The sequence below is a fragment of the Streptomyces sp. NPDC058773 genome, assembly GCF_042746015.1.
Classification (GTDB): Bacteria; Actinomycetota; Actinomycetes; order Streptomycetales; family Streptomycetaceae; genus Streptomyces.
On the sequence record NZ_JBHYPE010000031.1, the window covers coordinates 1 to 56945 of the forward strand.

Annotated in this window: 48 protein-coding genes, 2 tRNA genes and 1 riboswitch (1 of these 51 running past the window's edge); of the genes, 31 read left to right on the top strand and 19 right to left on the bottom strand. The window is 71.7% G+C overall.

Annotated features, from left to right (window positions below):
* Positions 1 to 294: 294 nt before the first annotated feature.
* The 3 genes from ACFW5B_RS24385 to nudC all read left to right on the top strand — a co-directional run bounded on the left by ACFW5B_RS24385 (position 295) and on the right by nudC (position 6441).
* Entirely contained in the window at positions 295 to 4020 is a 3726-nt protein-coding gene (locus tag ACFW5B_RS24385) for a UvrD-helicase domain-containing protein (protein ID WP_386443319.1), read from the top strand.
* Positions 4021 to 4030: 10 nt separating this feature from the next.
* Positions 4031 to 5431, top strand: a complete 1401-nt coding sequence (locus ACFW5B_RS24390; protein ID WP_386443322.1) for a dipeptidase — start codon at positions 4031 to 4033, stop codon at positions 5429 to 5431.
* A gap of 74 nt (positions 5432 to 5505) precedes the next feature.
* A complete protein-coding gene (gene nudC, locus ACFW5B_RS24395) occupies positions 5506 to 6441 on the top strand; it encodes an NAD(+) diphosphatase (protein ID WP_386443325.1) in 936 nt (311 codons plus the stop codon).
* A 242-nt stretch (positions 6442 to 6683) separates the two neighbouring features.
* On the opposite strand, the gene ACFW5B_RS24400 is transcribed toward nudC, so the two are convergent.
* The gene (locus tag ACFW5B_RS24400) at positions 6684 to 6926 is read right to left on the bottom strand and encodes a mycoredoxin (protein ID WP_362604760.1); all 243 of its coding nucleotides are present in this window, start codon (positions 6924 to 6926) and stop codon (positions 6684 to 6686) included.
* Between the two features lie 236 nt (positions 6927 to 7162).
* On the opposite strand from ACFW5B_RS24400, the gene ACFW5B_RS24405 reads away from it, so the two are divergent.
* From ACFW5B_RS24405 to ACFW5B_RS24425, 5 genes are all read left to right on the top strand, one after another.
* A complete protein-coding gene (locus ACFW5B_RS24405; RefSeq protein ID WP_386443329.1) occupies positions 7163 to 9391 on the top strand; it encodes an ATP-dependent DNA helicase UvrD2 in 2229 nt (742 codons plus the stop codon).
* A 144-nt stretch (positions 9392 to 9535) separates the two neighbouring features.
* Positions 9536 to 9868, top strand: a complete 333-nt coding sequence (locus tag ACFW5B_RS24410; protein ID WP_386443332.1) for a hypothetical protein — start codon at positions 9536 to 9538, stop codon at positions 9866 to 9868.
* A gap of 118 nt (positions 9869 to 9986) precedes the next feature.
* Positions 9987 to 10340 carry a WhiB family transcriptional regulator gene (locus tag ACFW5B_RS24415; RefSeq protein WP_026169602.1) on the top strand — a complete coding sequence of 118 codons (354 nt, stop codon included), beginning with the start codon at positions 9987 to 9989 and terminating at the stop codon, positions 10338 to 10340.
* Entirely contained in the window at positions 10337 to 10654 is a 318-nt protein-coding gene (locus tag ACFW5B_RS24420) for a hypothetical protein (protein WP_386443335.1), read from the top strand. Before ACFW5B_RS24415 ends, ACFW5B_RS24420 begins: the two co-directional genes overlap by 4 nt.
* A 103-nt stretch (positions 10655 to 10757) precedes the next feature.
* The gene (locus ACFW5B_RS24425) at positions 10758 to 10955 is read left to right on the top strand and encodes a hypothetical protein (RefSeq protein WP_386443338.1); all 198 of its coding nucleotides are present in this window, start codon (positions 10758 to 10760) and stop codon (positions 10953 to 10955) included.
* Positions 10956 to 11050: 95 nt separating this feature from the next.
* Here ACFW5B_RS24425 and ACFW5B_RS24430 read toward each other — a convergent pair whose 3' ends face one another.
* Entirely contained in the window at positions 11051 to 12478 is a 1428-nt protein-coding gene (locus ACFW5B_RS24430; RefSeq protein WP_386443341.1) for an ABC1 kinase family protein, read from the bottom strand.
* A 35-nt stretch (positions 12479 to 12513) separates the two neighbouring features.
* Entirely contained in the window at positions 12514 to 13662 is a 1149-nt protein-coding gene (locus ACFW5B_RS24435; protein ID WP_386443344.1) for a ThiF family adenylyltransferase, read from the bottom strand.
* A 179-nt stretch (positions 13663 to 13841) separates the two neighbouring features.
* Here ACFW5B_RS24435 and ACFW5B_RS24440 point away from each other — a divergent pair, with 179 nt between their 5' ends.
* The 4 genes from ACFW5B_RS24440 to ACFW5B_RS24455 all read left to right on the top strand — a co-directional run bounded on the left by ACFW5B_RS24440 (position 13842) and on the right by ACFW5B_RS24455 (position 17794).
* Entirely contained in the window at positions 13842 to 14468 is a 627-nt protein-coding gene (locus ACFW5B_RS24440) for a M48 family metallopeptidase (RefSeq protein WP_386443347.1), read from the top strand.
* 132 nt (positions 14469 to 14600) lie between these two features.
* Positions 14601 to 16316 (top strand): TerD family protein, encoded by a 1716-nt coding sequence (locus ACFW5B_RS24445; RefSeq protein ID WP_386443350.1) that lies wholly within the window; start codon positions 14601 to 14603, stop codon positions 16314 to 16316.
* Positions 16317 to 16331: 15 nt separating this feature from the next.
* Entirely contained in the window at positions 16332 to 17015 is a 684-nt protein-coding gene (locus tag ACFW5B_RS24450) for an AIM24 family protein (RefSeq protein ID WP_386443352.1), read from the top strand.
* A gap of 20 nt (positions 17016 to 17035) precedes the next feature.
* Positions 17036 to 17794 carry an AIM24 family protein gene (locus ACFW5B_RS24455; protein ID WP_386443355.1) on the top strand — a complete coding sequence of 253 codons (759 nt, stop codon included), beginning with the start codon at positions 17036 to 17038 and terminating at the stop codon, positions 17792 to 17794.
* A gap of 95 nt (positions 17795 to 17889) precedes the next feature.
* On the opposite strand, the gene ACFW5B_RS24460 is transcribed toward ACFW5B_RS24455, so the two are convergent.
* Positions 17890 to 18420, bottom strand: coding sequence for an NUDIX hydrolase (locus ACFW5B_RS24460; protein WP_386443358.1), 531 nt, complete (start codon positions 18418 to 18420; stop codon positions 17890 to 17892).
* Positions 18417 to 19880 carry a zinc-dependent metalloprotease gene (locus tag ACFW5B_RS24465; protein ID WP_386443361.1) on the bottom strand — a complete coding sequence of 488 codons (1464 nt, stop codon included), beginning with the start codon at positions 19878 to 19880 and terminating at the stop codon, positions 18417 to 18419. The genes ACFW5B_RS24460 and ACFW5B_RS24465 overlap by 4 nt, the downstream gene beginning before the upstream one ends.
* 193 nt (positions 19881 to 20073) lie before the next feature.
* On the opposite strand from ACFW5B_RS24465, the gene ACFW5B_RS24470 reads away from it, so the two are divergent.
* The 4 genes from ACFW5B_RS24470 to ACFW5B_RS24485 all read left to right on the top strand — a co-directional run bounded on the left by ACFW5B_RS24470 (position 20074) and on the right by ACFW5B_RS24485 (position 23498).
* Complete coding sequence (locus tag ACFW5B_RS24470) at positions 20074 to 21225, top strand: SDR family oxidoreductase (protein WP_386443364.1); 1152 nt, start codon at positions 20074 to 20076, stop codon at positions 21223 to 21225.
* Between the two features lie 104 nt (positions 21226 to 21329).
* A complete protein-coding gene (locus ACFW5B_RS24475) occupies positions 21330 to 21809 on the top strand; it encodes a molybdenum cofactor biosynthesis protein MoaE (RefSeq protein ID WP_386443367.1) in 480 nt (159 codons plus the stop codon).
* A 270-nt stretch (positions 21810 to 22079) separates the two neighbouring features.
* Positions 22080 to 22268, top strand: a complete 189-nt coding sequence (locus ACFW5B_RS24480; protein ID WP_386443370.1) for a hypothetical protein — start codon at positions 22080 to 22082, stop codon at positions 22266 to 22268.
* A gap of 132 nt (positions 22269 to 22400) precedes the next feature.
* A complete protein-coding gene (locus tag ACFW5B_RS24485; protein WP_386443373.1) occupies positions 22401 to 23498 on the top strand; it encodes a PDZ domain-containing protein in 1098 nt (365 codons plus the stop codon).
* 100 nt (positions 23499 to 23598) lie between these two features.
* On the opposite strand, the gene ACFW5B_RS24490 is transcribed toward ACFW5B_RS24485, so the two are convergent.
* Positions 23599 to 24171, bottom strand: coding sequence for a PPA1309 family protein (locus tag ACFW5B_RS24490; RefSeq protein WP_386443375.1), 573 nt, complete (start codon positions 24169 to 24171; stop codon positions 23599 to 23601).
* 127 nt (positions 24172 to 24298) lie between these two features.
* Between ACFW5B_RS24490 and ACFW5B_RS24495 the strand changes: the two genes are divergently transcribed.
* The 4 genes from ACFW5B_RS24495 (at position 24299) to ACFW5B_RS24510 (ending at position 29648) form a co-directional block, all read left to right on the top strand.
* On the top strand, positions 24299 to 27184 hold the full coding sequence (locus ACFW5B_RS24495; RefSeq protein WP_386443542.1) for a UPF0182 family protein: 2886 nt from the start codon (positions 24299 to 24301) through the stop codon (positions 27182 to 27184).
* A 109-nt stretch (positions 27185 to 27293) separates the two neighbouring features.
* Positions 27294 to 27367: transfer RNA gene (locus ACFW5B_RS24500), tRNA-Met, on the top strand.
* Between the two features lie 208 nt (positions 27368 to 27575).
* Entirely contained in the window at positions 27576 to 29423 is a 1848-nt protein-coding gene (locus ACFW5B_RS24505) for a sel1 repeat family protein (RefSeq protein WP_386443378.1), read from the top strand.
* A gap of 151 nt (positions 29424 to 29574) precedes the next feature.
* A tRNA-Met gene (locus tag ACFW5B_RS24510) sits at positions 29575 to 29648 on the top strand.
* 366 nt (positions 29649 to 30014) lie between these two features.
* Here the strand turns inward: ACFW5B_RS24510 and ACFW5B_RS24515 are convergent.
* On the bottom strand, positions 30015 to 30434 hold the full coding sequence (locus ACFW5B_RS24515) for a Fur family transcriptional regulator (RefSeq protein ID WP_386443381.1): 420 nt from the start codon (positions 30432 to 30434) through the stop codon (positions 30015 to 30017).
* Between the two features lie 161 nt (positions 30435 to 30595).
* Here ACFW5B_RS24515 and ACFW5B_RS24520 point away from each other — a divergent pair, with 161 nt between their 5' ends.
* Positions 30596 to 32059 (top strand): catalase, encoded by a 1464-nt coding sequence (locus ACFW5B_RS24520; RefSeq protein WP_386443384.1) that lies wholly within the window; start codon positions 30596 to 30598, stop codon positions 32057 to 32059.
* A 164-nt stretch (positions 32060 to 32223) separates the two neighbouring features.
* On the opposite strand, the gene ACFW5B_RS24525 is transcribed toward ACFW5B_RS24520, so the two are convergent.
* Entirely contained in the window at positions 32224 to 32625 is a 402-nt protein-coding gene (locus tag ACFW5B_RS24525) for a cyclic nucleotide-binding/CBS domain-containing protein (RefSeq protein ID WP_386443545.1), read from the bottom strand.
* 150 nt (positions 32626 to 32775) lie between these two features.
* Complete coding sequence (gene hisN / locus ACFW5B_RS24530; protein WP_386443387.1) at positions 32776 to 33579, bottom strand: histidinol-phosphatase; 804 nt, start codon at positions 33577 to 33579, stop codon at positions 32776 to 32778.
* 176 nt (positions 33580 to 33755) lie between these two features.
* On the opposite strand from hisN, the gene ACFW5B_RS24535 reads away from it, so the two are divergent.
* Positions 33756 to 34472, top strand: coding sequence for a TetR/AcrR family transcriptional regulator (locus ACFW5B_RS24535; RefSeq protein WP_386443390.1), 717 nt, complete (start codon positions 33756 to 33758; stop codon positions 34470 to 34472).
* Between the two features lie 57 nt (positions 34473 to 34529).
* On the opposite strand, the gene ACFW5B_RS24540 is transcribed toward ACFW5B_RS24535, so the two are convergent.
* The 4 genes from ACFW5B_RS24540 to ACFW5B_RS24555 all read right to left on the bottom strand — a co-directional run bounded on the left by ACFW5B_RS24540 (position 34530) and on the right by ACFW5B_RS24555 (position 38295).
* Positions 34530 to 34853, bottom strand: coding sequence for a multidrug efflux SMR transporter (locus ACFW5B_RS24540; protein ID WP_235466456.1), 324 nt, complete (start codon positions 34851 to 34853; stop codon positions 34530 to 34532).
* 176 nt (positions 34854 to 35029) lie between these two features.
* Positions 35030 to 36037, bottom strand: coding sequence for a ribosome small subunit-dependent GTPase A (rsgA, locus tag ACFW5B_RS24545; protein WP_386443394.1), 1008 nt, complete (start codon positions 36035 to 36037; stop codon positions 35030 to 35032).
* A 14-nt stretch (positions 36038 to 36051) separates the two neighbouring features.
* Positions 36052 to 37416 carry a 3-phosphoshikimate 1-carboxyvinyltransferase gene (aroA, locus tag ACFW5B_RS24550; protein ID WP_386443397.1) on the bottom strand — a complete coding sequence of 455 codons (1365 nt, stop codon included), beginning with the start codon at positions 37414 to 37416 and terminating at the stop codon, positions 36052 to 36054.
* A gap of 165 nt (positions 37417 to 37581) precedes the next feature.
* Complete coding sequence (locus ACFW5B_RS24555; RefSeq protein ID WP_386443399.1) at positions 37582 to 38295, bottom strand: M50 family metallopeptidase; 714 nt, start codon at positions 38293 to 38295, stop codon at positions 37582 to 37584.
* 35 nt (positions 38296 to 38330) lie between these two features.
* Here ACFW5B_RS24555 and ACFW5B_RS24560 point away from each other — a divergent pair, with 35 nt between their 5' ends.
* Positions 38331 to 39164 (top strand): SOS response-associated peptidase, encoded by an 834-nt coding sequence (locus ACFW5B_RS24560; protein WP_386443402.1) that lies wholly within the window; start codon positions 38331 to 38333, stop codon positions 39162 to 39164.
* A gap of 89 nt (positions 39165 to 39253) precedes the next feature.
* Positions 39254 to 39901, top strand: coding sequence for an alpha/beta family hydrolase (locus ACFW5B_RS24565; protein ID WP_386443405.1), 648 nt, complete (start codon positions 39254 to 39256; stop codon positions 39899 to 39901).
* 88 nt (positions 39902 to 39989) lie between these two features.
* Here the strand turns inward: ACFW5B_RS24565 and ACFW5B_RS24570 are convergent, their stop codons facing one another.
* A complete protein-coding gene (locus ACFW5B_RS24570) occupies positions 39990 to 40577 on the bottom strand; it encodes a helix-turn-helix domain-containing protein (protein ID WP_386443408.1) in 588 nt (195 codons plus the stop codon).
* Positions 40578 to 40981: 404 nt separating this feature from the next.
* Between ACFW5B_RS24570 and ACFW5B_RS24575 the strand changes: the two genes are divergently transcribed.
* The 5 genes from ACFW5B_RS24575 (at position 40982) to ACFW5B_RS24595 (ending at position 46596) form a co-directional block, all read left to right on the top strand.
* On the top strand, positions 40982 to 41677 hold the full coding sequence (locus ACFW5B_RS24575) for a sigma-70 family RNA polymerase sigma factor (RefSeq protein ID WP_386443547.1): 696 nt from the start codon (positions 40982 to 40984) through the stop codon (positions 41675 to 41677).
* Positions 41674 to 42084: a mycothiol system anti-sigma-R factor gene (gene rsrA, locus ACFW5B_RS24580; RefSeq protein ID WP_386443411.1), complete on the top strand. Its 411-nt coding sequence runs from the start codon at positions 41674 to 41676 to the stop codon at positions 42082 to 42084. The genes ACFW5B_RS24575 and rsrA overlap by 4 nt, the downstream gene beginning before the upstream one ends.
* Positions 42085 to 42265: 181 nt before the next feature.
* Positions 42266 to 43798: an HD-GYP domain-containing protein gene (locus ACFW5B_RS24585; protein ID WP_386443414.1), complete on the top strand. Its 1533-nt coding sequence runs from the start codon at positions 42266 to 42268 to the stop codon at positions 43796 to 43798.
* A 170-nt stretch (positions 43799 to 43968) separates the two neighbouring features.
* On the top strand, positions 43969 to 45210 hold the full coding sequence (locus tag ACFW5B_RS24590) for an HD-GYP domain-containing protein (RefSeq protein ID WP_386443550.1): 1242 nt from the start codon (positions 43969 to 43971) through the stop codon (positions 45208 to 45210).
* Positions 45211 to 45609: 399 nt separating this feature from the next.
* The gene (locus tag ACFW5B_RS24595) at positions 45610 to 46596 is read left to right on the top strand and encodes a hypothetical protein (RefSeq protein WP_190142213.1); all 987 of its coding nucleotides are present in this window, start codon (positions 45610 to 45612) and stop codon (positions 46594 to 46596) included.
* Between the two features lie 43 nt (positions 46597 to 46639).
* On the opposite strand, the gene ACFW5B_RS24600 is transcribed toward ACFW5B_RS24595, so the two are convergent.
* Positions 46640 to 47890: an IS110 family transposase gene (locus ACFW5B_RS24600; RefSeq protein ID WP_386443553.1), complete on the bottom strand. Its 1251-nt coding sequence runs from the start codon at positions 47888 to 47890 to the stop codon at positions 46640 to 46642.
* 500 nt (positions 47891 to 48390) lie between these two features.
* Between ACFW5B_RS24600 and def the strand changes: the two genes are divergently transcribed.
* A complete protein-coding gene (gene def / locus ACFW5B_RS24605) occupies positions 48391 to 49035 on the top strand; it encodes a peptide deformylase (RefSeq protein WP_386443418.1) in 645 nt (214 codons plus the stop codon).
* Between the two features lie 42 nt (positions 49036 to 49077).
* Here def and ACFW5B_RS24610 read toward each other — a convergent pair whose 3' ends face one another.
* The 3 genes from ACFW5B_RS24610 to ACFW5B_RS24620 all read right to left on the bottom strand — a co-directional run bounded on the left by ACFW5B_RS24610 (position 49078) and on the right by ACFW5B_RS24620 (position 54721).
* Positions 49078 to 51063 carry a transglycosylase domain-containing protein gene (locus tag ACFW5B_RS24610; RefSeq protein WP_386443421.1) on the bottom strand — a complete coding sequence of 662 codons (1986 nt, stop codon included), beginning with the start codon at positions 51061 to 51063 and terminating at the stop codon, positions 49078 to 49080.
* A gap of 131 nt (positions 51064 to 51194) precedes the next feature.
* On the bottom strand, positions 51195 to 52298 hold the full coding sequence (locus ACFW5B_RS24615) for a ribonucleotide-diphosphate reductase subunit beta (RefSeq protein ID WP_386443424.1): 1104 nt from the start codon (positions 52296 to 52298) through the stop codon (positions 51195 to 51197).
* On the bottom strand, positions 52298 to 54721 hold the full coding sequence (locus ACFW5B_RS24620) for a ribonucleoside-diphosphate reductase subunit alpha (protein WP_386443427.1): 2424 nt from the start codon (positions 54719 to 54721) through the stop codon (positions 52298 to 52300). The genes ACFW5B_RS24615 and ACFW5B_RS24620 overlap by 1 nt, the downstream gene beginning before the upstream one ends.
* Positions 54722 to 54878: 157 nt before the next feature.
* A riboswitch (cobalamin riboswitch) is annotated at positions 54879 to 55043 on the bottom strand.
* A 118-nt stretch (positions 55044 to 55161) separates the two neighbouring features.
* On the opposite strand from ACFW5B_RS24620, the gene ACFW5B_RS24625 reads away from it, so the two are divergent.
* Complete coding sequence (locus ACFW5B_RS24625) at positions 55162 to 55749, top strand: Uma2 family endonuclease (RefSeq protein WP_386443430.1); 588 nt, start codon at positions 55162 to 55164, stop codon at positions 55747 to 55749.
* Positions 55750 to 55826: 77 nt separating this feature from the next.
* Here the strand turns inward: ACFW5B_RS24625 and mctP are convergent, their stop codons facing one another.
* Positions 55827 to 56945, bottom strand: partial view of a monocarboxylate uptake permease MctP gene (mctP, locus tag ACFW5B_RS24630; RefSeq protein WP_386443434.1) — the 3' portion only. It continues 567 nt past the right edge of the window; the window shows 1119 of its 1686 coding nt (coding positions 568-1686); its start codon lies beyond the right edge, outside the window — the gene reads right to left on this strand; the stop codon is at positions 55827 to 55829.

The window sequence follows — 56945 nt, forward strand, 5'->3', positions numbered from 1 at the left end:
CGTGGTCGGCCGCGTCTGTTGTTTATAAGCTACCGGACCCAGGGAACCCCCACCGGCCTTCTTCCCACCCACCCACGGGAGGGGACGGGCCGGAGGGGCCTGGTGTGTGGACGTAAAGCGAAGCAGTCCACACACCAGGCCCCGGAGGTCCGTCACCGCACCCCGACAGCCCGCGCAGCGGCACCGCCCGCCGCAGGCGCAACGGAGAACAACCACCACGGCGGGAAAGCCGAAAACGTGGGAGGGCCACCCAAGCGCAGCGGATTGTCAGTGGCGGCGGATACCGTTCTCGCTGTGTCAGCTCGCCTCACCGACCCCGAGCAGCTCAAGGAGCTGCTCGGCATCCCGTTCACCCCGGAGCAGACGGAGTGCATCACCGCCCCGCCCGCCCCGCAGGTCATCGTGGCCGGAGCCGGTTCCGGCAAGACCACGGTCATGGCCGCCCGCGTGGTGTGGCTGGTCGGCACCGGCCAGGTCGCCCCCGAACAGGTCCTCGGGCTGACCTTCACCAACAAGGCCGCCGGTGAGCTGGCCGAACGCGTCCGGGCCGCGCTCCTCGCCGCCGGCATCACCGACCCCGACGCCCTCCCGCCCGCCGGCACCGACGCCGACCAGCCCCCGGGTGAGCCCCGGATCTCCACCTACCACGCCTTCGCCGGCCAGCTCCTCAAGGACCACGGCCTGCGCATCGGCCTGGAGCCCAGCGCCCGGCTCCTCGCCGACGCCACCCGCTTCCAGCTCGCCGCCCGCACCCTGCGCGCCGCCCCCGGCCCCTACCCGGCGCTCACCACCTCCCTGCCTTCCCTCGTGGAGGACCTCCTCGCCCTCGACGCCGAGCTCGCCGAACACCTCGTCGACCCCGCCGCCCTCCAGGCCTACGACAGCGACCTCCTCGCCACCCTCGACGGCGTCAAACTCACCAACGCCGATCTGCGCAAAGCCCCCGAAACCGCCCGCGGCCGCCGGGAACTCCTCGACCTCGTCACCGCCTACCGCGACGAGAAGCGCCGGCGCGACCTGCTCGACTTCGGTGACCAGATCGCCCACTCCGCGACCCTCGCCACCACCCGCCCGGACGTCGGCCGCATCCTGCGCGACGAATTCCGCGTCGTCCTGCTCGACGAGTACCAGGACACCTCCGTCGCCCAACGCCTGCTGCTCTCCGGCCTGTTCGGCGCCGGCACCGGGCATGCCGTCACCGCCGTCGGCGACCCCTGCCAGGCCATCTACGGCTGGCGCGGCGCCTCCGTGGCCAACCTCGACGACTTCCCCGCCCACTTCCCCTTCCAGGACGGCACCCCCGCCCGCCGGTACGCCCTCAGCGAGAACCGCCGCAGCGGCGGCCGCCTCCTCGACCTCGCCAACGGCCTCGCCGCCCCCCTCCGGCAGAGGCACGAAGGCGTCGAGGCCCTGCGCCCCGCCCCCGGCGCCGAGCGCGACGGCATCGTCCGCTGCGCCCTGCTGCCCACCCACGCCGAAGAACTCACCTGGCTCGCCGACTCCCTCGCCCACCTCGTCCACACCGGCACCCCGCCCGGCGAGATCGCCGTGCTGTGCCGCACCGCCGGCGACTTCGCCCGCATCCAGGGCGAACTGGTCGCCCGGGACATTCCCGTGGAGGTCGTCGGCCTCTCCGGGCTGCTGCACCTGCCCGAGATCGCCGACCTCGTCGCCGTCTGCGAAGTGCTCCAGGACCCCACGGCAAACGCCGCCCTGGTACGCCTGCTGATCGGCCCCCGCTGGCGGATCGGCCCCCGCGACCTGGCCCTCCTCGGCCGCCGCGCCCGTACCCTCGTCCACCACGGCGGCCCCTCCGACGACCCCGGACAGCGCCTCGCCGAGGCCGTCGAGGGCGTCGATCCCGCCGAGACCATCTCCCTCGCCGACGCCCTCGACACCTTCCTGGAAGCCGAGGGACCCGACGACGGCCTCCCGTTTTCCGCCGAGGCGCGGGTGCGTTTCGCCTACCTCGCCACCGAACTCCGCGACCTGCGCCGCTCCCTCGGCGACCCCCTCATGGACGTGCTCCACCGGGTGCTCGCCGCCACCGGCCTGGAAGTCGAACTGTCCGCGTCGCCGCACGCACTCGCCGCCCGCCGCCGCGAAACCCTCGGCACCTTCCTCGACATCGCGGCCGGATTCGCCGCCAAACAGGGCGGCGAATCCCTCGACGGCGACGCCACCCTCCTCGCCTTCCTCGGCTTTCTGCGCACCGCCGTCCAGTACGAGAAGGGCCTCGACAGCTCCCTCCCCGGGGGCGACAACACCGTCAAGGTGCTCACCGCCCACAAGTCCAAGGGCCTGGAATGGGACGTCGTCGCCGTACCCGGCCTGGTCGCCAAGCAGTTCCCCAGCGAACAGGCCCGCGAGTCCTGGACCAGCCGCCCCAAGGTCCTCCCGCACGCCCTGCGCGGCGACGCCGCAACCCTCCCCGACGTCGAGGAATGGAGCGCCCGCGGCCTGAAATCCTTCAAGGAGGCGATGAAACACCACCAGGAAACCGAGGAACTCCGCCTCGGCTACGTCACCTTCACCCGCCCCCGCTCCCTGCTCCTCGGCTCCGGCCACTGGTGGGGCCCCCAGCAGAAGCGCCCGCGCGGCCCGTCCGCCTTCCTGGAGGCCCTGCGCGCACACTGCGAAGCCGGACACGGCGAGATCGAGCACTGGGCCGCGCCCCCCGAGGACGACGCGGAGAACCCGGCCCTCACGGAAGCCGCCACGGAACAGGCCTGGCCCCTGCCCCTCGACCCCACCGCCACCGCCCGCCGCCGCGCCGCAGCGGCCACCGTCCGCGCCCACCTGGAACGCAGGACGGGGGAGGGCCCGGCCGCCTCGGCGGCTGTGCCATCGGCGCGGGGCGCCCATGATCCGGAGTGGCCGCCGCCTCCGCCGGATGACGCACGGGAGACGGCCGCGGGGGACATGGGGCCGTACGACGAAGCCGACCCGTTCGCTTCCCTGGAGGACGGGCCGTTCGACGAGACTCCGCCGGATGACGAGCCGCCGTACGACATGTCGCCGTACGACGTGCCCGGCGGCGACACCTCGGACGCCGACCCGTTCGACCCCGACCCGTTCATGGCCGGCCCGTTTGAAGCCGACCCGTTTGCAGACGGGCCGGTCGAGGACGCCGGGGCGCGTGATCTCCCGGCCCAGCGCTCCCCCGAGCCCGACCTCACCGACCCGACCCACCCGGCCGACACCGGTCACCCCGACGGCGCCCCCGCCCCCGACGACAACGCGCCCCGCCCCGACGGCGCCCCCCAGCCCGACAGCACCTCCCCTCACGCCCTCCTCCCCGAAGAGCGCCGCACCGTCGGCTCGTGGGACCGCGATCTGGACGCGCTCGCCGCCGAGCTGCGCCGCTCCCGTGCGACCGTCCGCGACGTCCCGCTGCCGTCCGCGCTCAGCGCCACCCAGCTCCTCCGCCTCGCCGCCGACCCTGACGGCTTCGCCCGCGAGCTGGCCCGCCCCATGCCGCGCCCGCCCCGGCCCGGAGCCCGCCGCGGCACCCGCTTCCACGCCTGGGTCGAATCCCGCTTCGAGGAACTCACCCTGCCGCTGCTCGGCCCCGACGAACTCCCGGGCGCCGAACCGGGCGAGGAAGCCGAGATCGTCGACGAACACGACCTCGAAACCCTCAAGGAAGCCTTCGCCCGCACCCCCTACGCCCACCGCACCCCCTACCGGGTCGAGGCCCCCTTCCAGCTGACCCTCGCGGGCCGGGTGATCCGCGGCCGCATCGACGCCGTCTACAAGGAGCCCGGCCCCGACGGCGACCGCTTCGAGATCGTCGACTGGAAAACCGGCCGCGCCCACACCGCCGACCCCCTCCAGCTGGCCGTCTACCGCCTCGCCTGGGCCGAGCGGTACGGCCTGGAGCCGTCCGCCGTCGACGCCGCCTTCCTCTACGTCCGCACCGGCGAGGTGGTCAGACCCACCCGGCTCCCCGGCCGGGCCGGGCTCGAACGCCTCCTGCTCGGCGAGACCGCCGACCGTCCTCCCCCGGAAGGCCGATAGGCTCGGTCGTATGAGCACAACCCCGGACAGCGCCGTCCGCGCGTACCTCACCGCCCACCGCGAGGCCTTCCTCGAAGACCTCGCCGACTGGCTGCGCATCCCCTCGGTGTCCGCCGACCCGGAGCGCGCCGGCGATGTCCGCCGCAGCGCCGAATGGCTCGCCGCGAAGCTCACCGACACCGGCTTCCCGACCACCGAGATCTGGGAGACCGGCGGCCTGCCCGCGGTCTTCGCCGCATGGCCCTCCGGCGACCCGTCCGCGCCGACCGTGCTCGTCTACGGCCACCACGACGTACAGCCCGCCGCCCGCGAGGACGGCTGGCACACCGACCCCTTCGAGCCGCAGACCGTCGACGGCAAGCTCTACGCCCGCGGCGCCGCCGACGACAAGGGACAGGTCTTCTTCCACACCCTGGGGGTGCGCGCGCACCTCGCGGCGACCGGCCGCACCGCCCCCGCCGTCAACCTCAAGCTGCTGATCGAGGGCGAGGAGGAGTCCGGCTCCCCGAACTTCCCGGCCCTGATCGAAAAGCACGCCGACCGCCTCGCCTGCGACGCGGTGATCGTCTCCGACACCGGCATGTGGTCCAGGGACACCCCCACGGTGTGCACCGGAATGCGCGGCCTGACGGACTGCCAGATCGACCTCTACGGCCCCGACCAGGACATCCACTCCGGATCGTTCGGCGGCGCCGTCCCCAACCCCGCCACCGAGGCCGCCCGGCTCGCCGCCGCCCTGCACGACACCGACCGCCGCGTCGCCGTCCCCGGTTTCTATGACGGCATGATCGAACTCACCGACCGGGAACGGGAACTCTTCGCCGAACTTCCCTTCGACGAGGAGGAATGGCTGCGCACCGCGCACTCCCACGCCGCCCTCGGCGAGGCCGGCAGCACGACCCTGGAACGCATCTGGGCCCGCCCCACCGCCGAGGTCAACGGCATCGGCGGCGGCTACCAAGGCCCCGGCGGCAAGACCATCGTGCCCGCCACCGCCCAGCTCAAGCTGTCCTTCCGGCTGGTCGCCGGACAGAGCGCGGACGCCGTGCAGCAGTCCGTACGCGACTGGGTCGCCGCCGCCCTCCCGGCCGGCATCCGCCACGAGATCACCTTCTGGGGCGCCACCCGCCCCTGCCTCACCCCGCTCGACCACCCCGCGCTCCAGTCCGTCGTCCGCGCCATGGGCCGGGCCTTCGGCCAGAAGATCCGCTTCACCCGCGAGGGCGGCTCCGGGCCGGCCGCCGACCTCCAGGACGTCCTCGGCGTCCCGGTCCTCTTCCTCGGCATCTCCGTCCCCTCCGACGGCTGGCACGCACCGAACGAAAAGGTCGAGCTCGACCTGCTGATGAAGGGCGTCGAGACCGCCGCCCACCTGTGGGGTGACCTGGCGGAGACCTGGCAGACGGCCTGACCGCGCGCACCGCCGCACCGACCCGCGCCCGTACGCAGCAACCACCCACGCCACAGGGGGAGTTGGAAACAGCAGTGACCACCTGGACCGACCACAGCGCCGACCGGCCGATCACCTTCAGCGCGCCGAGCGGAATCGACCGCTCCGCCCACCACCGCCTCGACGAGGCCTGGCTGGCGGCGGCCTGGAGCCACCCGACGACGCGCGTCTTCGTGGTGTCCGGCGGACAGGCGCTGATCGACGACACCCCCGACGGGCGCACCGAGCTGATCATGACGCCGTCCTTCGAGGCACCGCTCACCGAGGCGCACCGCTACTACCTCGGCACCGACGACGACGGCGTCAGCTACTTCGCCCTCCAGAAGGACTCGCTGCCCGGCCGCATGGACCAGTCCGCGCGCCCGGCGGGCCTGCGCGAGGCGGGCCTGCTGCTCTCGCCACGCGACGCCGGGCTGCTCGTCCACGCCGTCGCCCTCGAGAACTGGCAGCGGCTGCACCGCTTCTGCTCCCGCTGCGGCGAACGCACCGTCATTGCCGCCGCCGGCCACATCCGCCGCTGCCCGGCCTGTGGCGCCGAGCACTACCCGCGCACCGACCCGGCCGTGATCATGCTCGTCACCGACGAGGAGGACCGCGCACTCCTGGGCCGCCAGGTCCACTGGCCCGAGGGCCGCTTCTCCACCCTCGCGGGCTTCGTCGAGCCGGGGGAGTCCATCGAGCAGTCGGTGGCCCGGGAGGTCTTCGAGGAGGCCGGCGTCGTCGTCGGCGACGTCGAATACATCGCCAGCCAGCCCTGGCCCTTCCCCTCCAGCCTGATGCTGGGCTTCATGGCACGCGCCACCTCGTCCGAGATCCGGGTCGACGGCGAGGAAATCGAAGAGGCCCGCTGGTTCTCCCGCGAGGACCTGCGCACCGCCTTCGAATCCGGCGAGGTCCTCCCCCCGTACGGCATCTCCATCGCCGCCCGCCTCATCGAGCTCTGGTACGGGAAGCCGTTGCCCAAGCCGTAGTGGGGGCGGGGCGGCCGGTCCGCCGGGGCCGGGATCGGGGTGCAGGACGGATCCGGGTCAGCGGGGCCCGCGGCGCTTGTCGCGCTGAGCAGGCCCGAGGCACCGGGCGCCGGGATGGTCCGACGCCGTACCGCACGGGCCGGGCCGCCGACCGGAACCCTTGGGGCGGACCGGCCGACGGCCCTTCGCACTTGATCACGCGCCCGGATCCGGCACCGCGGTCCGGGCTCAGGCCCGGACCGTCAGGCTCCGACCTTCTCCTTGACCTGCGCCAGGGACGGGTTGGTCAGCGTCGACCCATCGGGGAACAGCACGGTCGGCACCGTCTGGTTTCCGCCGTTCGCCTTCTCCACGAACGCCGCGGACTCCGGGTCGTGCTCGATGTTGATCTCGGTGTACGCGATGCCCTCGCGGTCCATCTGGCCCTTCAGCCGACGGCAGTAACCGCACCAGGTCGTGCTGTACATCGTCACAGTGCCCGCCATGCGCCCCGCGCTCCTTCGATAAGTCTTGTTCCGATACGACCCGCATCCGTACCCGGCGCGGCCAAGCAACTCAACGCGCATCACCCCTCAGCCATTCCCTGGTTTCCTGAGCGCCCCGTCACACCCATTCGTGCGCCCGCTCCCCGTCGTCCACAGCGGACGCGATCCGTAGGACCGGCTCCGGCGGCTGTGGACAGGTTTCCCGGGCGTCCCGGTGGACCTGGCAGCATGGCGGGGTGACAGCAGCAACGGACTCCTCTCTTTTCCCGCCGGTGCCGGACTCGGCCGACGGGGTGCTCGACGGGCTCGACCCCGAGCAGCGCGAGGTCGCGACGGCTCTGCACGGTCCGGTATGTGTGCTGGCCGGTGCCGGCACGGGCAAGACCCGCGCCCTCACCCACCGGATCGCGTACGGCGTGCGGGCCGGGATTCTGCAGCCGGCGAGCGTGCTCGCCGTCACCTTCACGGCCCGCGCGGCCGGCGAGATGCGCGGCCGGCTGCGTCAGCTCGGCGCGGGCGGGGTCCAGGCCCGGACATTCCACTCCGCGGCGCTGCGGCAGCTCCAGTTCTTCTGGCCGAAGGCCGTCGGCGGTGAGGTCCCGCGGCTGCTGGAGCGCAAGATCCAGCTGGTCTCCGAGGCCGCCGCCCGCTGCCGCATCCGGCTCGACCGCAATGAGCTGCGCGATGTCACCTCCGAGATCGAGTGGTCCAAGGTCACCCAGACCGTCCCGGCCGACTATCCGGCGGCGGTCGCCAAGGCCGGCCGGGACGCCCCGCGCGACCCGGCCGAGATCGGGCAGATCTACGGCACGTACGAACAGCTCAAGCGCGACCGCGGCACCATCGACTTCGAGGACGTGCTGCTGCTCACGGTCGGTGTGCTCCAGGACCGGCACGACATCGCCGAGCAGGTCCGTGCGCAGTATCAGCACTTCGTCGTCGACGAGTACCAGGACGTCAGCCCGCTCCAGCAGCGGCTGCTGGAGCTGTGGCTGGGCGACCGCGACAGCCTCTGCGTGGTCGGCGACGCAAGCCAGACGATCTACAGCTTCACCGGCGCCACCCCGGACCACCTCCTCAACTTCCGCACCCGCCATCCGAACGCGACGGTCGTCAAGCTCGTCCGCGACTACCGCTCCAGCCCCCAGGTGGTGCACCTCGCCAACGGCCTGCTCTCCCAGGCCAGGGGCCGCGCCGCCGAACACCGCCTGGAGCTGGTCTCGCAGCGCGAGGCGGGCCCCGAGCCCGTGTACACCGAGTACGCCGACGAGCCCGCCGAGGCCGAGGGCACCGCCCGCCGTATCCGCGACCTGATCGCTTCCGGTGTGTCCGCCGGTGAGATCGCCGTCCTCTACCGCGTCAACGCCCAGTCCGAGGTCTACGAGCAGGCACTGGCCGATGTCGGTGTGCCGTATCAGCTGCGGGGCGCCGAGCGGTTCTTCGAGCGGCCGGAGGTGCGCGAGGCCGGCGTCAAGCTGCGGGGCGCCGCCCGCTTCGGGGCCAACGACGCGCTGCTCGACGACGCGCTGGACCTGCCGTCCGAGGTGCGGGCGGTGCTCAGCGACATGGGCTGGTCCAGCCGGCCCCCGGCCGGTTCCGGGGCGGTGCGGGACCGCTGGGAGTCCCTGGCGGCTCTGGTGCGGCTCGCCGAGGACTTCGCCGCGGCCCGGCCCGCGGCCACCCTCGCCGACCTGGTGGCCGAGCTGGACGAGCGGGCGAACGCACAGCACGCCCCGACGGTCGAAGGCGTGACCCTCGCGTCCCTGCACGCCGCCAAGGGCCTGGAGTGGGACGCCGTCTTCCTGGTCGGTCTCACCGAAGGCATGATGCCGATCACCTACGCCAGGACCGACGAGCAGATAGAGGAGGAGCGCCGGCTGCTCTATGTCGGCGTGACCCGCGCCCGGTTGCATCTGGGGCTGTCCTGGTCACTGGCGCGCTCTCCGGGCGGGCGGGCCTCCCGCCGCGCCAGCCGGTTCCTGAACGGTCTGCGGCCGGGCTCCGGGGCGGTCGCGGGCCGCCGCGCACCGGGCGCGGTCTCCGGTGGTGTCGAGCGCGGCGACGGTGCGGCGGCGGTGGCGCGGCGCCCCCGGCACCGCAGCCCGGCCCGCTGCCGGGTCTGCAACAGGACGCTCACGGACGCGGGCGAGATGAAGCTGATGCGGTGTGAGGACTGTCCCTCGGAGCTGGACGAGGCGCTCTACGAGCGGCTCTGCGAGTGGCGGGCCGAGCAGGCAGCGCGCTCCCGGCAGCCCGCGTACTGCATCTTCACCGACAAGACACTGATGGCGATCGCGGAGGCCGTTCCGGGAACCGAATCGGAGCTTGCGGTCATCTCAGGAGTGGGGCGGCGGAAGTTCGGCCGCTACGGCAGCGACGTGCTGGCAATCTGTGCCGGCGAGGAGCTCGCGGGGGTCGCGGAGGAGGGGCCCGGAGGCGCCGCGGGAAACTCGTCGAAAAAATAGTTTGCGCGCGCGGAGCACCGCCCCATAGCCTTCAGAAGCAACGGAGACAACGGCATCTTTCCGAGATCCGATGGGTCCGTGCTGTACTTGAACACCTGGAACGGGATTCCCGGTCCACCGAGACGCCGAGAGGAGGCGAGCCCAGTGATCAGCATTATCGAGACCAACAAAATGACCGATCTCTCGGTCGTCGCCACCTGCCCGCTCGGCTCCTCGCTCCCTGGCACCGGTCTGTCCGGCTTCGGCCGCCTGTCCGGTACCGAGGTCGCGCGCCCCGAGTCCCTCGCTGTGCCGATGCGCAGCGAGCGCACCGCGCGACCGACCGAGGCACCTGCGGCAGCAGCAGTGGCGGCACCGGCGAATGCCTTTGCCTTCGCTGCGGCGGTGGCCAACGGTGCCGAATCCCGGAAGCAGTACCAGACGCAGCATGAAACGTGGGCCTACCGCGGCCTCGAACCCTGGAGAGATCCAGCCTGATCGGCGCGATCAGGTCGGCACCTTCCAGGGCCGCGGAACCCACACCGGGATCCGCGGCCCTTTTGTTTGCCCATGCGCCCGCCACCAGCCGGGCCGAACAGACGAGGAACACACCACCGTGCAACTGCAGACGCACACCCCGTCCGTCGCAACCGACCTGATCCCTCCGCCCGACCCCCAGGAGAACTCCTTGCTGCCCCTCACCGAGCTCGACGACGAGATCGACCGCCTCGGCGCTGCCGTTCCGTGCCGCACCTACGACCCGGAGGTCTTCTTCGCCGAGTCCCCGGCCGACGTCGAGTACGCCAAGACGCTGTGCCAGACCTGCCCCGTCCGCGAGGCCTGTCTCGCCGGTGCCAAGGACCGCCGCGAGCCGTGGGGTGTCTGGGGTGGCGAGCTCTTCGTCCAGGGCGTTGTCGTGCCGCGGAAGCGCCCGCGTGGCCGTCCGCGTAAGAACCCGGTTGCGGCATGAACACCTTCGGCACAGGAACGATCGACCGTCCCCTCACCCGGGACCCCCAGAAGCAGGACCTCACGATGAACCCCACCTTCACCGACACACCCGTCCCCGTGAACACCGACGCCATCGAGTCGCGTCAGAACAGGAACCACGCAATGCAACTCATCCCAGAAGCCCTGGCGCGTGCTCATATGCACGAACGCCTCCGGCAGGCCGAGTCGGAGCGCAGGGCGCACCGGCTCGCCGCCGCGCGGCGTATGCAGCGTCGCGCCGAGCGCGCGTCGCTGCGTGCCCGCCGCGCGCTGGCCATGGCCGTGATGCAGTAACGGCGCCGCACTGATGCCGGCCGCCACGGGGTCCGTCCGACAGGGCGGGCCCCGTGGTGCGTTGTATCCCGTTTCCTGTGGTTGGCGGGGATATCGTCGGACGGTGGACCAGAAGACGTGTGAACAGGCGGAGTTGGCCGACCGGGACACGGAGTGCGCCGGCTGCGGCGCGGTCGCCGAGGGCGCCCCGCCGACCTGGACCTGCTCCGTCGAGAACGGTGAACGCCGCTACTTCTGCGACGGCTGCGCGCGGGAGAACATCCGGGCCATCGAGGGCCGGTTGGATTCCAGCTGGTGGTGAGGCCCCGGCACCGCGATGCCGGTGCGGCGCGGAGGTCGCCGCCTCCGCTCCGCCCGCGGCGCGGACGGCCGGGGCGGTGCGGCCAGGGGACGGGCTCAGGCCCTGGACTCCTCGACGGCCTCCTCCCTGATCTCCGCCTCGACGACGGTGCCGAGGCCGGTGAGGTCCGAGCCGGCTGGTTCCTCCTCGGGTACAAAACCGGGCAGCCATGCCTCCAGTTCGTCACGCAGCCGTACCGTCGCCCCCAACTGGCACAGCACCCCGATCGTGCTCAAGGTCACACGGTGGATCAGGAGGTAGGCGGGCGGCAGATTGAGCTGTTTGCCCAACTGGTGGGCGGGCGAGCGCGGATCGCCGACCCGGGCCGCCTGCTGCCGCATCCAGCCCCGGGTGAAGGTGAACTGGTCCACCTGCGCAGGTTCGATGATCGGCAGCAGGTACTCCAGCAACGCATCCGGGTCCAGCTCGATGGACTCCTTGACGAAACCCTCCTCGCACAGCAGCCGGTAGACGGCATCCGCTTCGCCGTCCAGCGTCATCCGCAGCGAGGTGCCGATCGTCGGCGGCAGACCTTCGGGGAGCCGGTCGACGGTGCCGAAGTCCAGCACGCCCAGCCGCCACTCCTCGACCGGGCCGTCCGGAAAGTCCCCGGCCAGCAGCCGGAAGTTGCCCGGATGCGGATCGGCGTGCAGCAGGCCCGTACGGGCCGGGCCGGAGAAGAGGAAACGTGCCAGGAGCTGCCCGGCCCGGTCCCGCTCCTCGTCGGTGCCGTCGGCGATCACCTCGGACAGCGGCACCCCTGCCAGCCACTCGGTGACCAGCACCTGGTCGCACTGGTGGACCACGGCCGGCACCACCACATCCGGGTCGTCGGCGAACTCCTCGGCATGGGCCCGCTGGGCCTCCGCCTCCAGGGAGTAGTCCAGCTCCTCCGACACCCGGTCGCGCAGCTCGGTGATCAGCGGCTTGATGTCCATGCCCGGGATCAGCGGACCCAACAGCCGGGCGAACCGGCTCAGCTGCGACAGATCCGACAGCAGTGCCTGGCCCGCCCCCGGATACTGCACCTTGACGGCCACCTCGCGGCCGTCGTGCCACACCGCGCGGTGCACCTGCCCGATCGAGGCCGCCGCGGCCGGTTTGTCCTCGAACTCCTCGAAAAGCTCCTGCCAGTCCTCGCCGAGCTGCCCCGCCAGCACCGCGTGCACCGTGCTCGTCGGCATCGGCGGTGCCGCTTCCTGAAGCTTCGTCAGAGCGGCGCGGTACGGACCGGCGATCTCCTCGGGCAGCGCCGACTCGAAGACGGACAGCGCCTGCCCGAACTTCATCGCCCCGCCCTTCAGCTCACCGAGCACCTTGAAGAGCTGTTCCGCGGTGCGCTGTTGCAGCTCACGGCCGACGATCTCGGCGGATCTGCCACCGATCCGCTTGCCCAGGCCCCAGGTGGCACGGCCGGCGAACCCCAGTGGCAGCGCGGCCAGCTTGGCGGTGCGGGTGACCGCCTTGCGGGGAAGATCAGACATGCGCCCCTCCAACTCACACTGTCCCCCTACCGGGGTTACTCCGTCATTGTGGCGTGTTCCGGCCGAGGATCCGAGGCGCCTGCCGCACTCCGTGAAGCGGCAGCACCACAGCCGCAGTCCGGATGCGGTTCGATCCGCACCGTCCGCACGCTCCCGCACGGCGCAGCCAGCTCCATCCGCGCTCCTGTGCACGGCGGGAGTTCGCCGTCCAGGAACGCGAGCGCCTGGACGGCGGCAACCCCCGCGACCGTGGTCGCCAGCGCGGCATCGCACGCCGGAACCGCGGGCGCACCACGCCCCGACCGCCACTGCGCAAGCAACCGCGGCCAGGCCGGCTCCGCATCCGTACGACGCAGTTCGTCGCAGCGGGCACAGGCCGAACCGCCGGGCAGCACCAGTGGACCCACCACACCCGTGCCCTCGATCACCCCCGCGTAAAGATGTGGGATTCCGGCGACGAGCAACGGCTCGGACAGCACCGGGTCGGGGGCGTAGGCACCGAGCCCGTCCCGCGGGGCCAGTACCACGAGCGACAGCCCCGGTTCGCCCGATTCGCTGACCGGGACCCGCGGCCGTGGGACGCGGCTCCATGGAGAGGACTGGTGGACCAGCCGTTCCGCGGCGGCGCGCCGCCGCTCGCCGATCCGCTCGGCCGGCAGCCCGCCGGGCAGGACATCCGACGGCTGGACCGTGCCACCGTCGAACACCTCCACCCGGCCGATTCCCGAGGCCGACAGCAGCGCCGCGACCGCGGCCCCGACCCGCCCCGCCCCCTTCACCCGCGCCCGGACCGCGCGGCGGGCGCCCATCCGGCCCAGCGCACCCGCGGGCTCCGGATGCTGCACCGACAGCGAAGCCAGATCCGGCCGCAGCCGCTCGAAGGCGTCCTGGTCCGCCCGTACGGCTTCAGCCGCCGGGCCGCCCGCGGTGGGCGCCTCCAGCAGTCCGGCGGCGCCGAGCCGGTCCACGACACCGCGCACATGCTGCGGCGGGAGGTCCAGCGACGCGGCCTCCTCGACCAGTTGGGCCATGGTGCGCGTGCCGTCGATCAGTGAGAGGAAGCTGCCGGTCGCCGTATCGACCGGGCCGACCACCATCGCATGCGCCGGAGCCACCCCGAACCGCACCGTTTCCCGGTCCCGCCATCCGCGCCGCAGCGCGGGCTTGAGCATCGGATGCGTCATCTCCGCCCCCTGTCGTTCGTCGTCCGGCCCTCAGCATGCGCCCCGCGGCGGATCGGTGCGGAAGTTATCCACAGGCGGGCGGCAATGGTCGTACAAGCGGTGCACGCCATGGAGTGGTTCGCCGGCGAACCGTCCGCGGGGCGGGACTTCCCGCCGCGCCAGCGGGTAACGTCGGGCGCGTGCCCGCCGACCCTCCCGCCCACGGCTCAGGGGAGACCCCGCTGCGCCGCGCCGCTGACACCTCGCGCGGGGCCGCTCCCGGCCCCCCGGCCCGCGGTCCGGGCACCAGCGCCGTCGAGGTGCGCCGCAGTTCCCGTCGGCGCAGAACGGTTTCCGCGTACCGCGAGGGCGATCGCACCGTCGTCCTGATTCCGGCCCGTATGTCCGAGGCGGAGGAGCGGCGCTGGGTCACCGTCATGCTGGACAAGCTCGCCGCCCAGGAGAGCAAACGCATGCTGGGCGACGGCGAGCTGGCCGAGCGCGCCGAGCGGCTGTCCGGCCAGTACCTCGAAGGCCGGGCCCGCCCCGCCTCGGTGCGCTGGGTGACCAACCAGAACACCCGCTGGGGATCGTGCACCCCGGCCGAGGGCAGCATCCGCCTCTCGCACCGCCTCCAGGGCATGCCGGAGTACGTCGTCGACTACGTCCTGCTGCACGAACTCGCCCATCTTCTGGTCCCCGGCCACGGCCCGCAGTTCTGGCGCCTGCTGGAGTCCTACCCCCGTACGGAACGCGCCCGTGGCTATCTCGAAGGGGTCGTCGCGGCCGACCGGTTGCCCCGGCTGCCCGTCGCCCGCGGCGAATGACGGTGCGACGGCGGATGACGGTGCGAACGGGCCGAACATCCGCCGCGCCCCGGCATCGCCCGCTGTCGGCGCCAGCGGTTAGCCTGGCCGCTCAGGAGAACTCACAGCGGGAGCGGGGGACGGGCGTTACGTATGGCCAGGGAATTCCAGCGGGGCCACAAGGCCAAAATCAGTGATCTGACGGCGGGAACGGATCTGTACGTCGGTGTGCAGATCGCCGGACCCGGCCTGACCTTCGACATCAGCTGCTTCGGCCTGGACGCCGACGAGCGGCTCTCCGACGACCGGTACTTCGTCTTCTTCAACCAGCCGACGTCGCCCGAGGAGTCGATCCAGCTGCTCGGTGCGCAGGCCGGTGACAGCGAGTCGTTCCGGGTCACCCTCGACAAGATCCCGCCGCACATCCAGAAGCTCTCCTTCACCGCCGCGCTCGACGGCCCCGGCCAGGTCTCGCAGATCGGCCCCGGCTACCTCCGGATCGTGGCCGGCGGCGAAGAGGTCGCCCGCTACTCCTTCACCGGCAGCGAGTTCAGCACCGAACGCGCCGTCATGCTCGGCGACTTCTACCTCAAGGACGTCTGGCGGTTCGCCGCGGTCGGCCAGGGCTTCGACGGCGGCCTCGAGGCGCTGCTGAAGAACTTCGGCGGCGAGGTCGCCGAAGAGGACGGGGCACAGACCGAACCGCCCGCCACGGCCCAGGGCGTACCGGGCTTCGCCCCGCCGTCCGGACCGGCCGCTCCCGCGCCCTCCTTCGGGGTGCCCGCCGAGGCGCCCGCCCCACAGCCCGCCCCCGCGTTCGGCCCGCCCCAGGGTGCGCCGCAGCAGGCGCCCCCGGCCGCACCCCAGCCCACCGCCCCGCAGGTGCACAACGCGCCCACCCTCGCCGCGCCGATGGCCCCGCCGGCCGGCGGCCCGGTCCCGCCGCCCGGTGTACCCGGCCAGCAGCCGCCGGCCCCGTACGGCCAGTCGGCGCCCGGTCAGGACCCGTACGGCGCACCGCAGCCCGCCCCCGGCGGCCACCCCGGTCAGCCGGCCCCACAGGCACCTCCTTACGGGCAGCCCGCGCCGCCGCCCGGTGGATACGGTCCGCCGCAGGGCCGGCCCGCCCCCTACGGCCAGCCGGGACAGCAGCCCCCCGGCGCCCCGTACGGCGGCGGCCAGGCGCCGGCCGTCCCCCAGGGCGGCGGTCCCGGCCTCGGCGTCGTACTGGACAAGTACAAGGAAGCCCCCACCGGTCAGCGCTGGACTCCGCAGAACAGCAAACTGATCCGCGTCGACCTCGGCGTCGACGGCCAGCCGGTGCTCGCCCGTCAGGGCAGCATGGTGCTCTACCAGGGCAAGGTCGACTTCGGCTACAAGGGCGCCGGTTTCCGCGGCCGGATCGTCGGCAACGCCACCGGCCAGGAGATGCAGCTGATGCGCTGCACCGGCCAGGGCCAGGTCTTCTTCGCGGAGAACAGCGCCCATGTCCACCCCATCGAGCTGCAGGGCGACGCCATCTGTGTGTCCGCCGAAGCCGTCCTCGCCTTCGACGAGTCGCTGCAGCACGAGGTCCGCCGTATCGAGGGCCACGGCATCCCCGGTGGCGCGCTGTTCACCATGCAGTTCCAGGGGACCGGCACCCTCGTCGTCAAGACCCAGGGCACCCCGGTCGTGCTGCCGGTCACCCCGACCACCTTCGCCGACGCCAACGCCATCGTGGCCTGGTCCGCCGCCTCCCAGGTGATCATCTCCAGCCAGGTGAGCGTGCGCCGGCACGCCTACCCCGGCCACTCCGGGGAGACCGTGAACCTCCAGTTCCGCGGTGCGCCCGGCAACTTCATCGTCGTCCAGCCCTACGAGGTCTGAGGGAGCCCGCACGTCATGAACCAGCAGCAGCTGTCGGGCTACGTCCCGACCCCGCCCGCCGCCCGCATGGAGAACCACGGCAACGCCATGGTGAAGATCGCCATGCAGAGCGGCCAGGACGTCTTCGCACGCACCGGCTCGATGGTCGCCTACGAAGGCTTCGTCCAGTACGAGCCGAACCCGCCCGCCGTCCGCCAGATGGCCTCCCAGTGGCTCACCGGCGAAGGCGCGCCCCTGATGAAGTGCTCCGGCGACGGCCTGCTCTACCTCGCCGACTACGGCGCCGACGTCGTCTGCATCAACCTCAACGACGACGCGCTCTCCGTCAACGGCACCAACCTCCTCGCCCTCGACGCCCACCTCCAGTGGGGCGTGCAGCGCGTCAAGGGCATGGCGAAGTTCGCCGGTCAGGGACTCTTCAACGTCCAGATCTCGGGCACCGGCTGGGTCGCCCTGACCTCCCGGGGCACGCCCATCGTCGTCGACTGCGGCCGCGGCGAGGACGAGACCTATGTGGACCCGGACGCCCTCGTCGCCTGGTCGACCAACCTGAAGATGAAGGGCAAGCGCAGCTTCAAGGCGTCCTCGATGATCGGGCGCGGCAGCGGCGAGGCGTACCAACTGGGCTTCTCCGGCCAGGGTTTCGTCGTCGTCCAGCCCAGCGAGGACAGCACCGACCGGCTCCGGGCCCGGGGCTGAGGGGGAGGACCGAACACGCCATGCAGAGTCCGCTTTTCGCCTTCACCGAGGCACAGACCCAGGACCGCTACGCCCTGCAGAACGAGCAGTTGCTGCGGGTCGCCCTCCAGGGCCACGAGGACGTCCTCGCCCGTAAGGGCACGATGGTCGCCTATCAGGGCATGCTCGAATTCGACGGCAACTACCAGACGCCGGGCCAGCACCGGACCCGCGCGTACTCCGGCGAGGGCCTCGATCTGATGCGCGTCTCCGGGCAGGGCACGGTCTATCTGGCCAACCTCGCCCAGTACGTCCACGTCGTCGACGTCGACCACGACGGCCTGACCGTCGACAGCAGCTATGTCCTGGCGCTGGACTCCGGCCTCCACTGGGACGTCGTCTCCGTCGACAGCCAGTACGGGATCTCCGGCACCGGCAAGTACCAGCTCAACATCTCCGGACGCGGCAAGGTCGCCCTGATGACCTCAGGCCAGCCGCTGATGCTGCAGGTCACGCCGGACAAGTACGTCAGCGCCGACGCCGACGCGGTGGTCGCCTGGTCCGCTTCGCTGCGCGTCCAGATGCAGGCGCAGACGCACTCCTCGGGGGTGCTCCGCAGGCGTGGCAACACCGGCGAGGGCTGGGAGCTGAGCTTCCTCGGGCAGGGCTACGCGCTGGTCCAGCCCAGCGAGCTGCTGCCGCCGCAGAACGCCGTCATCGGCGCCGGTGTGGCCGCCCAGTACGGCATGGGCCAGCAGGGCGCCCGGGGGCAGAACCAGGGCAACATCTTCACCAACTGAGCCCGCCGGCCCGCCGGCCCGCCGGTCCACCGCTGACGCGCCTCCGGCGCCCGCTCCCGGGAAGGGACGGGCGCCGGAGCCGTTGCCGCTGCCCGCTAGAGCAGCGCGCGGGTGCGCTCCATCAGGCGCACCACCGAGTCATCGGCGACACCGGGCACCTCGTCGTAGGCGAACCACCGCAGGTCCAGCGACTCGTCGCTGATCTCCGCCACCGCGTCCGCGGGCGCCAGCGCCGCATACTGCACGTCCAAATGCCAGGCGCAGGGCGTGAGATGACGGTCCAGCCGCACCGGGCCGCCGGGCAGCAGCGTCAGCCCCCGCGCGATCCCCGACTCCTCACGCGCCTCCCGCAGCGCCGCGTCGGCCAGCGAGGCGTCCTCCGGCTCACAGTGGCCGCCCATCTGGAGCCACATCTCCAGCTTGCGGTGCAGGGTGAGCAGCACCCGCCCGCCCGCCGGATCGATCACCAGCGCGCTGGCCGTGATGTGCCCGTCCTTGCAGGGCTTCCACATGCCGTCCTCATGGGCGGCGAGATGATCCAGGTACGTCAGCCGCAGCTGATCCTGTTCCGGGGACGGCGCGGGCCACTCCTTGAGCACCCGCGCCGCGTCCTCACGCAGACTCACTTCTCGCCGTCACCCTTGCTCTCGCCGGGGGCCTCGTCCGGGCCGTCGTTCTCCCGGGCCGGCTTGTCCAGATCCGGCTTGCCGCCGCTCGCGGCCTCGCCGAGCATCTTGTCGAGCTCGGAGAAGTCCAGCTGCTCGTGGTGCACGAACCCGTCCGGGTCGTCCAGATCGGCCGCCGTCGGCAGCATGTCCGGGTGCTCCCACAGGCCGTCGCGGCCCTCCAGGCCCCGCGCGTCCGTCAGCGACGCCCACAGCCGCGAGGCGTCCCGCAGCCGCCGCGGACGCAGCTGCAGACCGATCAGCGTCGAGAACGTCTGCTCGGCGGGGCCACCGCTCGCCCGGCGCCGCCGCAGCGTCTCACGGAGCTTGTCCGCCGACGGCAGATGCGGCTTGGCGGCGGCGTGCACCACCGCGTCCACCCAGCCCTCGACGAGCGCCAGCGCGGTCTCCAGACGGGCCAGCGCCGCCTTCTGCTCCGGGGTGTCCTCGGGCTGGAACATGCCCTGCTGAAGGGCGTTCTGCAGCTCCTCGGGGTGCTGCGGATCGATCTGGCCGACCACGTCCTCCAGCTTGGTCGTGTCGACCTTGATGCCGCGCGCATAGCCCTCGACGGCACCGAACAGATGCGAGCGCAGCCACGGCACATGGGCGAAGAGCCGCTGGTGGGCGGCCTCGCGCAGGGCCAGATACAGCCGCACCTCCTCCTCCGGGACGCCCAGGCCCTCGCCGAACGCGGCGATGTTCCCGGGCAGCAGCGCGGCCTTGCCGGCCGGTCCGAGCGGCAGTCCGATGTCCGTCGAACCGACGACCTCGCCGGCCAGTACGCCCAGCGCCTGGCCGATCTGGGTGCCGAACATCGCGCCGCCCATGGAACGCATCATCCCGAGCAGCGGGCCCGCCATGGCCTGCATCTCCCCGGGCAGCACATCGCCCATGGCCGCCCCGACGCGCTCGGCGAGCGGGTTGACCAGGTCCTTCCACACCGGGAGGGTCTCCTCGACCCACTCGGCGCGGCTCCAGGCCACCACCGAGCCGGAGCCCGACGGCAGCGACGTCACACCGTCCAGCCACAGGTCCGCCAGCCGCACGGCCTCCTCGACCGCACTGCGCTCACCCGGCGACAGGCTCGCGTCCTTGCTGCCGTCCTCGGCACCCTGCGCGACGGTCTGCCGCGCGATGTCCTTGGCCATGTCCCAGTTCACCGGGCCGCCCTCGTAGGAGAGCATCTGGCCGAGCTTCTGGAAGGCGGCTCCCAGGTCTCCAGGGTTCATCGCGCCACCGGGGCCGCCCATGCCGCCGAAGAGCGCCGCGAACGGATTGTCCGCGCCGCCGCTCCCGCCGCCGAACCCGAAGGGGTCCGCGGGGCCCTGGCTACCTCCCTGGCCGCCCTTCTTCTTGCCGTTGTCGCCGTCCTCCGGCTCCTCCGGCGGAAGGCCGAATCCAAATGGGGTGTCACTCACGGGGTTCCTCGGCTCGTAGGGCCGCCGACCAGGTGGCCGACGGCGGCTGCCCGACATCACCTCCAGCGTAGACACCCGGGACCGCTTCGGGGCTCGGTGCTTCGCTGTCCCGGTGGCTGCGGCAGGATGGACGCCACCTGGTGCGTACGCATGACCACACGTTCGCACTGAAGACAACCGCTGGAGACGCCCGGTGAGTTCCCCAGATCCGACCGTTCGCGCAGCGCGAAACGCTGCGGCACAGACCGAGAAGGCAGGCAGTAACGCAGGCGGCAGCACGGACCGGCCGCTGCGCCGGCCCGTCATCGCCGTCACCGGAGCCGCGTCCGGAGTCGGGGCGCTGCTCACCCGCGCCCTGGTCGCATCCGACGAGGTCAAGGAGGTGGTGGCGATCGATGAGCGCCGCGGCGACATCGCCGAGGCGCACTGGCACGTCCTCGACGTGCGGGACCCCGCCATCGCCGACAAGCTGCGCGGTGCCGACGTCGTCGTCCACCTGGCGCTCGACCTCGACCTGGAGACCGACGCCACCGCCCGCACCGCCTACAACGTGCGTGGCACCCAGACCGTGCTCACCGCCGCCGCGGCCGCCGGTGTCCACCGGGTGGTGCTCTGCACCTCCGCCATGGTCTACGGGGCGCTGCCCGACAACGACGTCCCGCTGGCCGAGGACGCCGAACTACGGGCCACCGCGGACGCCACCGGGGTCGGCGACCTGCTGGAGATCGAGCACCTGGCGCACCGCGCGCCCCGCGCCCACCCCGGCCTGAACGTCACCGTCCTGCGCCCCGCGGTCCTGGTGGGCGGCACCGACACCGCGCTCACCCGCTACTTCGAGTCGCCCCGCCTCCTGGTCGTCGCCGGCTCCCGCCCCGCCTGGCAGTTCTGCCACGTCGAGGACCTGGTCAGCGCCCTGGAGTACGCCGCCCTGGAGAAGGTCGACGGCGAGCTGGCGGTGGGCTGCGACGGCTGGCTGGAGCAGGAGGAGGTCGAGGAGCTGTCCGGTATCCGGCGCATGGAGCTGCCGTCCTCGGTCGCCCTGGGCGCCGCCGCCCGGCTGCACCGCATCGGCCTGACGCCGTCGCCCGCCGGGGACCTCGCGTACACGATGCACCCCTGGGTGGTCAGTGGCAGCCGGCTGCACGACGCCGGCTGGCGGCCCCGCTGGACGAACGAGGAGGTGCTCGCCGAGCTCCTGGAGGAGGTCGCCGGACGGCACACCGTCGCCGGCCGCAGGCTCGGCCGCAAGGACGCCACCGCCGCAGGTGCCGCCGGTGCCACCGTCGCCCTCCTGGGTACCGCCGCGCTGGTGCGGCGCGCCCGTAAGGCCCGCCGCCGCATCTGAGCCGGAACCGGGGCCGCCGGGCTGGAGGAGTCTCCATACGGCGGCCCGGATGACCGGCGGATACGGTCATTCCCGCGGCTCCTCCGGTACGGCACGATGGGGGTATGTCTGGCACGCCCTTCTCTTCGTCCCCCGGCCGCTACCACCCCGGTGAGCGGGCCGCGGCGGACCCGGTCCGGCTCCTGGAGATCCGCGACACCCCGCTGTCCGTGGACGAGGTGTTCGCGGCCGTGGGAGACGCCGCGGCCGGCGGCACGGCCCTCTTCGTCGGCACGGTCCGCTCACACGACAACGGCGCCGACGTCGACGGCCTGGGCTACTCCGCGCACCCGACGGCCGAGGCGGAGATGCGCCGGATCGCCGAGAAGGTGATCGCCGACTTCCCGGTCCGCGCGCTGGCCGCCGTCCACCGGGTGGGCGATCTGCGCATCGGCGATCTGGCCGTGGTCGTCGCGGTCTCCTGCCCGCACCGGGGCGAGGCCTTCGAGGCCTGCCGCAAGCTGATCGACGACCTCAAGCACGAGGTGCCGATCTGGAAGCACCAGACGTTCGCTGACGGGACCGAGGAATGGGTGGGGGCGTAGCCCCGTCTTCTGAGGGTGGAGGTCGGGCGACGGGCGGTAGGGCGGGGGCGTATCCGCCCGTTTTCCCGTGCGTGAGCGCGCTTTCTCCGGGCAGGCGAAAGAAGAGCCGGGGCGGACGGCGTCACGGAATGACCATCTCCGTAGGGGAGGCCGAACCGGTGCCTTGAGTTCCGGTTGCGTAACCCGCCCCCTGGCATGAGCGTTGACCCAGCAGATGGTTAATCTGCTTATTCGTCGATCGCGGTCGTAAAAGGGGTTGGGAGGTCGCTGATGGGTGCGCTTCTCTGGTTGCTGATTCCGGTTGGGGCCGGGCTGGTTGCCGCGGTGTGGAGCAGTTGGGCCCTGCGGAATCGCAAGACCGGGGACGTGGCGGAACTCGCGGGTTATGCCCGGTTCCGGGATGCCATGGAGAAAGAACATTCCGTTTCCGATCCCGCATCGGAGCCGGAGCCGGTCTGATTCGCCCATTCGCCGTTTCTGCGCGGAAGTCATCGCCACCCTCCGGGGTGGCGATTGTCTTGTGGCCGCGGTCCGGCCTCGTACGGACGGCCCCGCGGGCCGGTTGTCATACCCGTCCCGTACTGTCGTTCCATGCCACGCCGCACCGCGACGCTGCTCGCCTCGATCCTGATGTTGATCGCGCTGCTCTGCGCAGGGGTGCTGATCCCCGTGCCGTACTCCGAGATGTCTCCGGGGCCGACGGTCAACACCCTTGGTGATCATGACGGCGAGCCGGTGCTGCAGATCTCCCAGCGCAAGACGTATCCCACGACCGGCCACCTCAACATGACCACGGTCCGGGTCACCGGCCCCGACTACCGCATGAACCTCTTCGAGGCGGTCTACGGCTGGCTCGACCACGACAACGCCGTGGTGCCGCACAAGACGCTCTACCCCGAGGGGCAGACCGCCGAGCAGGCCGACCAGGAGAACGCCGAGGAGTTCAGCCAGTCCCAGGAGAGCGCCAAGGCCGCCGCCCTCCGGCAGCTGCACCTCCCGGTCGCCGGACAGACCGTGGTCGGCTCCGTCGTCAAGGACAAGCCCGCCGACGGGCGGCTGCACGCCGGCGACGTGATCAAGGCCGTGGACGGCACGGCGGTCAAGAAGACCAGCGACGTCGCCAAGCTGGTCACCGAGCACAAGCCGGGCGAGAAGGCGGTGTTCACGATCATCCCCGCCAAGGAAGCGGCCGCGGCGGAGAAGCGGGGCAAGACGCCGCAGTCCGGCGTCAAGCAGGTCACGATCGCCACGCAGAAGGCGGAGGACGGCCGCGCCATCGTCGGCATCCAGGCCGGGATGGACCATGTCTTCCCGTTCCCCATCGACGTCAAGCTGGCCGATGTCGGCGGCCCGAGCGCCGGGCTGATGTTCGCGCTCGGCATCGTCGACAAGCTCACGCCGGGGGACATGACGGGCGGCAAGTTCGTCGCCGGCACGGGCACCATCGACGACCAGGGCAAGGTCGGCCCGATCGGTGGCATTTCGATGAAGACGGTCGGTGCGCGCGACAAGGGCGCGGAGTTCTTCCTGACGCCCAAGGAGAACTGCGCCACGGCGGCCAAGGACACCCCCAAGGGGCTGACCCTGGTCAAGGTCGGCACCATAGGCGACGCCGTCAAGGCGTTGGAGAAGATCCGTAAGGGTGACACCGCCGGCCTGCCGAGCTGCAGCCCCGCAGGCCGGTCCTAGAAAGCGCTCGCCCCGGGGCCTGCCTCATCGGACAGGCCCCGGAACCCCGGGAGCCGGACGCGGACCGTCCGGCCCGGTGAGGGGCTCCGGAAGCCCGCGATCAGGCCTCGAACGTCGCGGCCAGCGCGTCCGCGAGACCCGGCACGAGTGCCGAGCCGGTGAGGACCTCGGACGTGGAGTCCTTCTCGCGCAGCCGCAGCGCCGACTCCCGGCGGCCGTCCCGCAGCACGGCCACCGTCATCCGGACCTCCTGGCGGTCCGGGTGCTTGGCGACCCACTTGGCGAGCTGCGCCTCGTCCATGCCCGCGGGCTCGGACTCCTCGGCGGACGGCGGCAGCATCAGCCGCTCGACGGTCAGGGCGCAGCCGGTGACGGCGTCGGGCCAGGCGATGGTGGCCAGGAACTCGTCCAGCGGGACGCCCGCCGGGATCTCGTCCTGTTCCACGGGGGTCAGGGACGCGGAGGTGGAGTCGTCGATGCCGAGCTGGGCGGCGAGCGAGGGCTCCTGCGCACGCAGCTTGGCGGTGTCGACGAGGGCGAACAGTCGGGCCGGCTGATCCCAGCCGAGCCCGGCGCTGTACTCGTCGATTTCGAGTACCGCGCGGGTCAGAGGGTCGGCGGCGAGCGGGGTGCCGGCAGCGGGAGAGCCAGGAAGGTCAGTCATGCTCAACATCGTGCCTTGTGTACCCCGGAAAGCGGGAACTGAGTAAAGCCTTCGTAAGTTGCATCGGTGGGTCCTACTATCGCCGGGCCTGCTCCACACGACAGCGAACTTCGAGGTGCGCACCTTGGCTTTCCAGATGCCGGACCGCGGCGGAGGCCCGACAGGGCCACGGATCAGAGTCGGCCGACCATCGCGGCGGATCCGGACCCTGCTCATGACGTTGGGTGTGCTGGCCGTACTGGCCATGCTCTTCGTGATGTTTGCGGGGTTTTGGACGGATTGGCTCTGGTATCGATCGGTCAAGTACTCCTCGGTCTTCACCACCACCCTGTGGACCAAGATCGGCCTGTTCTTCTCCTTCGGCGTCCTGATGGCCGTGGCCGTTGGCGTCAACATCTGGCTGGCGCACCGGCTGCGGCCGCCGCTGAGCGCGATGTCCATGGAGCAGCAGAGCCTGGACCGCTACCGGATGAGCATCGCGCCGTTCAAGAAGTGGGCGCTGATCGCGATCACCGCGGTGGTCGGTCTGATCGCCGGAGCCTCCGCCTCCGGCGAGTGGCGCACCTGGCTGCAGTGGGTCAACGGCGTCCCGTTCGGCACGAAGGACCCGCAGTTCGGGATGGACGTCGCGTTCTACGCGTTCGATCTGCCCTGGTACCGCTTCCTGTTGAGCTTCGGCTTCGCCTGCGCGGTGCTGTGTCTGGTCGCCGCGGCGCTGACCCACTACCTCTACGGCGGGCTGCGGCTGACCAGCCCCGGCTCGCGGGCGACGGCGGCGGCGACCGGCCATCTGTCGGTGCTGCTGGGGATCTTCGTCTCGCTCAAGGCGATCGCGTACTGGCTCGACCGGTACGGCCTCGCGGTCAAGTCCAGCGGCCTGAAGTCGGCCGACAACTGGACGGGCCTGCGGTATGTCGACGCCAACGCCTATCTCCCGGCGAAGACGATCCTGTTCTTCATCGCGGCGATCTGCGCGGTGCTGTTCTTCGCCACCCTCTGGCGGCGGACCTGGCAGCTGCCGGTGATCGGCTTCGGCCTGATGGTGCTCTCGGCCGTCCTCATCGGCGGGCTGTACCCGGCGATCGTGCAGAAGTTCCAGGTGCAGCCGAACGAGCAGGCCAAGGAAGCGCCGTACATCAAGCAGAACATCAAGGCGACCCGGGACGCGTACGGCATCCAGGACTCCGAGGTCACGCCGTACAAGGGCGATTACCGGCCCACCGGCAAGGCGGACAGCCGGCGGCTGCGCGACGACGCCGACACCACGGCCGCCATGCGGCTGCTCGACCCGAACGTGGTCTCGCCGGCCTTCCAGCAACAGCAGCAGGTGCGCGGCTACTACCAGTTCCCGTCCACCCTGGACGTCGACCGCTACAAGGACAAGGACGGCGCCGAGCAGGACACCGTCATCGGTCTGCGTGAGCTGAACATCGCCGGTATCCCCGAGCGCAACTGGATCAACGACCACTTCAAGTACACCCACGGCTACGGCGCGGTCGCCGCCAAGGGGACGGAGGCCGCCGAGGGCGGCGGTCCGAAGTACACGGAGTCGGATCTGCCGGCCAAGGGGCAGCTCGGCTCGTACCAGCAGCGGGTCTACTACGGCGAGAAGACCTCGCAGTACTCCATCGTCGGCGGTCCGCAGAAGGAGCTGGACTACTCCGACGACAGCGGCGAGAAGAGCTACAGCTACCGGGGCAAGAGCGGCGTCAACCTCGGCAACCCGGTCAACCGCGCCGCGTACGCGGTGGCGTTCGGGGAGCCGCAGATCCTCTACTCCGGCGCGATCGGCGACGGTTCGCGGATCCTGTACAACCGCACGCCCAAGGAGCGCGTCGAATCCGTCGCCCCCTGGCTGACCATCGACGGCGACGCCTACCCGGCGGTCGTCGACGGCCGGATCAAGTGGATCGTCGACGCCTACACCACCAGCAACGGCTATCCGTACGCCTCGCGCACCACGCTCGGGGACAGCACGGCCGATTCGCTCACCGACGGCCAGCGCGCGGTGGTGGCCCAGCAGAACCAGGTCAACTACATCCGTAACTCCGTCAAGGCGACGGTGGATGCTTACGACGGCTCGGTCAAGCTCTACCAGTGGGACGAGAAGGACCCGGTCCTCAAGACCTGGATGAAGGCCTTCCCCGGCACGGTCGAGAAGAAGGGCGCCATAAGCCCGGCGCTCAAGGAGCATCTGCGCTACCCGCAGGACCTCTTCAAGGTGCAGCGTCAACTGCTGACCACGTACCACGTCAAGGACCCCGGCACCTTCTACACCGGCTCCGAGCGCTGGCAGATCCCGAACGACCCGACGACCAAGTCGGGCAACGCGGTGCCGCCGTACTACCTGAGCATGAAGATGCCGGACCAGAAGAACCGCACGTTCTCGCTGACGACGACCTTTACGCCCAACAAGCGCGACAACCTCGGTGCGTTCATGGCCGTCGACGCCAATGCGACCAGCGGCGACTACGGCAAGATCAGACTGCTGAAGCTGCCGTCGGAGACGCCGGTGCCCGGCCCGCAGCTGGTGCAGTCGAAGTTCAACTCCGATCCGACGATCGCCAATGAGCTGAACATCCTCAAGAAGTTCGGCGACTCGGAGATCGAGTACGGCAATCTGCTGACCGTGCCGCTGGACGGCGGACTGCTCTATGTCGAACCGGTGTATCTGCGCGGCGCCAACACCAACTACCCGCTCCTGAAGAAGGTGTTGGTCAGCTACGGCGACAACAAGCCCGTCCTGGAGGACTCCCTCAAGGACGCGCTGGATGTGGTCTTCGGCAAGAAGGCGCCCAGTGCGGGCACCGAGCAGCCGCCGGGCGGCGGCGACACCGGCCAGCCACCGTCCGACCAGACGGTGCAGCAGGCCCTCGCCGATGCGCAGAAGGCCTACGAGGAGGGTGAGAAGGCGCGCGAAGGCGGCGACTGGGCCGGTTACGGCGAGGCCCAGAAGAAGCTGAAGGCGGCGCTGGACCGGGCGGCGAAGGCGTCCGAGAAGGGCGGGAAGCCGGGCAGCTGAGCCGGCGTCCGTATCTCCCGGCCCTGTGGCCGCCGGTGCGAACCGGTGGCCACAGGGCCGCGTCGGTGCGGGAGCCGCCCGCCGCCGTGATACCTTGAGTGCACAACGACGCGGGGTGGAGCAGCTCGGTAGCTCGCTGGGCTCATAACCCAGAGGTCGCAGGTTCAAATCCTGTCCCCGCTACGAAAGACGAAGGCCCGGATCCTCCTGGATCCGGGCCTTCGTCGTGTCTGCGGACCGATTTCCCGGGCAAAGGCCGGGTCGTACGGCGCATGTGGGGAAGGTGTGTGCTTGAGTTTGGGAAGTCGTTGTGTCGGGAAGTCGACAAACCGCTGAAGTGACCTCACTGGTGCGGTATACCAGGTGTACGCGGGTTACAGGTGATGCGACGATGGGGCTTATGGGGGACAAGGCAAGGTTGTTGGAGACGGACCGGTTTGTGCAGGCGCCCGACGACGGGCGCGAATCCGACCTGCAGCTGGACGCGATGGAGGCCGCGGAGGCCGCCGAGGCGTCCGATGCCGTGACCGAGACCGGCCACCGCCGGGCCGCCGCGGCGGGCGACACCGCCGCGATGAGCGCGCTCGCCGCGATGCTGCTGCGCCGCGGTGACCTCGACGGCGCCGAACCGCATCTGCGTTCCGCGGCCGCCGCCGGTGACCGCGCCGCGGCCAACAACCTGGGCGTCCTGCTCCATCAGCGGGGCTACGGGGACGAGGCGGCCGGCTGGTGGCGGATCGCCGCCGTCGCCGGTTCCGCCGCCGCCGCACACGCCCTCGGGCGCCACTACCGCGAGCGCGGTGACGAGCCGTCAGCCGAGTACTGGCTGCGCCAGTCCGCCGAGTCCGGCCACTGCCTGGGCGCCTACGCACTCGCCGACCTCCTGGAGCACCGTGGGGACATCGGCGCCGAGCGCTGGTTCCGGACGGCCGCCGAGCGCGGCCACCGTGAGGCCGCGTACCGCCTCGCCCGGCTCATCGAGGACGGGCGCGACGCGGACCACCGCGCGGTCCCGGCCTACGGGGAGCTGAAGCAGCAGGCGGAGGCCGAGCAGTGGTACCGCCAGGCCGCCGCGCGCGGCCACCGGCGGGCCGCCCTGCAGCTGGGCGCGCTGCTGGAGGAGCGCGGTGACGTCCAGGAGGCGGGGCGCTGGTACCTGTCCGCCGCCAAGGACGGGGAGGCGCGCGCCGCCTGTGCGCTGGGCTTCCTGCTGCGGGATGCGGGGGACGAGGAGAGCGCCGCGGAATGGTGGCGGCGGGCCGCCCAGGACGGCGATGGCAACGCTGCCAATGCGCTGGGCGCGCTGCACGCCGACCGCGGTGAACTGCAGACCGCCGAGCGCTGGTACCGCGTCGCCCTGGACGCCGGCGACGTCAACGGCGCCTACAACATCGGGCTGCTCTGCGCCGAGCAGGGCCGGGAGGGGCGCGGCGAGCAGTGGTACCGCCGGGCCGCCTACGCCGGGCACCGCGAGGCCGCCAACGCGCTGGCCATCCTGCTGCTCCAGCGCGGCGACGCCGCGGGGGCCGAGCCGTGGTTCTCCAAGGCGGCCGAGGCGGGCAGTGTGGACGCCGCGTTCAACCTCGGCATCCTCTTCGCCGGGCGGGGTGCGGAGCGTACGGCGCACACCTGGTACGAGCGGGCGGCAGCGGCCGGGCACACCGAGGCGGCGCTGCAGGTCGCCATTGTGCAGCTGCGGGACGGTGAGCTGCAGGACGCGGAGCGGAATCTGCGTTGTGCGGCCGGCGGCAGTGCCGAGGCGGCCTTCCGGCTCGCGGATCTCCTTGACCGCAAGGCGACGACCGCGGGCGAGGGGGTGGCGGACAGCGAGCGCGCGGCGGACGACGAGAGCATGCAGTGGTACGAGCGAGCCGCGCGCCAGGGGCATCGCCGCGCTCAGGTCCGGATTGGCATGTTCGCGGCGGCTCGCGGGGAGACGGTGGAGGCCGCCGAGTGGTACCGCGCGGCGGCCGAGGCCGGCAGCCGTAACGGCGCCTTCAACCTCGGGCTGCTGCTGGCCCGTGAGGGCAGCCTTCCGGAGGCCGCCCTGTGGTGGCAGCGCGCCGCCGAGGCCGGGCACGGCCGGGCCGCCCTCCGGCTGGCGCTACTGGCCGCCCGGCGCGGTGCGCTCGCGGAGGCGCAGAGCTGGTGCGCGCACGCCGTGGAGCTGGGACCGCCGGAGGTGGCGGAGCGCGCGGCGCGGCTGCGTACGGCGCTCCAGGAGGAGCTCAGCGCCTAGCCGGCGCCCCGACGGCGTCCGGGGCCCGGGACCGGCCCACCCGGCGGTCCCGGGTCCGCCCGGTGGCTCCCGGGGCCTCAGGCCGCTCCCGGGCCCCGCGGAAGGAATTTGCGCTGGTCGTCGCGCCGGGGTTAAAGTGTGGACACAACGACGCGGGGTGGAGCAGCTCGGTAGCTCGCTGGGCTCATAACCCAGAGGTCGCAGGTTCAAATCCTGTCCCCGCTACTGAAGACGAAGGCCCGGATTCTCTTGAGAATCCGGGCCTTCGTCGTGCTCGCCCTTTTTGATGCCGCTGTCCGTGGCCGGATGCCCGACGTACGCCCGGACTTCCCGCTCGTCCCCGCGAAGCCTCGTGGCCGAAAAGCGTGGCTCGCCAGCGATGTGACGGCCCGACAGATTTGGGGTGGAGGCGGACGGGGCATGGCTGTGCGGTGTGTGCGGAGGTGGGGGTGTGGTGTGGTGGCGAGGGTGCGGGCCGGTGGGTGCGGGGGCGCGCGAAGGAGCCCGCGGCCGGGTGGGCGCGGGCTCGGTGGGGCGCACGGCGGGAGCCGGTGTGGGGGAGGCCCGGACGGGGGCCCGCTCCCCGGGGTGTCAGGAGGCGGTGCTGCAGTCGGGGCACAGCCCGCGGTAGGTCACGGTGACCTCGGAGACCTGGAAGCCGTAGCGCTCCGGCTCGGGCAGGGCGGACAGCGGGTCGCCCTGGAGGTGGACGTCGCGGATCGTGCCGCACTGCGAGCAGACGAGGTGCTGGTGGTCGTGGTGGGCGTTGGGGTCGTAGCGCTTGGCCCGGCCGTCGGTGCTGACCTCAAGCACCTCGCCGAGCGACACCAGCTCGCCCAGGGTGTTGTAGACGGTCGCGCGGGAGATCTCGGGAAGCCGGTCGGACGCCCGTGCGTGCACCTCGTCGGCGGTGTAGTGGACGTGGTCCCCGTCGAGGACCTCGGCGACGACGCGTCGCTGCGCGGTCAGCCGCCAGCCGCGTCCCCGGAGCCGTTCAAGCAGGTCACTCATGCCATTCACCTATCAGTCAGATAGACCCAGGGTAGCAGTGGTCGTCCATCACCGGATTGTGTACGAGTTTCACCCTCTTCTTGACTTAGACATTGTCCAATGTAGGATCGTGACCGGCGCAAGCCAAGGGCAGGTGGAGAAGATATTTTCAGGAGGCGCACGTGTCGGTAGAGAGCACCGTTGGACCGCTGACCACGGAGTCCGGGGCTCCGGTCGGGGACAACCAGAACAGCGAGACGGCAGGCGTCGGCGGCCCCGGCCTCATCCAGGACCAGCTCCTGATCGAGAAGCTCGCGCACTTCAACCGTGAGCGCGTCCCGGAGCGCGTCGTGCACGCCCGTGGTGCCGGTGCGTACGGCACGTTCACGGTGACCGCGGACGTGACCGCGTACACCCGCGCCGGTTTCCTCTCCGAGGTCGGCAAGCAGACCGAGACGTTCCTGCGCTTCTCCACCGTCGCGGGCAACCTCGGTGCCGCCGACGCGGTGCGTGACCCGCGCGGCTTCGCGCTGAAGTTCTACACCGAGGAGGGCAATTACGACCTCGTCGGCAACAACACCCCGGTGTTCTTCATCAAGGACGCCATCAAGTTCCCGGACTTCATCCACACCCAGAAGCGCGACCCGTACACCGGCTCGCAGGAGGCGGACAACGTCTGGGACTTCTGGGGCCTGTCGCCCGAGGCCACCCACCAGGTCACCTGGCTCTTCGGTGACCGCGGCATCCCCGCCTCGTACCGCCACATGAACGGCTATGGGTCGCACACCTTCCAGTGGAACAACGAGGCGGGCGAGGTCTTCTGGGTCAAGTACCACTTCAAGACCGACCAGGGCATCAAGAACCTCACCCAGGACGAGGCCAACAAGCTCGCCGGTGAGGACCCGGACAGCCACCAGCGCGATCTGCGCACGGCCATCGAGCGGGGCGAGTTCCCGACCTGGACCGTGCAGGTGCAGATCATGCCCGCGGCCGAGGCGGCCCAGTACCGCTTCAACCCCTTCGACCTGACCAAGGTCTGGCCGCACGAGGACTATCCGCCGATCGAGATCGGCAAGCTGGAGCTCAACCGCAACCCGCAGAACATCTTCGCCGAGGTCGAGCAGTCGATCTTCTCCCCGCACCACTTCGTGCCGGGCATCGGCCCGTCCCCCGACAAGATGCTGCAGGGCCGTCTCTTCGCCTACGGTGACGCGCACCGCTACCGCGTCGGCATCAATGCCGACCACCTGCCGGTCAACCGCCCGCACGCCACCGAGGCGCGCACCCACGGCCGGGACGGTGTGCTCTACGACGGCCGTCACGCGGGCCAGAAGAACTACGAGCCCAACAGCTTCGGCGGTCCGGCCGAGACCGGCCGCCCGCTGTGGGAGCCGGCCGCCGTGACCGGCCCCACCGGCGAGCACGCCGCGCCCTCGCACGCGGAGGACAACGACTTCGTGCAGGCCGGCAACCTCTACCGGCTGATGGCGGAGGACGAGAAGGAGCGCCTGATCAACAACCTGGCGGGCTTCATCTCCCAGGTCTCCCGCGACGACATCGCCCAGCGGGCGGTCGAGAACTTCCGCAAGGCGGATGCGGACTACGGCAAGCGGCTGGACGCCGCGGTCCAGGCCCTGCGCGGCTGAACGTGCCGCCCCCGGTGCGGCTGAGCTGCCGTCCCGTTGGCGGCGCGCCGTAGGGGCTGCTCAACTGCCGCTTGCCGTAAGAGGCGAAGAGGCCGGATGCCAAGGGGCTCCGGCCTCTTCGCACGGGCGGTGCCAGGGCGTTCGCGCCCGGCGCCGGCCGCGTTTCAGGCGGGTACGGCGCGGGCCCGCTCCGTGGCGGCCGACCAGCAGCGGATGATGTCGCGTACGGAGACCACGCCGACCGGTTCCTGGTCGTTGAGGACGATCAGATGGCGGAAGCCGCCGCGTACCATCGCGTCCGCGGCATCGTCCAGGGTCCAGTCCGGAGCGGCGAAGACCACGTCCGGGGTGGTGTGCGTCTGGGCGGTCTCCCGGTCGGGATTCTCGCCCGCGCCGAGGGAATTGAGGATGTCGCGCTCGGTGAGGATGCCGATGCCGCAGGTGTCGCTGTCGAGGACCACGGCCGCGCCGAGGCGGCGGGCCGCCATCAGCTGTGCCGCCTGGCGGAGGGTGTGAGCGGGCCCGATGGTGAGGAGCACCGTGCTCATGGCGTCTTTGACGTACATGGGCATGGAGTGGAGCCACCTCCTTGGTGAATGTGCTTGCGAAGGGATTCACAAGTTCACAAAGTGGGGGATTCTCATGTTCACATGCCTCCGTCGATGCAACAAGGGGCAACCGCTGAACGGCCGTTCGAATGGGTGCCCCGTTGCAGGTCAGTGCGGGGAGTCGCCCAGGTAACCCAGCAGATCCTCGTGCAGCAGACCGTTCGAGGCCGCGGCGTTGCCGCTGTGCGGGCCCGGCTTGCCGTCCAGGCCGGTGAACTGCCCGCCGGCCTCGTTCACCACCACCGCGCAGGCCGCCATGTCCCACAGCGACAGCTCCGGCTCGGCGCAGATGTCCACCGAACCCTCGGCGATCATCATGTACGGCCAGAAGTCGCCGTAGCCCCGGGTCCGCCAGCAGTCCCGGCTCAGGTCGAGGAAGCCGGGCAGCTTGCCGCGCTCCTCCCAGCCGGTCAGCGACGAGTACGCGAATGAGGCGTCCTGGATGCGGCCGACCTGGGAGACGTGCAGCCGGGTAGCGGAGGTCAGGCTGCGGCCGGTGAAGGCGCCCAGGCCCTCGGCGGCCCACCAGCGGCGGTTGAGGGCCGGTGCCGAGACGATGCCGACCACCGGGCGGTCACCGCCCTCGCCGCGCTCCATCAGCGCGATCAGCGTCGCCCAGACCGGGACCCCGCGGACGTAGTTCTTGGTGCCGTCGATCGGGTCGATGATCCAGCGGCGCGGACCCGCGCCCTCACTGCCGAACTCCTCGCCGAGCACCGCGTCCCGTGGCCGGGCCCGCTGCAGCTGGCTGCGGATCAGCTCCTCGGCGGCCTTGTCCGCCTCACTCACCGGAGTCATGTCCGGTTTGGTCTCGACCTTGAGGTCGAGGGCCTTGAAGCGCTCCATGGTGGCGGCGTCCGCGGCGTCCGCGAGAACATGGCCGAGACGAAGATCATCGTGGTAGTCGGGCATGGGCGAACAGTATCCATTGGTATACGCCGGAGTCACACGGCCGTGCGCCGCCCGGCGTGTGGCGGCCCGCGCGGCGCCGGTGGGCCCCCGCCGCGGTGACCCTTGACAGTATCTGGCGGTGCGTCAATTCTGTGCGCACACCGGTCACCCGGGGCCGGCGGCCGGGGAGGCGACGGATGCCCTCAGCGCGTGAATCCCTGCTGGACGCGGCGTACACGGCGCTGACCGAACGGTCCTGGGCGGCCGTGCGGATGGTCGATGTGGCGGCCGCCGCCGGGGTGTCCCGGCAGACGCTCTACCACGAGTTCGGCAGCAAGGAGGGGCTGGCCCGCGCCCTCGTCCGCCGGGAGACCGACAACTACCTCGCCGGGGTCGACCGCGCGCTGTCCCCGGGCTCCCCGGCCGCCGGTGCCCGGCGGGACGCGGCGGGCCGGGTGGCGGCCGCAGCGGCCTGGACACTGCGGACCGCCCGCACGAACCCCCTGGTCAGGGCCGTACTGACCGGCTGCTGGAGCGACCGCCTGCCGGCCCCCTCGGTGCCGGCTGCGGAGGCCGCGCCGCCACCGGCCGTCCGGCCCGGCATCCCCGCGCAGCGGGCCGCGCCGCCGGGCGACGGGCCGCTGCCGGGCCCCGCCGAGCTCGTCGGCCGGTTCTGTGACCGGGCGGTGGCGGCGCTGGAGCCCGACTGGCCCGAGGAGCAGCTGCCCGCCCTGTGCGCCGCCTGCGAGACCGCGGCGCGGCTGACCCTGGCGTGTGTGGTCGCCCCGGTGACGCCGGGACGCGCGACGGTACGGCGGTCACGCCGGGAGCTGGAGGCGGAGGCGGTGTCGCGGCTCGTACGGGGCGCCTTCGCCGGGATGCCGGCCGGTGGGCGGCGGGGGGAGCGCCGCTGACGCGGTATCACGGCCGGGCGGGCGGGGCGCCGGACGGCCGGGGAGCGCGGCGCCGGCTCAGTGCGCCGACCCCGACAGCTGGAGTCCGACCACCCCGACGATGACCATCGTGATGGAGACGATCTTCAGGGTGGAGACCACGTCGCCGAGGAAGACCATGCCGTAGATCGCCGTACCGGCCGCACCGATGCCGGTCCACACCGCGTACGCCGGGCCGACGTCGAGTCTGCGCAGCGCCAGCGTCAGCAGACCGAAGCTGCCGAGGGCGAAGGCCGCGAACGCGATGGTGGGGAAGAGGCGGGTGAAGCCGTGCGAGAGCTTGAGGCAGACCGCGAAGCCGGTCTCCAGGATCCCCGCCACCACGACCAGCAGCCACGCCATGTCCCATTGCCTCCGTCAGCCAGTGCCGTCCTAGTGCCTGTCTCAGGTGAGCGACAACGGGGCGTCAGAACCACTCCCCAGGGCCCCGTCCGGGCGATCAGGGCGTGAGGGACCACTGCGCCGACCTCGGTGTGATTATGCCGTTGCCTCGGACGGGCGGCGGCGAACTCCTGGAATCAGTCGCCCTCGCGTCGTTCCCGGGTGGCCAGAAGGCGGCGCAGGGAGTAGAGGCGGGCCGGATCGGCGTGGCCGTCGCCGACCCACTCGTCCAGCGCGCAGTCCGGCTCGTCGTGGCTGCAGGCGCGCGGGCAGTCCACCGTGCCCGGCTCCAGGTCCGGGAACGCGTGGATGACCCGGGCCGGGTCGACGTGGTGCAGCCCGAAGGACCGGACGCCGGGGGTGTCGATGACCCAGCCCGAGTCGTCCGGCAGCGGCAGCGCCAGCGCGGAGGTGGTGGTGTGCCGCCCGCGGCCGGTGACCGCGTTGACGTGCCCGGTGGCCCGGCGGCGCTCCGGGACCAGAGCGTTGACCAGGGTCGTCTTGCCCACTCCGGAGTGCCCGACGAACGCCGTCATCCGGCCCGCGAGCGAGGCCCTGATCCGCTCGGCGGCGCTGCCGTCGGCGAGTTCGTCGCGATTGGTGACGACGTACGGGACGCCGAGCGCGCCGTAGGACTCCAGCAGGGTGTCCGCGGACGCCAGGTCGGACTTGGTCAGCACCAGCAGCGGGTCGAGGCCGGCGTCGTAGGCGGCGACCAGACAGCGGTCGATGAGCCGGGGGCGCGGTTCGGGGTCGGCGAGCGCGGTGACGATCGCGAGCTGGTCGGCGTTCGCGACCACGACCCGCTCGAACGGGTCGTCATCGTCGGCCGTACGGCGCAGTGTCGAGGAGCGCGGCTCCACCCGGACGATACGGGCCAGGGTGTCCTTGGCGCCGGTCAGATCGCCGACGACGGCGACCCGGTCGCCGACCACCGCGCTCTTGCGGCCCAGTTCGCGGGCCTTCATCGCGGTGACCGTACGGCCCTCGATGAGACAGGTCAGCCGGCCCCGGTCGACGGTCAGGACCAGGCCCTCGCCGGCGTCCTCGTGCTTGGGGCGGCGGTTGGTGCGGGGGCGGTTGCCCTTGGGGTTGGGGCGGACGCGGATGTCGTCCTCGTCGGGGTTCTTTCCGTAACGGCGCATGGCGGCGTCTGCCCTCAGCCTCTCCGGGCGGACACGGCCGCCGGGTCGAGCATGTCCGTCCACAGCGCGGGGAAGTCGGGCAGCGTCTTGGCGGTGGTGGCGACGTTCTCCACCTGCACGCCGTCGACGGCCAGGCCGATGACCGCCGCGGCGGTGGCCAGCCGGTGGTCCTCGTAGGTGTGGAAGACCCCGCCGTGCAGCGGGCGCGGCCGGATGTGCAGACCGTCCGCGGTCTCGGTGACGTCGCCGCCGAGCTCGTTGATCTCCTTGGTGAGCGCGGCCAGCCGGTCGGTCTCGTGCAGCCGCAGGTGCGCCACCCCGCGCAGTGTGGAGGGGGAGTCGGCCAGCGCGGCGACCGCGGCGATGCCGGGGGTCAGCTCACCGACCTCGCTCAGGTCGACGTCGATGCCGTGGATACGGCCGCTGCCGGTGAAGGTCAGCCCGCGGTCGGTCAGCTCGCAGGAGCCGCCCATGGTCGTGAAGATCTCGCGCAGGGCGTCACCGGGCTGGGTGGTGTGCTCGGGCCAGTCCGGGATGGTGACCCGGCCGCCGGTGACCAGCGCCGCGGCCAGGAACGGCTGGGCGTTCGACAGGTCCGGCTCGACGACCAGATCGCGGCCGAGGAGGGCGCCCGGGGTGACCCGCCAGACGTTGGGCTCGCCGCCCGCCTCCGGGGTGTCCACCTGCGCGCCGACGCTGCGCAGCATGTCGACGGTCATCCGGATGTGCGGCATGGAGGGCAGCGCCGCGCCCACATGCCGGACCTCGACGCCCTGGTTGAAGCGCGGTGCGGACAGCAGCAGCGCGCTGACGAACTGGGAGGAGGAGGACGCGTCGATCTCGACCCGGCCGCCGTCCAGGCCGCCGCCGCCGAAGACCGTCATGGGCAGTGCGCCGCGCTTGTCGTCGTCGATCCGGGCCCCCAGGGCGCGCAGCGCCTCGATCACGCCGCCGAGCGGACGCTCGTAGGAGCGCGGGTCGCCGTCGAAACGGATCGGGCCGTCGGCGAGCGCGGCGACCGGCGGCAGGAAGCGCATGACCGTGCCGGCGTTGCCGACGTCGACGGTGGCCGGGCCGTGCAGCCCGGCCGGGATGATCCGCCAGGCCTCCCCGCCGCCGGGCGCTCCGGCGGCGTCCGCGGAGCTGGAGGAGGCGGTCTCCTCGATGCCGACGCCCAGGGTGCGCAGCGCCTCGGCCATCAGGAGCGTGTCACGCGAGCGCAGCGGGCGGCGCAGCCAGCCGGGCTCGGCGGAGAGGGCGGCCAGCACCAGGCCGCGGTTGGTGACCGATTTGGAGCCGGGCACGGTGACGGTGGCATCGACGGCCCCGGAGGCGAGGGGGGCGGGCCACAGGGCGGGATGAGTGGGGCTCTCGGTCATGCCCTTACTTTAATGGCTGGGCAAGGGTGCCGATCTTGATCAAAAGCGGCGCAACCCCTGGGAAACCCGGCAGCGGCGGTGTGCTCACGTGCCGGAGCGGCGTCCGCGGCGGACACGCCGGCCGGGCCGGTCGGCGAACCGCCCGCCCGCGCGCGGCGGTTGACGTCAGACACCCAGCAGCCAGCGCCCGCCGCCCGTCAGGCAGCACAGCGTCACCACGTGGAAGAGGCCGAGCCAGACGGCCGCCGGGACATGGGTCAGCCGCGCCAGCTGGTCCGGGTCGGAGTCCACCGCCCCTCCCCGCCGCCGCTTCCCCTGGAGCTCGAACGGCGGCCGCACCCCGCCCAGCAGCAGGAACCACACCACCAGATACGCGAACGCGGCCTGCACATCCGCCGTCGTCAGCCAGGAGACCAGCACGAACGCGGCGCCGGTGAGCACGACCGTGAGCACGCCGTACGCGTTCCGGATCATGACCAGCATCGCCAGGAGCAGCAGGGTGGCGCCCCACAGCAGGGCCGTGATGTGCCCGGCGGCCAGGAGCGCGGCGCCCGCGAGACCCAGCAGGGACGGGGCGATGTAGCCGGCCGCGGCGGTCAGCACCATGCCCAGACCGGTCGGCTTGCCCCGCGAGACGGTCAGGCCCGAGGTGTCGGAGTGCAGCCGGATGCCGTCCAGGCGGCGGCCGGTGAGCAGGGCGATCAGCCCGTGCCCGCCCTCGTGCGCGATGGTGACGGCGTTCCGCGACAGCCGCCAGGCCGTACGCGGAACGACGGCGCCCAGCGCGAGCGCCGCCGTGACGATCACCAGCCAGAGCGAGGGATCGGGCTGGGTCCCGAACACGCGGCTCCATATGTCCGTGAGGTGGTCGGTGTCCATGTCTCCCCTTCGTGTGGCATGGCAGTGTGGCACGCATGTGCGGTAGGTATGCAGCGAGTCGTCGCCCCGAGGACCTGGTGGGGACCTTCGGCGTTCAGCACTGGGAGCCGACGGAGACCCTGGCGCCGAGCTGGAACGTGGCGCCGACGGACCGGGTGCACGTGGTGCTGGAGCGTCCCCTCAAGGGCCCGGCGGCCGAGAGCTTCCCGCCGGGTGGTCCGGTGCGCCAGCTGCGGGCGCTGAAGTGGGGCCTGGTCCCCTCGTGGTCGAAATCACCTGAGGCCGCCGCGAAGATGATCAATGCGCGGGCCGAGACCGTGCACGAGAAGCCGTCCTTCCGGCAGGCCTTCGCGACCCGTCGGTGCCTGCTGCCCGGCGACGGATATTTCGAGTGGGTCACCGACGCCGCGGAGCGGCAGCTGGAGGAGCAGGGCCGGAAGAAGCGGCCCCGTAAGCAGCCGTATTTCGTGACGCCCGCGGACGGTTCCGTCATGGCGATGGCCGGGCTCTACGAGTTCTGGCGGGACCGGACGCTGCCCGCCGATCACCCGCTGGCCTGGTGGGTGACCTGCACCGTGGTCACCACCGAGGCCGAGACCACCCCGCTGGCCGGGGCGGACGGCGGGACGGGGCCGCAGTCGCTGGCCGAGATCCACCCGCGGATGCCGCTGGTGCTGACCCCGGACCGCTGGGACGCCTGGCTCGACCCGGCCCGTACGGACCCGGACACGGTGCGCGAGCTGCTGGTGCCGCCGCCGGCCGGGCTGATGCGGGCCCACCCCGTCCCGACCGAGGTCAGCAACGTCCGCAACAACGGGCCCGAGCTGCTCACCGAGCTCGACGGGCCCGAGGTGGGCACGCTGTTCTGAGCCGCCGTCGTTCCGGGCCGCGCGTCTCCGGTCCCGCGCCCGCCCGTGCCGCGCTGCCCTTCGCGCCGCGGGGCGGGCAGGATGGGCGTATGAGCACTGGGGCGAGGGAGACCGAGACGGTCGCGACACCGGCGGGCGAGGCCCGGATCACCTGGTACCGCGCGGCGGAGCCGGCACGGGCCGTGCTGGCGCTGAGCCATGGCGCCGGCGGCGGCATCGAGGCGCGCGACCTGCGGGCCCTGGCGGCCGCGCTGCCGGCCCGCGGCTACTGCGTGGCACTGGTCGAGCAGCCGTGGCGGGTGGCCGGCAAGAAGGTGGCGCCCGCGCCGAAGACCCTGGACACCGGCTGGACCGCGCTGTGGCCGGCGCTGGCGAAGCCGGGGCTGCCGGTGGTCGCCGGCGGCCGGAGCGCCGGGGCCCGGGTGGCCTGCCGTACGGCGCGTGAGCTGGGGGCCCGTGCCGTACTGGCGCTGAGCTTCCCGCTGCACCCGCCGGGCAAGCCGGAGCGGTCCCGGGCGGACGAGCTGACCGGCGCCGGGGTGCCGACGCTGGTCGTCCAGGGCGGGCGCGATCCGTTCGGCCGGCCTGCGGAGTTCCCGCCGGGGACGGAGATCACCGAGGTGGCGCACGGTGATCACGGCTTCGCGGTGCCGAAGACGGCGGGCGTCGGCGAGGCGGAGTCGATGGCCGTGATCACGGACGCGGTGGCGGGCTGGCTGGACGGGATGTTCGGCTGACGGTCCGGTGCGGGCCGGGGCGGCGGGCCCCGGGGCCCCGAGGCCGGGTGGCCCGTGGCCCGGCACGCGTTCCCGCGCCCCGGCCGCCTCAGCCGTCCTGTCCGCGCGGACGGGCCCGGACGTGCATCCGCTCGCCCTGTCTGCCGAAGAGGCTCAGCAGCTCCACCGGCTCGTCGCCCGCGGGCCCGAACCAGTGCGGCAGCCGGGTGTCGAACTCCGCCGCCTCCCCGGCCCGCAGCTCCACCTCGCGGTCGGCGAGCAGGAGCAGCAGCCGACCGGACAGCACGTAGAACCACTCGTAGCCCTCGTGCGTGCGCTGCTCGCGCGGGCCGCCGACCGGGTCCAGGATCAGCTTGAACGCCTGGAGCGCGCCCGGCTGGCGGGTCAGCGGGACCGCCGTCCTGCCCTTCAGCTGGATCGGCGCCGCCCGTACCCGTGGATCACCGACCTCCGGCGCCCCCACCAGCTCGTCCAGCGGCACCTGATGGGCCTGCGCCAGCGGCAGCAGCAGTTCGAGGGTGGCCTTGCGGCCGCCGGACTCCAGGCGCGACAGGGTGCTGACCGAAATGCCGGTCGCCTCGGAGAGCGCGGTCAGGGTCACCCCGCGCTCCTGGCGCATCCGCCGCAGCCGCGGGCCCACCTCCGCGAGTACGCGTTCGTATGCGGTGTCGTTCACCCTTCCATTGCCGAAGCGGCAAGCGGCTTTGTCAACCCATGGGTCCCGGGGATTCGCCGGGCCGCTACGGGGAAGCCCGTCGCGCGGTCCGCCAGGAGGTCACCGGGAGATCCGCGGCACCATCCGGCCGCGATTCCGTCCGAAACCTTGACAGCGGAGCGGGAATGCCGTGGCGGGCGCGGCTGTTGTGCCAGTCGTACTGCCCGAGAACGTCCGGTGAAGCACGAGGAATGGGAGTCCGCCGCATGGGAATCGCTTGCCCGGCCCGCCCGGCCGCCGACCTGCCGTGGTCGCAGATGCAGGTCACGCAGCCCGCCCTGGCTGGAGCGGCGGCCGCACCGGATCGTCGTCTATTCTCCGAATCGGGTGGGTCCACATCCGGATCCAGGACGGTGTTGGAGGAGGTGGGTCCGGTCACCGGTACCGACGCAGGGACCGACGGCACGGCTGAGGAGCAGGCTCAGGAGAGCACCGTCGAGCGCAACGCACGCTTCGAGCGGGACGCGCTCACCTTCCTGGACCAGATGTACTCCGCCGCGCTGCGCATGACGCGCAATCCGGCCGACGCGGAGGACCTGGTGCAGGAGACGTACGCCAAGGCGTATGCGTCCTTCCACCAGTTCCGGGAGGGCACCAACCTCAAGGCGTGGCTCTACCGCATCCTCACCAACACCTTCATCAACTCCTACCGCAAGAAGCAGCGGGAGCCCCAGCGCAGTGCCGCCGAGGAGATCGAGGACTGGCAGCTGGCCCGCGCCGAGTCGCACATGTCGACCGGGCTGCGCTCGGCCGAGTCGCAGGCGCTCGACCACCTCCCCGACTCCGACGTGAAGGCCGCGCTCCAGGCGATCCCCGAGGAATTCCGCATCGCGGTCTACCTGGCGGACGTGGAGGGCTTTGCGTACAAGGAGATCGCGGACATCATGGGGACCCCCATCGGCACGGTGATGTCCCGTCTGCACCGCGGCCGGCGCCAACTGCGGGGCATGCTGGAGGATTACGCCCGTGAGCGCGGGCTGGTCCCGGCGGGGGCGGCGGCGGGGGACCCGCAGGCCGCGCAGACGTCGGACGCGCACGACCGGAAGGGCTCGGGATCATGAGCTGCGGAGAGCCGCACGAGAAGGACTGCTCAGAGGTCCTTGACCACCTCTACGAGTATCTCGACCGGGAGATGCCCGAAGGGGAGTGCGCAGACTTCCAGGTGCATCTGGACGAGTGCTCGCCGTGCCTGGAGAAGTACGGCCTGGAGCAGGCCGTCAAGAAGCTCGTCAAGCGCTGCTGCGGCCACGACGACGTCCCCAGCGATCTGCGCTCCAAGGTCATGGGCCGGATCGAGCTCATCCGGGCCGGGGAGACCGTCCCCGAGGTGAGCGTGCTCGAACAGGCCAAGAAGGAACAGGCGCAGCGCGAGCAGTCGGATGCCGCGGCGCCCACGGCGGAGGGGACCGGTCAGGACGACGCGACCGGCTCCACCGATGCACGGACCGAGGCCGCACGGGCCGAATAACGCGGCACATCACCCCAAGGGGTGAGGGGCGGGGCGATCGTCCCGCCCGATCCGCTGATCCGCCTTCCCCGGCGTCCCGACGCCTCTATTCTCACCGACCCGAGCGCACTGCCGATGTGGTGCGACGGGGGTCCCCGGCTCCGCACGAGCCCGGGGGAGCGGTCACGGTGAGGAGGGCGCGATGCGAGGACTTCCGGCAGCCGCACGAGGGTATATCGGCTGCGCCGCGCTGGCCGCGGCGCTGTGTGCCGCCCCCGCCGCGGGACTCGGCGCCGACGCCCCCTGGAGCAGCGCCTTCGCCCTGGCCGCCCTGTACGCACTGTGCGAACAGCTGCGCCGCAGCCCTCCGCCGGGCGGCCCGGTCCCCCACGGCACGGTTTCCGGGGCGTGCGGGGGTTTCCCCGCCGGATGGGCCAGCCCCGTCCTGCTCGCCGGGGCCTGTCTGCTGCCGCCGCCGCTGGCCGCGCTGGCCGCCGTCCCCGGTGCGGCGCTCGCCCCGGCCGAGCCGCGCTGCGCCGCCGCCCGCAGGGTCTGGCACGCCGCCGAACTGGCGCTGGCCTGCTGTGCGGCGTCCCAGGTGTTCCGCTCCCTCCGCCATCTCCCGCTGTCCGCACCGCAGTTCCCGCTTCTGCTGGTGCCCGCGGTGGCGGCCGCGGCCACCTTCTGCGCGGTGCTCGCGGTGCTCGACGGCGGGGTACTCGCCGCCGCCGAACGGCACCCGCTGCGCACCGCCTGGCGCGGGCTGCTGACCCGCTCGCTGGGGCCGCATCTGGTGCACGGCCTGGCCGGGCTGATGATGGCGGTCCTGTGGTGCAGTTCGTACGGGCCGCCGGCGGCGCTGCTGGTGCTGCTGCCGATGTACCTCTCCTGCTGGGTCTTCGCCCAGTACCACCGGGAGCGCGCCGCCCATCAGGCCACCATCCGCGCCCTCGTCCAGGCCGTGGACATCAAGGACCGCTACACCCGCGGGCACAGCGAACGGGTCGGGCGGGCCTCGGTGATGATCGCCCGGGAGCTGGGCATGCCGGAGGACCGTATGGAGGCGCTGCGGTTCGCCGGCATCCTGCACGACGTCGGCAAACTCGGCGTCCCCACCCGGCTGTTGCGCAAGGACGGGCCGCTGACGCCGCAGGAGCGCCGGGTCATCGAGCTGCACCCCGAGTACGGGCACGAGATCGTGCGCGGCATCGGCTTCCTGGAGGAGGCGCGGGCGGCGATCCTGCACCACCATGAGCGGCTGGACGGCCGTGGCTACCCCTACGGGCTGAAGGGTCATCACATCCCGGAAGTCGCACGGGTGGTGGCGGTCGCCGACGCCTTCGACGCGATGACCTCGACCCGTTCCTACCGCCGGGCCCGGCCGGTGCCGGTGGCCCTCGCGGAACTGCGCAAGTGCGCCGGCGCGCAGTTCGATCCGCGGATGGTCCGCGCGCTGATCGCCTCCCTCGACCGGTACGGCTGGCATCCGGACCTGGTGACGGCGGCGGACGCGGAGAACCCCGGGAACGCGGAGAATCCCGAGAAACCCGAGAACCCCGAGGACCCGCAGCCCGGTGCGGGGCGGTCCGGGCAGGCGGACCGTATGCCGCGCGGTGCCGGGGACGGGGGCGGGGACGGGGCGCCCACCCCGGTGGCGCCGGTGCGGATGGCGCCCGTCCCGGGGGCCGAGCGGGCCGAACGGGCCGGGCGGGCCGGCCGGGACGGCGCACGGTGAGCGGCGCCCAGGGGGAGGTCCCCGGCGCCGAGGTCCCCGAGGCCCGGCCGTCCGGGGCCCCGGCGGACGCGCCTGTGGCGGACGAGCCCCATACGGGCGGACCCCCCACAGCCGGCCCCCGCGCAGACGCCGCCCCGCCCACCGCCGTGCCGGGCCGATGCGGTCGTGGCATCGTCGCCGCGGTCCACGTCCCGGCCGCCGCGCTGGCCTGCTGGGCGCTGGGCCGCACGCTGTGGGACGGCCTGGCCGAGCCGGGGATCGCGCTGGCCTTCGGGGTGCTGATCACGGTGGGCGAACTGGTGGGCCGGGGCCCCGCGGCCGGGAGCGCACGGGTGCCGGGGGCGCGGGAGGGCGCACCGCTCGGCGCGGCCGGCGCGCTCGCCTACGCCCTGCTCGGCGAGGCCGGCGGACACCCGACCACCCATGGCGTGCTCCAGACCGTGGCGGTCGTCCTGGCAGCCGGCCTGGTCGGCATCGTTCCGCGGGTGGCGCGCGGCCAGGGACCGGCGCTCGACCCGCTCGCCCGCCGGTTGCTGACCACCGGCTTCGCCGCCACCTGCTTCCAGCCGCTCTACAACACCGGGACCTTGGGCTCCTGGGTGGCCTCCGGGCCGGTCTACCCGTTCTTCCTGATCGTGCTGCCGGCGCTGACCGCGCTGTGCGACGCGGTCCTGGCGGCCGCGCTGGCCCGCGCCCGTACCGGCTGGCCGTACGGGCCGCTGCTGCGCGACGAGTTGCGGGCGCTGCCCGGTATCGGCTCGGCGATCTGCGCCACCGGGGTCGTGATCTCGCTGGGCACCGCGGTCGCCGGGCTGTGGGCGCTGCCGGTGTTCTGTCTGCCGCTGCTGCTGACCCAGTTCGCCTGCCGCCGGTTCGCGGCGGTCCGCACCACCTACCGCCAGACCATCGCCTCGCTGGCCCGTTCCACCGAGATCGCCGGCTACACCCCGCACGGCCACGCCCGCCGGGTCGCCGCGCTCAGCCGCGCGGTGGGCCGTGAACTCGGCCTGAACGAACCGGAGCTGGACGTGCTCGAATATGCCGCGCTGATGCACGACATCGGTCAGCTCTCGCTGCTGGACCCGGTGCCGGACGGGGCGACCGCGCCGCTGCCGCCCGCCGAACAGCGCCGGATCGCGCTGCTGGGCGGCGCGGTGGTCCGGCAGACCGGTGTCCCCGCGGAGGTCGCGGTGATCGTCGAGCGGCAGGCCGATCCGTACCGCGAGCAGCCGGTCACGGCTCGTATCGTGCGCACCGTCAACGCCTACGACGACCTGTCGGGGGACTCCGCGGGACCGGGCGGCCGGCTGCGCGCCCTGGAGCGGCTGCGGCTGTCCACCGCGCGGGACCACGAGCCGCAGGTGGTCGAGGCGCTGGCCAGGGTGCTGGCCTGCGGCGGCGGTGCCGTGTGAGACGGCTGACATCCGGCGGGCGGGGCCCGGTCCGAATATCCGGTCACCCATGTCCCGATAATGCCGGAAACAGCCGGTGGCCGACGCCGGCCGGACCCGGCGACGCCCCATCCGCCCCGGCCGCCACACCCCCGTCGTTGAGCCTTCGTACGGCCCCGCACGTCGTGGAACCCATGGGTAATGAGCGGCCCCGGAGATGGGCATGGTTGGATGCGAAGGGAGCCCCCTCTCAGGGGATTCAGGGGGTCGGCACAGGGCAAGGAGCCGCAGGGGGCGGCAAACCGGGCTGAGCCCGGCGGCAATCTGTGGCAGGTTGTCGAGTAGGCCCCTCAAGAAGGCCCCGGGCGTCTCTCGGGACACCTCCGGGGCGGCATCAAGAGCAACCAGCAGGCGGGAATCGTGAGGATCTTCGGCAAGGTACGGCACCGGCCCTCCGCCTCGTGGCGGCAGGCGACCGACCGCGCTTTCACGCTGATCGGCGACGGCCGTTACGAGGACGCGGGGGCGCTGCTGACCCGCGCCGCGGACATGGAGCCGTGGCTCTCGGAGTCCTGGTTCAACCTCGCCCTGCTGCACAAGTTCCGGCACGACTGGGAGCAGGCCAGAGCCGCCGGACTGCGCGCCGTCGCCCTGCTGGACCGCGAGAACGGGGCGCCCGACTGGTGGAACGTCGGCATCGCCGCCACCGCCCTCCAGGACTGGCCGCTGGCCCGCCGCGCCTGGCAGGCGTACGGCCTCAAGGTCCCCGGCGGCGGCTCCCCGTCCGGCGAACCGCTCGGTATGGCCCTGGGCAGCGCCGCGGTCCGGCTCTCCCCGGAGGGCGAGGCCGAGGTCGTCTGGGGCCGCCGGCTGGACCCGGCCCGTATCGAGGTGCTGTCGATCCCGCTGCCGTCCTCCGGGCGGCGCTGGGGCGAGGTCGTGCTGCACGACGGCGTCCCGCACGGCGAGCGGACCACCGCAGCGGGCCCCTCGTACCCGGTCTTCGACGAGATCGAGCTGTGGGCGCCGTCCCCGGTCCCCACCTGGGTGGTGCTCCTGGAGGCCGCCACGGAGGCCGACCGGGACGCCCTGGAGCGGCTGGCGGCCGACGCGGGCTTCGCGGCCGAGGACTGGTCGTCGTCGGTGCGGCTGCTGTGCCGTACGTGCTCGGAGAGCCGGATGCCCAGTGACGAGGGCGAGGGCGAGCACCTCGACCCGCACGACCACAGTGAGCCCGGCCACCCCGGGCCGCTCGGCCACCGCACCGCGGGCTCCGGTTCGCTGTGGGTCCCGGAGCGCGAATGCGGGATCGCGGCGCCGTCCGCCCTGGTGCGCGGGCTGCTGGACGGCTGGGTCGCGGACAGCCCGGACACCCGGGAGTGGCGGGATCTTGAAGAGGTCTGCTGAGGGCCCGGTCGCGTCCCCGTAGACACCTCAGGCGGTTAGCGCGTCAAGCGGCAACCGCGAGTGCGACGGGGAAGGCTGTGTCCTCATCGAACAGCTTCCGCTGCTGGAGGCAGTGATAGAGCTGGCCCAGCATGCGATTGCAAAGGTTCCTTTGGGCGGCTGCGTGCCAGTCTCCGTGGTCGTCTCGGCGTCGCCGGTAGTGGGCCTTGGCGCCGGGTGAGGCGGTGATCGCGGAGAAGGCCCAGAGATAGCCGGCGTGGTTGAGGCGGTCGTTTTTCACCCATCGTCGGGTGATGGACGACTTCTTGCCTGAGGCTCTGGTGATGGGTGAGGAGCCGGCGTAGGCCTTCAGTCCGCGGGCGTCGGCGAACCGCTGTCGGTCGTCTCCGATCTCGGCGAGCACCCGGGCGCCGAGCTGGAGACCGAGGCCAGGGAAGCTGAGCAGGATGTCAGCGTCCGGGTGCTGAGGGAAAGCCTCCTCCACCGCCTTGGCCAGGTCGTCGGCGGCGGTGCAGGCGGCGTCCAGCTGCCCCAGCAGGGCGAGCATTTGCTTGCCGAGCGCGTCCTCGACCAGTGGCGGCTGATGGGCCCAGTTGGCGCGGAAGACCTCACGTAGCCGAACAGCCTCGGCCTCAATGCCGCGCTTGCGGCCGGACCGCCTGAGCGCGGCCTGGATCTGCGTGCGGGTCAGTCGACCAGCCCTGGCAGAGGTGGGGGCGACCTTGAGGAGTTCCCGGGCTTCGGGCCGGCACAAGCCGTTCGTCCAGGTGGAGAAGGCGTCCAGGGCGGCAGGATAGTACTCGCGCAGGAGCGAGCGGAGCTGGTTGGAAAGCTGCTGCCGGTTCCAAATCGCGTCCTGCTGGGCTCGGGCGAGGACGGCGACGGCTCGGGCGAGATCGGAGTCGTTTGGCAGGGCCCTGTGGGCGTGCATGTCGGTGCGGAGGATGTTGGCGAGAACGAGCGCGTCGCCGTGGTCGGACTTCTTGCGCGAGACGCTGTGCCGGTCGCGGTAGCGGGCGGCGGCCATCGGGTTGATCGCAAAGACCTGGCGCTTGCCGGTCCGCAACACCGCCACCAGCAGGCCCCGGGACGTCTCGATCGCCACCGGGATCGGGTCGTCCTCGGTGTCGCCGTGCTCGACGAGCAGGTCCAACAGCAACTGATAGCCGGCCGCGTCGTCGCTGATGCGGCGCTTGGCCAGCAGTTGGCCCGAGTCGTCGACTAAGGCGACGTCGTGATGGTTTTCCGCCCAGTCGATTCCGCAGTAGATCAAGTTGTTCCCTCCCCAGGGCACGGGTGTTTGCACTGGTCACGAGCGCATACGGGCCACGCAGCGACCTAATCCCAGGCCTCAACCACAACGGGCCGGGCCGACACCTCAGCAGCAGTTCGTGGCACCAGCGCACCCCACGGGCCTCGGTCTAAGCAGGAGCTCGAACGGCTCGGGCGTAACGAGAGGTCACCATGCGGCGGGCTCGCACCACGAAGATCAACGAGCGAGCACAGCAGCAGGTGGTGGTGGCCGAGAAGACGCCGAACGTCGCCGCTCTCAGCTGAGGCGTCGAGGCCCGGCGCGCCCAAGGCATCCGCCCGGCGCCCACGCGACCGCCACCACCACAAGCACCAGGACCGCGCACGCGATCTACGGGAAGGCATCACGTGCCCAGCTGTAGGCAGATGTCACGGCCCAGCGCTCGAACAATCCCCAGAACCTTGATCCCGGAAGACCGCCGCTAACTACGGATTAGGCTGTAGGGCGACTAATCAGGGTTTTCAGGAAGGCGTACGGCGGAGATGGCCCAGCAGCCTGTGTTTGATCAAGACGGTGACCAGCGGGTGGACGATGAGTTCCTCGATGACGTCACGGACGCCGGAGAGCGGGAGGCCGCCTACCGTGAGCGCGGCACCTCGCGACCGATCACGGTCGTCGGCAACCCGGTGCTCCACAAGGAGTGCAAGGACGTCACGGACTTCGGCGACGAGCTGGCGCAGCTGATCGACGACATGTTCGCCAGCCAGCGCACCGCCGAGGGCGTGGGCCTGGCCGCCAACCAGATCGGTGTGGACCTGAAGGTCTTCGTCTACGACTGCCTGGACGACGAGGGCGTCCGGCACGTCGGCGTGGTCTGCAACCCCGTCCTGGACGAGCTGCCCGCCGAGCGCCGGGTGCTGGACGACTCCAACGAGGGCTGCCTGTCCGTGCCCGGTGCGTACGCCGAGCTGCCCCGCCCCGACTACGCCGTGGTCCGCGGCCAGGACGCCAAGGGCGACCCGATCGCCGTGCGGGGCACCGGCTACTTCGCCCGCTGCCTCCAGCACGAGACCGATCACCTCTACGGCTACCTCTACATCGACCGGCTCAGCAAGCGGGACCGCAAGGACGCCCTGAAGCAGATGGCCGAGCGGGAGCCCCGCTACCCCGTCGTCGCCAACGACTGAGGCGCGCGGGCGCCCGGCCGCCGGGCGGGGCGCCCGTCCGCGTCACGAGCCCTGCTGGTAGGCCTGCCAGACCTTGGGCGGGAGGGACGTGCCCAGTTCGCTCTTGGCACCGCCGACGCCCTGCATCGGCAGCAGCTCGGGGGTGCCCGCCTTGTTGCGGAACATGGTGACGGCGGTGGTCGGCTCGTTGCCGTCCTTGCCGCCGGGCATCTGACCGGGGCGGATACCGCCCCACTTCCCCTTTTCGGAGCCGGGACCGGGGCCGAAGGACGGGATGGCGACCGGACTGCCGATGAACCACGCCGACTTCATCCGGTCGCCGGGCTCGGTGCGGCCTGCCGCCACCGTCTGCAGCTCGCTCGCGGGGCCCGTCGGCAGCAGGCTGCGCCGGCCCAGCCCCTCCAGGGTGAGCGATACCTCCTGGGCGACCCCGGAGTCGAGGACCTGCTCCGGCTCGGGGCGCCCGAGGCCGGACACATGCTTGCCCTCGTGGGTCATCCCGGACACCGCGTACGGGGCGGTGTGCAGCCCGCCGTTGACGAAGGTGGTGTAGGCGCTCGCCATCCGGATCGCGCTGGGCGCCGAGGTGCCCAGCGGGAAGGTCTGCTCCAGCTGCGCCATGCTCTCCTTGCGCAGCCCCACGTCCACCGCGAGGTCCCGGATCCGCTCCAGGCCGACGCTCTTCCCGGCCCGGACGAACGGCGGGCTCTCGGCCATGATCAGTGCCGCGCGCAGACGCTCGGCATCGGGCTCCTGGCCCTCTTCGGATGCCGCCCCGGGAGCTTCGGTCTCGTCGGTCTCATCGGTCTCGTCGGTGGCGAACCCCTCCTTCTGGAGCGCGGCCGCCAGCACGAACGGCTTGAAGGCGGACCCGGCCGGGACCGCCGAGGTGTCCGCGTTGTTGCTGAAGTGCTTGGTGGCGTCCGCGCCGCCGTACACCGCGACGATCGCCCCGTCCCGGGGGCGTACGGAGGCCGCGCCGAATTGCACGAAGGCATCGGCCTTGCGGTGCTTCGGGTCGATGTGTTCCCGGCGGACCTTGGTGACGGCCCTTTCCAGGCGGTGGGTGCGCTTTTTGTCGAAGGTGGTGCGGATGTGATAGCCGCCGCGCGCCAGGTCCTTGTCGGTCAGCCCGGTGCCGGCCTTGATGAACTTGTTGGCGACATCGATGAGATAGCCGGTCTGGCCGGCCTGGCTGGTGGGTTTCGACAGCTTCCGGGGCTCCGGGAAGGTGCGGTATTTCGCCCGTTCCCCGGCGCTCATCTTCCCGGTGGCGACCTGCCGGTCGAGTATCCACTTCCAACGGGCCTCGGCCCGCGCGTGATTGGCCTTGCTCAGCCCCGGATCGAACTGCTCCGAACCCTTCAGCACGGCGGCCAGCAGGGCACTCTGACTCGGGTTCAGCTCGCTGGCGTCGATGCCGTAATAAGCGTGCGCGGCGGCCTCGATTCCGTACGAATCACGGCCGAACCAGCTGGTGTTGAGGTAACCGCGCAGAATGTCGCGCTTGGACTTCTGGTTGCTCACCTTCAGCGCGATGATGAATTCCCGCACCTTGCGGGTGACCGTCTGGTCCTGTGAGAGATAGGTGTTCTTCACGTACTGCTGGGTGATGGTGGAACCGCCCTGGGTCTCCCCGCCGGAGACCAGGCTGACCACGGCGCGGCCGATGCCCTTGAAGGAGACCCCGGAGTCGCTGTAGAACGTGGCGTTCTCCGCCGCGATCACGGAATTCTCCACGGAGTCGGGCACCTTGTCGAGGGTGACGTTCTGCCGGTTGACGGCACCCACGCTCACCATTTCGCTGCCGTCCGCCCAGTAATAGACGGTGGCCTCCCGGCCCGCCAGTTCGTTCTCGTCCGGCACGTCGATCTTCGCGTACACCACGGCGAACAACCCGGCCAGGCCGAGGATGCCGAGCGCGAGGAGCCCGAGCCACTGGCGCCATGACGGCAGCCAGCGGCGCGGGCCCTGTCGCCCCCGCCGCGGATAGTCGAGGAACCGGCGACTCCCCTTCATTGCCTTCATGCCCGGTGAGATGTGGCGGCCATGAATCCGGTTGCCGAGCTAACAGAACGCTCACAATCGGCCTGCAGCCGGCGTGTCACCAGGGTGAAGGGGCGCCGCGGATGGCGCGGGAGGACGGTTCCTGACGGTGCCTAGAAGTCGTCGTCGAAGGAGACCGAACCCTCGACGGCGACCTGGTAGGCGGACGCCCGGCGCTCGAAGAAGTTGGTCAGCTCCTGGACGTTCTGCAGCTCCATGAAGGAGAACGGGTTCTCCGAGCCGTAGACCGGCGCGAAACCGAGCCGCTGCAGCCGCTGGTCGGCGACGCACTGCAGGTACTCGCGCATCGACGCGGTGTTCATGCCCGGCAGGCCGTCACCGCACAGGTCGCGGCCGAACTGCAGCTCCGCCTCGACGGCCTCCTTGAGCATCTCGGTGACCTGCTGCTCCAGCGCGTCGTCGAAGAGGTCGGGCTCCTCCTCGCGGACGGTGTCCACCACCGAGAACGCGAACTCCATGTGCATGGACTCGTCGCGGAAGACCCAGTTGGTGCCGGTGGCCAGCCCGTGCAGCAGCCCGCGGGAGCGGAACCAGTACACGTACGCGAAGGCGCCGTAGAAGAACAGCCCCTCGATGCAGGCCGCGAAGCAGATGAGGTTCAGCAGGAAGCGGCGCCGGTCGGCCCTGGACTCCAGCCGGTCGATGCGCTCGACCGAGTCCATCCACTTGAAGCAGAACTCCGCCTTCTCCCGGATGGACGGGATGTTCTCCACCGCGGCGAATGCCGCCGCACGGTCGTCCGGGTCGGGGAGGTAGGTGTCCAGCAGCGTCAGATAGAACTGGACGTGCACGGCCTCCTCGAAGAGCTGACGGCTCAGGTACAGCCGCGCCTCGGGGGAGTTGATGTGCTTGTAGAGCGTCAGCACGAGGTTGTTGGCCACGATCGAGTCGCCGGTCGCGAAGAACGCCACCAGCCGGCCGATCATGTGCTGCTCACCCGGCGAGAGCTTGGCGAGGTCGGCGACGTCGGAGTGGAGGTCGACCTCCTCCACGGTCCAGGTGTTCTTGATGGCGTCCCGGTAGCGGTCGTAGAACTCCGGGTACCGCATGGGCCGCAGGGTCAGCTCGAAGCCGGGGTCCAGGAGGTTCTTCTCGCCGGTGGTCGCGGTGTGGGCCGCCGCGGCGCTGGGCTCGGCGGGGCTTTCGGCGCGCAGCGCCGTCGTTGAGGGGCGGTGGTCGGGCGACGGGTTGGGCATTACTGGCAGGCCTCGCAGGACTCGGGGTTTTCCAGGGAGCAGGCGACCGCCTCGGGGTCGGCCACCGGAAGCTGTGCGGGAACGGTCGCGGCGCGCGCGGACTGCGCGATCCGGGTCGCCGGACGCGAACGCAGGTAGTACGTCGTCTTGATGCCGCGCTTCCAGGCGTAGGCGTACATCGAGCTGAGCTTGCCGATGGTCGGCGACGCCATGAAGAGGTTCAGCGACTGGCTCTGGTCGAGGTAGGGCGTACGGGCCGCGGCCATGTCGATCAGCGCGCGCTGCGGGATCTCCCAGGCCGTGCGGTACCGCGCCCGGACCTCCTCCGGAATCCACGCGACGTCCTGCACCGAGCCGTTGGCCTCGCGCAGCGCGTCCCGGGTCCGGGCGTCCCACAGCCCCAGCGCCTTGAGCTCCTCGATCAGATACGCGTTGACCTGGAGGAACTCACCGGACAGCGTCTCGCGCTTGAAGAGGTTGGAGACCTGCGGCTCGATGCACTCGTACACGCCCGCGATCGAGGCGATGGTCGCGGTCGGCGCGATCGCCAGCAGCAGCGAGTTGCGCATACCGGTGGTGGCGATCCGGGCGCGTAGCGCCGCCCAGCGGTCCGCCCAGCGCGGCTCGGCGTCCGGGTAGTGGTCCGGGTGCAGCACACCGCGGGCGGTGCGGGTCGCGGACCACGCCGGGTGCGGGCCGTGCCGCTCGGCGAGGTCGGCGGACGCCTCGTAGGCGGCGAGCATGATCCGCTCGGAGATATGGGTCGACAGCTCCTGCGCCTCGGGCGAGTCGAAGGGCAGCCGCAGCCGGAAGAAGACGTCCTGCAGACCCATCAGGCCCAGGCCGACCGGGCGCCAGCGGGAGTTGGAGGCGCCGGCCTGCTCGGTCGGGTAGAAGTTGATGTCCACCACGCGGTCGAGGAAGGTGACGGCGGTGCGGACGGTCGCGTCCAGCCGCTCCCAGTCCATCTCCCCGTTGTCGCCGAGATGCGCCGCGAGGTTGACCGACCCCAGGTTGCAGACCGCGGTCTCCCCGTCGTTCGTCACCTCCAGGATCTCCGTGCACAGGTTGGACGAGTGCACGACCTGGCCGGGCTCGGCGGTCTGGTTGGCGGTGCGGTTGGCGGCGTCCTTGAACGTCATCCAGCCGTTGCCGGTCTGCGCCAGGGTGCGCATCATGCGGGAGTACAGCACCCGCGCCGGGATCTGCTTCAGCGCCCGGCCCTCGGCCTCCAGCTTCCGGTAGGCGGCGTCGAACTCCTCGCCCCACAGGTCCACCAGCTCAGGGGCGTCCGACGGCGAGAACAGCGACCAGTCGGTGTCGTCCGCCACCCGGCGCATGAACTCGTCCGGGATCCAGTGCGCGATGTTCAGGTTGTGCGTACGGCGCGCCTCCTCACCGGTGTTGTCGCGCAGCTCCAGGAACTCCTCGATGTCCGCGTGCCAGGTCTCCAGGTAGACGCAGGCGGCGCCCTTGCGCCGGCCGCCCTGGTTCACGGCCGCGACCGAGGCGTCCAGGGTGCGCAGGAACGGCACGATGCCGTTGGAGTGCCCGTTGGTGCCGCGGATCAGCGAACCGCGGGCGCGGATGCGGGAGTACGACAGCCCGATGCCGCCGGCGTGCTTGGAGAGCCGGGCGACCTGGTGGTAGCGGTCGTAGATGGAGTCCAGCTCGTCCAGCGGCGAGTCCAGCAGATAGCAGGACGACATCTGCGGGTGGCGGGTGCCGGAGTTGAAGAGGGTGGGGGAGGAGGGGAGGTAGGACAGCGAGCTGGTGAGCCGGTAGAGCTCGGCCACGTCGGCCAGCGCGCGGTCGCCGTGGTCCTCGGCGAGGCCGCAGGCCACCCGGAGCAGAAAGTGCTGCGGGGTCTCGATGACCTGACGGGTGGTGGGGTGCCGCAGCAGGTAGCGGGAGTGCAGGGTGCGCAGCCCGAAGTACCCGAAGCGGTCGTCGGCCCCGTCGGCGAGCGCCCGGTCGACCAGCGCGTCCAGCCGGGCGGCATGGGCCCGTACGAACTCCGCGGTCTCGTCGGCGATCAGCCCTTCGCGGTGGCCGACCTCGACGGAGGCGGAGAAGGCGACCGCCCCCTGTCCGGCGGCCTCCTCCGAGATCGCGAGGGTGAGCAGTCGCGCCGCGAGCTTGGAGTACTGCGGCTCGTCACCGATCAGACCGGCCGCGGCATCGGTGGCCAGCGACCGCAGTTCGGCCTCGTCGGAGCCAGGGTGCCGGCCGCGCAGCGCGGCGGCGGCCACCTTGCCGGGGTCGGTCGCGGTCAGGTCCTCGGTCAGCCGGGTCAGGGTGCGCAGCAGCGCGACCCCCGGCCCGTCCTCGCCCGGTCCGCCGTCGGCGGAACCGGGAGGCGTGTCCACCACGGGCGGCACGGCCTCGGCGTCTGACGCGGGTTCCGTTGGCGCGATGGTCACGTGGTGCTCTCCCTACACTCGGCGGGGCCGGGAGAGCGGGCGCGACGGGCGCGCGGGCATGCGGCACCCCGTGACGGCAGGGGTGCGCGGGCGCACCGCGCGGCATCCATCGGCCCAACCCTCGGGGCCCGGGACGTATCGACGCCCGCACCCATGGCGGTACGGACGTACCGTCGGCAGGTCCTCGGACTGCACGGGCGCGCCCCCGGGGCCGTTATCCGGCCGGTCGGACGCGCTCCTACACCGTTGCGGGACAGTTCCGGATTCCCACCGGATTCCCCTGCGACGACAGCGAGGACGAGCATACATGTGGTGGTGGCCCCTCAGGCGCACCCCCATATCTAGTGTGTCGTGCGTCATCGCGCGGTGGCTGTCAGTGGCCTCGGCTATGGTCGGTGACACGTTCTCTGTTCCGTCCCGTGGAAGAAGGAGAAGGCCTCATGACCGCGCTCGCCGACCGTCCGCACATCATGGAGACCGAGCATTTCGAAGAGGCCGCCCGGATACTCGCCCGCCGGGAAGAAGGCGCGCGGTTGGAACTCATCGACGGGAAGGTCAAGAGCAAGCCCATGCCGGACGGCGATCACGGTCGGATCATCGAGTGGTTGACGCGCCTCTGCATCCAGTCACGCCCTGAGCTGTGGCTCTATCCGGACCAGGGGCTCAAGGTGGAGGAGTACCGCAGCGGCCGGGCCCGGCCGGACGGGGCACTCTCCGTCAGTGGCGCCTTCGTCGGCAAGGGTGAATGGGCGGACCCTGAACCGGTGTTGATGGTCGTCGAGGTCACCTCCTCCGATTCCGACACGCACCAGCGTGACCGCGTGGAGAAGCCCCGCGCCTATGCGGGAGCCGGGATCCCGCTCTATCTGCTCATCGACCGGCAGGAGGGCCAGGTGTCGCTCTACAGCGACCCCGATGGGACCCGCTACGAGGACGTCCGCACCGTGCCGTACGGCAAGCCCCTCCACCTCCCCGACCCCGTCGGCATCACGCTCGAAACCGAGCAGTTGAAGGACTGGACCGGCTGAAGCGGTGTACGACAACGGGCCGCCGCGTCCCCGGGGGAACGTGACGGCCCGTTGCCGGAAGCCGGGCGGCCGGTGGGTCAGTGTCCGGCCGGTGCCCCCGCGGTGGCGGGTGGGAGGTCGACGGTGACGCCCTGGTCGCCGGCGTCCGCCGTGTAGTCGGCGGGGCTGGTCTCGTCGATGCCGTCGGGGGCCTTCGCGGCCTTCAGGGCGAAGGTGAGGACGACCGTGACGACCACGTTCAGGACGAAGGCGGTCAGACCGATGTAGCCGATCTCGCCGATGCCGGGGATCTCCGCGCTGGAGCCGCCGAAGTGCTTCTGGGTCGGGCTGGCGACGCCGTAGGCCGCGAGGGTGCCGTAGAGCATGCCGACCGCCCAGCCGGTGAGCAGCGCCCAGCGGTGGAACCAGCGGGTGAACAGCCCGCCGACCAGGGACGGCATGGTCTGCAGGATCCAGATGCCGCCCAGCAGCTGGAAGTTGATGGCGACGGTCTTGTCCATGGTGAGGACGAAGACCAGCGCGCCGACCTTCACCAGCAGCGAGACCAGCTTGGCGACCTTGTGCTCCTGCTCGGGAGTGGCGGCCGGCTTCAGGAAGTCCTTGTAGACGTTGCGGGTGAAGAGGTTGGCCGCGGCGATCGACATGATGGCCGCGGGCACCAGCGCGCCGATGCCGATCGCGGCGAACGCCACCCCGGAGAACCAGCTCGGGAACATGTCCTCGAACAGCTGCGGAATGGCCAGCTGCGGGTTGCCCTGGATGTCCGTACCGGCCTTGATCGCCATGAAGCCGAGCAGCGCCAGGAGGCCCAGCATCAGGGAGTACAGCGGCAGGATCGTGGTGTTGCGGCGGATCACGTTGCGGCTGCGCGAGGACAGCGTCGCGGTGATCGAGTGCGGGTACATGAAGAGCGCCAGCGCCGAGCCGAGCGCCAGAGTGGCGTACGCCCACTGGGCGTTGGGCCCGCTGGCCAGCTCGCCGCGCGGTTTGCCGGGGACGGGGCCGGGCTGGGCGAGCGCCTTGCCGGCCGAGTCGAAGATCGCGTCGAAGCCGCCCAGCTTGATCGGGATGTAGATGATGGCCACGGCGATGACGAGATAGATCAGCCCGTCCTTGACGAACGCGATCAGTGCCGGCGCCCGCAGCCCCGAGGAGTAGGTGTACGCGGCCAGTACGGCGAACGCGATCAGCAGCGG

What these genes read in the sequence shown, in the direction of transcription:
- rsrA (WP_386443411.1), top strand. Translation starts at nt 41,674, where the DNA reads ATGAGCTGCGGAGAGCCGCACGAGAAGGACTGCTCAGAGGTCCTTGAC.
- ACFW5B_RS24535 (WP_386443390.1), top strand. Translation starts at nt 33,756, where the DNA reads ATGCCCTCAGCGCGTGAATCCCTGCTGGACGCGGCGTACACGGCGCTG.
- ACFW5B_RS24480 (WP_386443370.1), top strand. Translation starts at nt 22,080, where the DNA reads ATGGGTGCGCTTCTCTGGTTGCTGATTCCGGTTGGGGCCGGGCTGGTT.
- ACFW5B_RS24390 (WP_386443322.1), top strand. Translation starts at nt 4,031, where the DNA reads ATGAGCACAACCCCGGACAGCGCCGTCCGCGCGTACCTCACCGCCCAC.
- ACFW5B_RS24430 (WP_386443341.1), bottom strand. Translation starts at nt 12,478, where the DNA reads ATGTCTGATCTTCCCCGCAAGGCGGTCACCCGCACCGCCAAGCTGGCC.
- ACFW5B_RS24400 (WP_362604760.1), bottom strand. Translation starts at nt 6,926, where the DNA reads ATGGCGGGCACTGTGACGATGTACAGCACGACCTGGTGCGGTTACTGC.
- def (WP_386443418.1), top strand. Translation starts at nt 48,391, where the DNA reads ATGGCCCAGCAGCCTGTGTTTGATCAAGACGGTGACCAGCGGGTGGAC.
- ACFW5B_RS24420 (WP_386443335.1), top strand. Translation starts at nt 10,337, where the DNA reads ATGAACACCTTCGGCACAGGAACGATCGACCGTCCCCTCACCCGGGAC.
- ACFW5B_RS24475 (WP_386443367.1), top strand. Translation starts at nt 21,330, where the DNA reads ATGTCTGGCACGCCCTTCTCTTCGTCCCCCGGCCGCTACCACCCCGGT.
- ACFW5B_RS24505 (WP_386443378.1), top strand. Translation starts at nt 27,576, where the DNA reads ATGGGGCTTATGGGGGACAAGGCAAGGTTGTTGGAGACGGACCGGTTT.
- ACFW5B_RS24560 (WP_386443402.1), top strand. Translation starts at nt 38,331, where the DNA reads ATGTGCGGTAGGTATGCAGCGAGTCGTCGCCCCGAGGACCTGGTGGGG.
- ACFW5B_RS24540 (WP_235466456.1), bottom strand. Translation starts at nt 34,853, where the DNA reads ATGGCGTGGCTGCTGGTCGTGGTGGCGGGGATCCTGGAGACCGGCTTC.
- ACFW5B_RS24450 (WP_386443352.1), top strand. Translation starts at nt 16,332, where the DNA reads ATGAACCAGCAGCAGCTGTCGGGCTACGTCCCGACCCCGCCCGCCGCC.
- ACFW5B_RS24435 (WP_386443344.1), bottom strand. Translation starts at nt 13,662, where the DNA reads ATGACGCATCCGATGCTCAAGCCCGCGCTGCGGCGCGGATGGCGGGAC.
- ACFW5B_RS24555 (WP_386443399.1), bottom strand. Translation starts at nt 38,295, where the DNA reads ATGGACACCGACCACCTCACGGACATATGGAGCCGCGTGTTCGGGACC.
- ACFW5B_RS24515 (WP_386443381.1), bottom strand. Translation starts at nt 30,434, where the DNA reads ATGAGTGACCTGCTTGAACGGCTCCGGGGACGCGGCTGGCGGCTGACC.
- ACFW5B_RS24495 (WP_386443542.1), top strand. Translation starts at nt 24,299, where the DNA reads ATGCCGGACCGCGGCGGAGGCCCGACAGGGCCACGGATCAGAGTCGGC.
- aroA (WP_386443397.1), bottom strand. Translation starts at nt 37,416, where the DNA reads ATGACCGAGAGCCCCACTCATCCCGCCCTGTGGCCCGCCCCCCTCGCC.
- ACFW5B_RS24615 (WP_386443424.1), bottom strand. Translation starts at nt 52,298, where the DNA reads ATGCCCAACCCGTCGCCCGACCACCGCCCCTCAACGACGGCGCTGCGC.
- hisN (WP_386443387.1), bottom strand. Translation starts at nt 33,579, where the DNA reads ATGCCCGACTACCACGATGATCTTCGTCTCGGCCATGTTCTCGCGGAC.
- ACFW5B_RS24565 (WP_386443405.1), top strand. Translation starts at nt 39,254, where the DNA reads ATGAGCACTGGGGCGAGGGAGACCGAGACGGTCGCGACACCGGCGGGC.
- ACFW5B_RS24485 (WP_386443373.1), top strand. Translation starts at nt 22,401, where the DNA reads ATGCCACGCCGCACCGCGACGCTGCTCGCCTCGATCCTGATGTTGATC.
- ACFW5B_RS24445 (WP_386443350.1), top strand. Translation starts at nt 14,601, where the DNA reads ATGGCCAGGGAATTCCAGCGGGGCCACAAGGCCAAAATCAGTGATCTG.
- ACFW5B_RS24455 (WP_386443355.1), top strand. Translation starts at nt 17,036, where the DNA reads ATGCAGAGTCCGCTTTTCGCCTTCACCGAGGCACAGACCCAGGACCGC.
- ACFW5B_RS24610 (WP_386443421.1), bottom strand. Translation starts at nt 51,063, where the DNA reads ATGAAGGCAATGAAGGGGAGTCGCCGGTTCCTCGACTATCCGCGGCGG.
- ACFW5B_RS24490 (WP_386443375.1), bottom strand. Translation starts at nt 24,171, where the DNA reads ATGTTGAGCATGACTGACCTTCCTGGCTCTCCCGCTGCCGGCACCCCG.
- ACFW5B_RS24525 (WP_386443545.1), bottom strand. Translation starts at nt 32,625, where the DNA reads ATGTACGTCAAAGACGCCATGAGCACGGTGCTCCTCACCATCGGGCCC.
- ACFW5B_RS24625 (WP_386443430.1), top strand. Translation starts at nt 55,162, where the DNA reads ATGACCGCGCTCGCCGACCGTCCGCACATCATGGAGACCGAGCATTTC.
- rsgA (WP_386443394.1), bottom strand. Translation starts at nt 36,037, where the DNA reads ATGCGCCGTTACGGAAAGAACCCCGACGAGGACGACATCCGCGTCCGC.
- ACFW5B_RS24585 (WP_386443414.1), top strand. Translation starts at nt 42,266, where the DNA reads ATGCGAGGACTTCCGGCAGCCGCACGAGGGTATATCGGCTGCGCCGCG.